Origin of the sequence: Geofilum sp. OHC36d9 (genome assembly GCF_052400685.1) — a bacterium.
Classification (GTDB): domain Bacteria; phylum Bacteroidota; class Bacteroidia; order Bacteroidales; family Marinilabiliaceae; genus CAZHHH01.
The window spans coordinates 57,672-115,342 of sequence record NZ_JBQTGJ010000010.1 but is presented as its reverse complement, the minus strand read 5'-3'; the positions used below and the strand labels follow the sequence as shown (position 1 = coordinate 115,342).

Here is a 57,671-nt window from a genome sequence, read left to right as displayed (position 1 = left end):
GCGGAAAATGTATAAAGCGCATCCGGCCATCTATTTTTAATAACAGACGCGACCCTTTCTTTCAAGTCATTGATATGTTCAGAATTACTACATTTAAAATATATCTTAGCTTCCGAAACCGACTGATCTATATCTTTATGCAACAAGTAATTTTGAGTTCCTGTGTAGCTATTGCTGAATTCTGAAAATTGCGCTGTTTCTTGTCTTATTAACGTTACCCTTTCAATATTTTCCGCCAGATTGAGATTGGTATTCCAATTCACATCAACAAAAAGGTCATCACGCGTAAAATAAGGAAATCGCTCTTTCTTTAAATAGATGGCAAAAAGACAAATTGGTATTAAAAGAGATAAAAACAATACCATAAAGAAACGACGGGAACGAAACACCTTATCAAATCCTTTTTCGTAAATGTCCTCGGTTTTAAAAAGATTTATTTTTTCTAAAATGAGAGTCGCCCTCCCCTTTTTATACTGTTTACGATCGTTCAATCGTCTATTAAACAGATGATATAATACCGGGATTAAAGTTATAGAAACAATTAAAGAAGCCACCAAACCAATTGAGACAGCCAATGCCTGATCATAAAAAACAGCACCTGAAATGCCACTGATAAAAATTAATGGGACAAAAACGGCACAAGTTGTTAAAACAGAAGATATAAGAGGGCGAATCACCTCATTAGTTCCCTTGATACATGCAAAAGCTAAAGTTTTTCCCTGATTGATGTAATGTGCAATATTGTCAATAACAATAATAGAACTATCAATAATCATCCCGATGCCTAGAATTAATCCTGAAAGTGAGATGATATTAATTGATAACCCGGTTACATAAAACAGTAAAAAACAAATAACCAATGATACTGGCACTGAAATGCCAATTAACCATGGTGAGCGGGCATCTTTCAAAAAGAAAAATAGTATAAAGAATGCTAATACTCCGCCAAAAATTAAATTTGTCTCTAAATTACTGATAGAGTAATCTAATATTGCTGTTTGATCTCGCACAATTTCTAAATGAACTCCTTCATAATTTCGGCGCAATTGATTGAGAAGTTTTTCTGTTTTTTCCTTCAAAACATCCATACGAGCATCAGCTTGTTTTACAACAGCTAAAGACAACGCTAAATCACCATTTCTAAGAAATACCCCCTCCTGCTTTTTAGGACGCAGACCAATATTAGCCAACTCCTCTAAACGCATCATACGATCACCTACCCGCACACGTATATCTTTAACATCTTCTACGGTGCGTAGTCGATTCGCAAATCGAATATTAAAACGATATTGCCCATCTACTACCTCTATAGAACCCATAGATATATTATTCTGATCCAACGCATTAGTAATCAGAACATTTGACACATCAAGTGAACGCAATAATTTTTCATCAGGTTCAATATAAAGTTCAGGTTCCATCTGTCCTGTTACATCAACCATGGCTACTTCAGGAAGCTGTTCCAATCTTTTTATAATTACAGCTTTAGCAAGTTCGCTCAGCTCCATAAACTTACCTTCATCATTTTCGTCCATCCACATATTAATATAGAAAACAGGCAAATCGGATGCAGAAGCTTTAATAATTGCAGGTCGTTGCAAATCTGAGGGAAGATAGCGCATAGCCTCATCCATTTTTTCGTTCACATCAATAAAGGCATAATTGATGTCGGCCCCATAACTAAAACGAAGATTAATAGAAGCTCGTCCGTCTAAACTCTCAGAAGTCAAATTCTGCAAATATGGAACTTGCATTAATTGATAACGCATGGTAGCAACAATACCCTCCTCTATTTGACGAGCTGATGCCCCCGGACGATTTACCTGAATCGTTATCTCCGGAATATCAATATCCGGCATTAATGAAACAGGCAATAGACGTGAAGTCAGAATTCCTAAAGTAAGAATTGCCAGAAACGTCATCAATACTGCAACAGGACGATGTATTAGAAATTTTATCATGCTGAATAAATCTTTAATTTTTTAGAACCTTGCGTTATTATCAGAGGCAACCAGACCACCACCGTAAGCAATGAAAAAATCAATCCTCCAGTAGCTCCCGCTGACAATGAAAACCAAAAACCTTCATCTTTTCCTGCAATTAAAAAAGGCAACAACCCCAAGATAGTTGACAGGGTAGTTAAAATGATAGGAATTATTTTATGATTATAAGCTTTCAGAAATAGAGCTATTGTTGATTGACGAGGATATCTCTTACGTAAAATGTTATAATCATTTATAATATAAAGAGTAGCATTTACAGTAAGTCCCGAAAGTAACACCATAGCTGCATACCCTCCTTGATCAAAATTAATTTTGAAAATGGAAAAAGTTAAAAACAGACCTATAAAAGATACTGGAATGCTGGCTATGACAGCTAATGGTTGCCGTAGTGATTCAAATAAAATAGCACATAAAATAAAAACAATGACAGCAACAATAAGCAAAAGCCAATATTGACTTTTTTCGTCTTTACGCCATCTGCCCCAACTACTTTGGTCATGTGCAGAAAAACCTACCGGTAACTGCTTTTTTAGTCGTTCCATAAAACCCTCTCTTACCCTGACATTAAGCTGGTATGGCCCAATAAAATCATATTCAACCATAAGCAGGTACTCCTGATTTTCCTTACGAATCATATCACCAGTGCGTTCTCTTTTCAAAAAACCAACATCTTTTAAACGAAACGATGCTGTCTTAGAATTTAATATATCGTTGTGCATATCCCACACTGTTGCAGTTCCTGCACCTTTTTCCCGCAAAATAACAGGTATCATTCCTTCACTTTCTGCCAAATATCCTGCCCTAGTTTCTCGTGGCGACTGAAATAACAACTCATTATAAACATCACTAAAAGAAGCTCCTACTTCTTCTAACCTATTTGGGTTTAATCCCATAACAAAACCATAACGAGGTTTTCCTCGCCATGAGCTACCCGTCTGCACAATAACCTCCTGTATGCGTGTATTTGTCAGTAGGGTATCTTTAAAAACACTTGCTATTTCAAGCATTAAATCGTAATTAAAACCTCGCAACTCTATGCGATTGTTCCTATAACCATCGTATGTTGCATTACTAAATCCATGTCCCACGCCATAAACTGAGAAATCGGCACTACCAATCTGAGATACCTGATTGATTAACTGATTTTTTAATATATGAGGGAAAGCTCCATTTTCTTCTTCTGGAATAAAAGAAATCTCTAAACTGGCATTATCTGCATTATAAATTTGAGAGGTAAATAGTTTAATTTCATCAAACTGAGCCAAAAAATTCTCTAATTTTATAAATACTTCATTCATCTGATGAATGGTGGAACCATCGGGCATGGTTCCACGTGCATATAATCGAGTACCCGAAGCATCCCAATTCATATTATCTGAAGAAAAATAATTGGAAAACCAATACCAACTACCGCCTAAAATACGATTTACCCAAGGTTTAACTTCTGCCACATAAGTACTATTACCAAGTGTTTTATTGTAAACTTCATGATACCATTTGAGGTCTTCTTTTTCATTTTTAGGTTCTAAATTATCGGGCAGAAAAAACACTGGTAAACCAAATCCCCAAACAATAATCACGACAAACAACCATTTGTGGCGAAAGCTGAATTGTAAAAACCTGCTGTAATAATGGGTAAAACGTACAACTCTTCTTTTTCGATGTATCTCACCTTTTTTAAGTGAGAATTTTATGGGCAAACGATCAAGTAAGGCAGGCACCAAAAAAAGTGCGACTGCTAACGAAACGGAAAGATTCACCAACATTACAATTGCAAAATCGACCAAATTAAGCCGCTGATTTTCTTTTAAAAAGAAAATAATTACCATCGCCCCCATAGTAGTGAGTGTAGCCGCCAAAATAGCTAAAAAAGCTTTTTTATTACCGCTATGACGTATATGATCGGCCATTACAATGGTATTGTCGATTATCATACCCAACGAAACGGTAATACCGGCAAGACTATAGATATGAATTTCGATCTTTAGAAAATAATAAAAGATGATAGCAATAGTCAAATTTGCAAAAAGACTTAAAGCAATAATAAGAAGATAACGCCATTTGCGACTGATAAATAATACAAACAGAAGTAATATAATAATTGCAAGTAATGATCTGAAAGTTATTTTATTAACCTCTTTATTGATCTCTTCAGACGCATCATAATTTACCAATAAAGAAAAGTTGGGAGGGAAACCTGCTTGTAATTCTTTAAAGATTGATTTTATCCGGGCTGCCAGATCAACCTGATTTGCTCCTTTGGCAGAGTGAATAACAAGATAAATAGAACTGAGACCATTAACTCTATAATAAGATTGTGGCAAACTCTCTTTTAAACGAGGGGTAGCCACATCGGTAAGTGTTATTATTCTATTATTAAAATTACCTACTATAAATTCTGACCAATTAATAGAATCGGAAGGAAGCCCACTATAAGTGAGATTGATGGTTCGGGTTTCACGCCCCTCTTCCACACTCGTCATTCCCAACTCTTTAGAATTTAAATTGTCTCTTAAAGCACTTTGAAGATCACGAACATTTAACCCATACCTATGCAAAGCATTTTTATCATATTCCAATTCCCACTCCAATCCGGAAGCACCATAAGAATAAACATTGCTAATTTCTGAAATATGACTTATGCGAGGAATAATATGTCTATCTACATATTGCTTTAACGAATAACTACTTCCCTCACCATTTACAGTATAAATCAACAAACGTGGCGTATCTTCACCTCCACCCCGTCCGTAACTTACACGTGGCAGCTCCACCCCTTCGGGCAAACGACTATGAAGACTTCGCATTAAACTGGAAGCTTCAAAACGAGCGGCATCCATATCAACTCCCTTTTTGAAGCTCACACTAACTCTTCCTGAGCCTTCACGCGATTCAGAAGTTATCTTGTGAACTCCACGCAAAGCAGACAATGCTCCCTCGATGGGAGAAGTTATTTCTTTTTCTACCACCTCAGCACCCATACCATCCCAGTTGCAATTAATATATATTGTATTGCCCTGTTGTTGGGGCTGTAACTGCACCGGCAAACGAGGAATCAAAACTATCCCTATTATGGTGAGCAGAAGAAATATGATATTTATGGAAAATGAATTTTTCAAAGTTCAGTTGTCAGTTGTCAGTTAGCAGTCATCAGGTGACAGTTACAAGTCATCAGTCATCAATTACCAGTTGGCAGTTCACTGATCATTGTTCTCTGTTCATTGTTCACTGATTATTTATTCTTGTTGTTTTTAGGATTGTAAAAAGTATTTTTCCAATTTCATCAGCTTTGTTAAATAAGGATTCATAATCAATAATATCAATAAGTGTAACTTCATAAGGAAATTTTAACCAAAATTGTGTTTCAAGACATCCTTTATAGGCAATACTAACCTTTGCGGAAAAATCTTGTTTTGAAATTGCTCCATTGACCTCAGCAAGGTTTGCACCAATTGATGTTCCGCTCCTCAACAACTGCCTCGAAATATCATATTCCTTCTTCTCCTCTTTTAGTTGCTTGCAATAATGGTATATTTCTTTCGCTAAATCAAAAGCTTTATTATATTCGATACTTTAGTTCATAAAAACGGATTTTCAGTTAGCAGTTAGCAGTTCACTGTTTATTAATCATTGTTCTCTGTTCACTGTAACTTCAGACTCGTGTGCCAAATTCAAATTATTCTCCACAATAACCTCCATTCCTTCTTCAAGACCATCAGAAACTGCTACGTGGGTGGAATTTTCATGACTGGTTTCTACATAAGTCCATATGGCTTTGCCATCTTTATAAACAAATACCACTTGACGGTTTTGACGGTACAACACGGCTTCTTTTGGTATAATGAGACAATTGGGCAGACTTCTTTTAAGCAACACTCGTGCATTCATGCCGTCCATAAGCAAGTGAGAAGAGTTAGGCACAGTGGCAGTTATCCGAACCATCCCTTTATCGTTCACCGTTGGATTGATACTGCATACAGTCCCTTTAAAGGTTTCATCTTTTATGGCAAAAGGAGAAAGCTCCACCGTCTGTCCTACTTTTGCACCCGAAAGTTCCGTCTCCAACAGATAAAAAACCAGGTGCATGGTATTCACATCCAATATTTCGCAAAAATTTTTATAGGCATTTGAAGGATTGTTTACACGAGCTTCTAAATTAGTTACCACTCCACTGATAGGTGCTCTAATGGTCGTTTGTGCTAAATTTCGTTTGGCTTCTTCTAATGAAATAACTGCCCCATTGTATCCACTACGAATGTGAGCCATTTTCATAATATTATCCGGGATTTTCGCTGTATCCGAAAGATCATACCCATACCCAAGCAAGCGGTCTTCCAAATCGATAAGCGTCTGTTGGTAGCTATTGTTTGCCTCATCCAACCGTTTTTGATAGGTAAAGGACTCTACACTACCTAACGTTTGTCCGGCAGTCACCTTTTCTCCTTCTTTAACCATTACTGCGTTGATATGCTCCTGTACCAAAAAAGGCACCACCGCCTTACGCTGAGCTTCCAGGCGACCGTTGCTCACTATCTCCAGCTCAAAAGCCGCACGTTTTACAGGCATCACTCCTACTTTAGTAATAGTAGGCTCGACATAAGATAAACGAGCCGCCTCTTCGGCAGCCTCTGCACCAGAGGCATCCCCGGTATTAGGGGTGGTACAGGCGTAAAAAGCCAATACAACCCAAAAAAGAAATAAATTTTTCATTCATCTATTTTTATAATCCTGCTGACTACCACCAAATTTGAGTCCCATTTTCATAGGTGAAAATACGTTCTTCGCGACCTTCGGTAAGACATCGTAACCAAAACAATGTATTAGAAGGAAGATTCATATAATCCAAAAAATAATCTTCTGCCACTTGCCGACCTGCTGAAATCCATTCCCCCTCCCAATAAAATAACTCATACTCATTACCGGGAATTATAAAATTTGTATCGCTGAGCGGACAAATTCTAATTTCAGTAACATTTTCACTAGCTCCAAAATCCATTACAGCCACGGACCGCACCATGTAAGATCCCAAATCACCATCAAAAGCCTTCACATCATTACCACTAAGCAAGCCCTGTGTATATAAAGTATTATTCAACTTTCTCAATTTCTCATGCGATCCAGAATAACACTCCATTTGGGCAATTCTAAACGGCTGATTATTGGACGAACGCAAACGAATAAAACGAAACGTGTGGTCCCCTTCAAGTGCAATCCGATACATTCCAAAAGGATATTTTTTAATAACATGTAAAACTTGCGCATCACTAAAATCCGCTTTATTAGCTCCTTCTACCACACAATTTTTAAAATCCAAAGGATGCATAGCAGTACTAATAAATAAGGGATACTTTCTGACCAAATGTAAATCTATCCTATTGGCATAATCAGGTATAAGCACCTGTTTTCTGCCATCAGCTTGCAAAATAAATGGGGTATCAAAAGGTTGAAGTCTATGAGCTGTTTTTACCATAGGCATATAAAGCACATTGGTTGCCACATTCTGAATATCACCACAGTTCCACCGATTAAACACTGAAAAAGCAACCGGCTTCCACTGCCCCAAATCAAAAGTAGCCAAATAAACAATCTCCCATGGGCTAAAAAGAGGCTTTTTGATCTCAACATCTACTGTTTTAAGATACTGAGCGGTAACATCCAACATATTTAATGTGATTAAATCCAGATCCAGCTGATCGTCCGGAACGCTCTTTAATAGTTTCAACATTTCCTTTTGAGCTGTCCAAGTTTCTCTATAAATTTTGGGAATAGTTTTTTCATACTGAACATACCATCCCGGAGGCAAATCATCTTCTTCAAAAACATGCATATAACCAGTAAACATAGCAGCATTCAAATCATTAACCAGATTCCCAGGATCATTATTATTTTCCAACAACTTTGCAAGTTGCCGTTTTCTATGTGCCAAACCAACATAAGCGTGTCGGGCAGCAGGTCTGTTACCCCAAGCCGGGATATAATCAAAAGAAGCAGGGGCTCCAGCTGCCCGTAAATAATACATTACATTACGACACCGGCTCACACAATCTCCCTCTGCTGAAAACGCCAACCACGAAAAATTGGGTTCTGAAGGATATTTGGAATTTAAACCATTCCCCGACTTAAGACCGTAATACGAGAGAACCATATGATGAGCATATAGAGAATCTATATCCGCCATAACTGGTTGCTCCTTTAATAGCGCCACATGATATCTATAAAGCGTATCTCTCCAATTGTCTGGAATTTCAAAGTCCAATTTGTATGGTAAAATGTATTCACGAAAAACACCCATCGAAACTGAATCACGCCACGAAGCCGCAAATAAAGCATCCAGTGCTAATTGCGCATTCCGCTCGATAAAACTTGTATCTATTAAACCCAGATCTTCATAGATCTTAAATTGATCGTGCATTAAAATCCCTAAAGCCAGTGCAACAGAATCAGTCTGAGACTGCAACTTCAGACTAGTAATATTGGGCATATTTCTTTTTATTCGCGTCAACTCAGAAACATAATTTAACAATTTCTCAGGATTTGTTCCTGCTATCGTTTTTCTGTTCTCAAAATCTGCCTGAAATAATTCAATTAACTCCTCTTTGGATTGTTTATCCCAACCGGTCCAACCTCCTTTATTTTTGAACGATGCTCTAAAAACCACAAAGCACAAGCCCATAAATATAAGCAACGACAAAAACAGCCACATAAAGATGCGTTTATTCATTATTTTGACCTATTAATCGTTTCGTAAAACAGCTTAGTCATATCCTCATTTACCCAAGGTGCTCCGACCATTTTAATTTTGTGATATATCTATTCGACATTCCCTTCTATGGAGAGAATTTCTACACCTTTGGGAGTGTTGCAAAAAAGTGTCAGAGTCTTTCTGAAACGACCTACATTTTTAGCATCATAAGTAACCAAAATTTCACCCTGCTCATTCGGTTTTATTGGTTTTTTTGGCCAATCGGTTTTTGTACATCCACAAGATGACTCTATATGATATATTATTAAAGGTTTGTTTCCTATGTTTGTCAATAAAAAAGTTGCAGATTCAGGAACTCCTTTTTTTAATAATTTCAATTTAACATTTTGAGTATCAAACTTAACTTGTGTAACCCCTGGCGATGAATGATTGGATAAGAATTGAATTGTACTTAAATGATCATTTTTCCTTGTTATGAAAACATCCTTAACTATAAAAGATGAATCAAGAAAAAGATAATATGGGATAGATTGCTTATCCAACGTTTTAATCAATGACGTTGAATTATAAAACTCCTTAGGGTTTAAATCATAATTGCTTCCAAAAGCCAAAAAATCGCGACAATTGTCGAATGAGGAGACAATGATCGGAAAATCATCATCTGTAAAAAAATCTTTAATGGTAGAAATTTCTCTATTATAACAACTAGAGCAAGCGTTGGGAGGAATTCTAAACAAAAAAAACAATGAATCATCTTGTGATAAAGCTGTTATTCCAATTGAATCACATGAACCATACTCCTGAATATTAGTTTTGGAAATATCCATTCCTATTAACCCGCTATTTTTGTCATTACTTGCATTATCTTCTTTGCATCTAAATAACAAAGCGACTAGAAATAAACTAAATAACATAAGTAAAATACGCATTTTCAAATTAATTTTAATTGATAAAAGGGTAAAACAGTGGTATCATTTTCTTAAAAATCGCCTACTCTTTGTAGTCTTGGTTCACACTATTCATGGAAATAATGACGTGACAAAACGGTTAGAAATAGATATTTTTTTGGAAAAATGAAAACTTTAAATTCGCCTGTCCATATACACAAATCTTAATGAGCCTGAAACATAATTTTTAAAATTATTTGAAATCAAACTTCCACGCACTCTGGACACATATTGTAACTATACTTTGTCCAACAGATCGCTTTTCCGTAAAACATTTCACACCAAGAAACTACTATACAAATAATTAAGGATATAAAAATAAGTGGTTTTATAATATATTTATTTTAAGGAATAAAATACCAACCATGGATTATCATTTTCCTTAACACCTGAAAAAATGGGGTATTTCAGTAACAGCTGATTAAATTTTAAAATTTGAAATGGATAAATGAAGGTTACAAATTTATTATTAAAAACACTTAAAGGTGATGAAAGATGGAAATCTGTATCGGGGATTTTGATGCCCCCTAATAAAGTTTCTTTGGTATTCTTACAATAAACAATAAAGCCATATTTTCTATTAGTATTAATCGGCATTATCAAGAAATCGTCTGATTCAGAAGCTCCGCCTAAAAAAACATATTGATTCGACGATGCCATCCGTGCAGTCGCAAAGGTCTTATAATCTGGATGCATTTCAGGATTGTATAAAAAAAATTTATCCTTCGGCACTAATTCATATTTAGAGGCTAGCTTATAATTATTAATTGAAAAAATAGTATTACAAAATGGAAATGAACATAAAATATGATCATTATAATATTTCAAGACAGGAGAACGCTCATAATAATTCAATTTATAATACTGATTATAAGGAATTGCTTTTTTAAAACCAATACTATCAGCTATTAGAACACGAAAACCTGTCCCATTACCATTATTTGTAAAGAGGTAATAATCTCCTGTTTTTGAAACGATAAATTCTCTGGACCACAACTGAAGTCTTCTGGAACTTATGAAAGCACCATCATAATCAAAATCAAAAAAACTCTTTTTGGTTGCATCCCATAAAACAATCCTCTTATTCTCCACATCTAAAGACATATCCATAAGCTTATTGTACTCTCCTGGGCCACTTCCAATACTATTTATACAATGCAAAAATGTTCCATCATTTTTAAAAATATGAACACAAGACATTTTTTTATCTAAAATAAAAATTTTTCCCTCATCGAATAAAATTCGATCAATTTGAGCAATTAATGAATTCAAAGGAGTTTCAAGTTGAATATAAGTAATGTCGATTGGAATGTCTTTGTCAAGACTTTTCCCTGACACATCAATTCTTATCGGCTCCAAAATGCTATCAAAACAGACTTCTTCAACTTCGTTAAAAGAAGAATTCATAAATGATTTGTACTCACCAGTTTTATCTGAACGGAAACATGAAACAGAAAAAACCACAAGCCAAATCAATAAAACATAAAAATAATACTTCATGGTAATAAGATTATATTTACAGGAGGCTGCCTAAAAGCTATAGACAGCCTCTTTTTATTCGTATTTCTATCTTTAATATCTAATAACCCTCAATATCAAAAATAATTTAACAGAAACTTGGTTGGCCATCACATTCGTTTTCCAGAACAGTGTGCCATTCTCCATTAGGATATTGCTCGTCTACATATACAGGATCACCTGTGATATCGAGATCATCACAAATAGACAAAGTGCATTCTGCCAGCCAAGCGGGCATATAAAAGTCCGTATACCATTCATTTGACATTAAATCTTTTAGCCTTTGTTGCTCAGCTTCATAAGACGGAACAACACCAGAAAGCTCATCCTGCGCCTGTGCCATCACCGCAATAGCTTCCAGCGACAAATCGCCAGCATTATTTGATTGTAATACATTCATATTAAAAATTGTTGCAAGTGCAAACAAACCTGTTGCTACTGCAAAAATTATTTTCTTTTTCATCGTAACAAAAAATTAATAATTAAAATTTAGCTATTAGCTTTATAGCTATTGAATTACAAAATGATTTAAGATGCCTCTGCCTTGCAGAAACGCCCTTCGCACCTGAGCTAAATCAGCTGCGATTTCTTTTTTAAATATTTATCTTTGTCACATTACCTCCTTTCTATTTTAGTTAGGGGAGTCCGAAGAGGAAGCGTGGGCCGGAGAGCACAGTGGCTTCCTCTTCTTTTTCCCAAAAATGTTCAGTTACCAGTCAGCAGTTAAGAGTTAGCGATTACCAGTCAGCAGTGTACTGTTTACTGTTCATTGTTCACTGACTATGTTTTTCATTTCTCTCATCATTTCTTTTGTTGCCGAAGACTCCACTTTTACATTGCTATTAAGGATTTTTTCAGCGGTTTGTTGTGCTTTCTGGTGCTGGCCGTTTTCGTTGTAGAGTTTAGCCAACAAATATTTTGGATAAATCAATGACGGATTCATATTTGCACTTTTGAGGTAAGCAGACTCGGCTTTGACAAAATTACCCAATGCCTTGTGGTTGTCACCAAGCGTATTTTGAATAATTTGACTACTACACTTTTTTTGAGCCTGCACCAGTACCTCACTACTTTTTTCATACTGCTTATCCATGCTGAGTGCTTTACCATACATTTGCAAAAACAGTCCATCAGTTTTAAGGATGGGAACAATCGCTTCGTAGGTTTCAACGGCACTATTGTATGTTCCAAAATGATATAAATAGTCTGCTTCGTGCCACATTTTTAACGCTTGATAATAAACTTCTCGCTGAGGAACGAAATGAATGGTTGCAAACACCAACAACAGACTAAACGGGAGGGTTGTCAACCACTTTATATTTTTATTGAACTGTATTATATGTTTTGAATAACCCGACAACACCGCTACTGCCACAACCAATTGCAACAGGAAAGGACTGATATCAAATGGATAACTAAAGAGACTAAAAACCAAAAGTGTTATTAATGCGCCTTGCAATCCAATAATTAAGCCTTCTTGTGAAGGAAGTCGCTCTGAAGATGTTTGTTTTATAATTGGAGGTATTTTTTGACATTTAGAACCTCTCAGAATATAAAAAACGATGACTCCGGCTATCAACACGCCAACAAAACCCTTCTCTAACCAAAGTTTTAGTAACTCGTTAAAAGGCGCCCGGGGTGAGCCTGCGACCATGACTTGTGCCTCATTGCCTTTCCCTGATGCAAACCAATTCGCCTGCTCGTCCATATAAAGGGCATTGAAGGCGTTTGTGCCATGCCCAACGAAAGCTTTTTGCTTTATGATTTCCGTTGTTACACGCCAAATAAGTAACCGGCCATCGGCTGAGCCTTGCTTAAATAGATAAATTCCGGTGGCTGAAGCTACAACAACCGCTAAAACAAGTATCGAAATAAGAAGGCGTACTCTCCGCTTCATCCTTTTAAAACGACTTACAAAACTATCTCGCACCGAGATTTTGCCCGGAAAACGAAAGACAAAAAAAGTTACTCCAATTATACCTGCAATCCATGCGGCTCTGGATTGAGCAGGTGGAAGCACCAATAGAATTGACACAAGCGTTATCCATGCACTGATTTGAAGCAAATAATATAAAGTTTGATAAAAAAGCTTTTTAGATAGTATTGCTGCCTGTGATTTTGCAAATAGAATCATGGCTAATGCAAGTGGCAATCCACTCACCACAAAACCAGAAAAAGGCCCGGGATTATGAAACGCTCCGGTAATGGAGAACAATCCATGATGAGAGACCGCAAAACCATACAACTGCATCAATCCTAAAACTGAATGAAGCAGTGAAAAAATCATCCACAAAATCACAACACCATACAGCAAGGTCGTTTTATCGGAAATGCTGCGAACAAACAGATAAACAACCAACCATAAACATATGGTAAAGAAATGTAACGAAAAATCGGTGAATGGGGAATTAAGTATAATGGCTTCGTTGATAAGAGACCAGCCACAGAAAAAAACAACTAGTAAATCGACAATGGTAAAATAAACCCTTTTCCTGAAAAGAAGTGAGAACACCAACAAAGGGATTGAAAACAATGCCACCACTTCAACGCCGCTTTGTTTGGCTGATATGAATCCCTCAAATAAATCGGCACCGACCAAAAATGAAGAACCCCAATAGGCGGCCAATAAAACTAGCTGGCAAAAAAATATGGGACGAATTAAGGGTTGCATAAATAAATTTGCATAAAAGGGTTAATCGCCTCTATCCAACTGCAAAATATCTTTTGGGTTAACAAATGTAAATTAAATAATTAATAAATAAAAATTATTTAACGGGGGGGGGTAAATTAGTTCGATTATAAATAATAATCAGCTCATAAAAAACAGTGTTCAGTCAACAGTCAACAGTTATCGGGAGTCAGCAGTGCACTGTTAAGTGGTCATTGTTCATTGTTCACTATTTTATTAAAAAGGGCCATCATATCCTCATTTATCCAAGGTGCACCCACCATTATAATCTTATTCTCGGTATCTATCAAAATACCAGCGTCAATTATCCATCGGGGGATATCCTTATTCTGATCAAAAAATTCACCATCCGTATCCATAATTGTATAAAATTTGTCATCTATATAATCAATATCCAAAACATGAGTCATAAAATCCTCATAACTATCACCTTTAATAACAAATAGCACTGTATAATTATCAGGTTTAGCGATGGAATCCATCTTTTGTTGCCACTCAATAAACTTTGGATAACAAGACCGACAACCACTCTGTAGATAAATTACATACAAATAATCATCAATTTTTCTAAACTCCTGAAACGTAAGCATAAAATTTTCATGCCGAACAATATCAAATTGTTCAAAATTTAAAGAGGTATTAAGGATATTATGTAATTATTTCTCTGTAGGTGATAATGGGACGCAGAATAAAAAAAAACAAATACTAAAAATATTAACGATAATTTAAATTTCATAAACAACTCTTAATAAATTAAAAAACTCACCATCCGACAAAAAACACTATTCACACACCACAGAAAATACATAATGCTTTTTCTTTCTCCATCCAATTACTATAATCCTATCGTAGCCAATAATTCATTAAAATCGGATTATCACCTTCCTCAATTGAGTTAACAATTTTTAAAAAACAAGAGTCCGAAGCATAGGATTGAATATATTTTTTACTCATCAATAAAATATTAGGTTGAACAATATTAGTTAAACAGACTGCCGACCTATTGCCAGCTGAGACAAGGTTAGACAACGACAATCCAGTGGTGCTGTCTTTAAAAAAATTAGCCACATAAAATTTATTTGTACTTTTATCAAACAGGACAAACACCTGTGGTTCAGCTCGAAAAAAAATAAAATTATTACTTTCTACAAAATTCGAAATATGGTACCAATAGCAATTTTTATTTAAATAGCTAATAAAATCGGATTGGCGCCCCAATTTTCTGACTACCGATTTTGGAACAGAATGCGATCCGAAATCAATACTCCTCACTTGTTCAACATCATCTTTCGTAAACGAATAAACATTGTCATCCCAAAAATCGACAAAAAAAGGAACAGGTCCATAAGAAACATTTCTTTGCAAATGAATTTTATGTTTCAATTCAGGAAAGTGTTTCGAAATTTCTTTTTTAATAACTTCGCCACTATCATAATCAAAAAGAGTCGCACAGTAGGAGTCATCATAAGAAAACAACCACAAACTGTTCTCGACTAAAATAAAGCTGTGAAAAACATCTGGCAATTTTAATCGTTTCTGAATATGCCCTTCGGTATCTAATTCAACAAACTGATATTCGCAAAGCATAAGAACATTTCCAGTAGCTCTGCTTATTGAAAAATCCATAATTTTTGAATGCTCATCCGGACCTTTACCAACAGAGCCGATTTGCTTTACAAACTGACCTGCCAATGTAAACTGAAATAATCTACTCCTACTTTTATCAAAAATATAAATATATTTAGAAGAAATATGAATCCGATCTATATGCTTTATTAATGACTCTGGCGTTGTCTCAAGAGCTACATAATTAACACTATCGCAAAATTCAATTTCATCTAAATCAAAATAATTGCTATCCCCACAAACGAAACTGGAAGCATTAATTTTCAACTTCATCGTATCATCTTTCTGTTTATTATCCACAGTAAAGCATCCTGGAAACAAAAAAAGCAGAGAAAAATAAAAAATCCATTTTTTAATGTTCAACTTCTTATAACACCTCTTTTTCAAAAAATAAGATAAAACCATAATAAAAAAAATTACTAATATTCTGTTATTAAACTAATTACTATTGAATTTAAAATATAATTTAAGATGCCTCTGCCTTGCAGAAATACCACTTGCATCCGGGATTAATCAAACTGCTGCAAATTCTTTATTTAAATGCATCAGCAAGAACACTCAAGACCTGCGAAGTCCAAAAATGTGAATTTACCAGTTTAAACAGCCATTCTGAGAACAATCGCAACGCTGACGTTAGCATTTTCGTGCAAGCACTAAAGTCGGATCTGCTTAGTAATTACAGATCCCATTTAATGTATCTTATAAATAGCCAGCACAGGATTACTATTTTCAGTAAGTTGCAAATACTGTAAAGCTGGAGGCACATTATTCTCATCATCTAATAAAAGTACTGGATCAATAACAGATATAAGATGCCCCTGATAACTTCCCACAGTTTTTCCAAATATTGCATCATTGATATCATCAATTGGATAACCTTTACCAACATTAGCTATATTTTGGTTTTTGTCATATATGGTTGAATACATTTCATTTCCAGAAAGAAAAGTAAAATAAAGATAATTATTAAACTCAAAAAAATGACTAAAATAATAGGTAGCTCCAGTTTTTCTTAATCTAAACAGAAAACTTCCAGGATTTCCTTTATCTTTACGAAACTCTCCTAAAAAATCACAATTTAAAGAACCAAAATCTAAATAGTATTTTGTTTTTAATTCACCTTTTTTATATTCATAAATATAGTTGCTTAAAGGTTGAACAATATTTACACCATCCTTATAAGGAGAAAGACTACTAGGTAATGAGCCTTGCATAACGCCCATAAACTCTTTAGGTACTTCAAGAAATTTGTTTGTAATTTCCAAATTAGAGTTAGTAACGTATAAATTCCATAATTTTGTTACATCCTTATTAATTATTGTATTATGTAAGTTTCCGACCCAAAACACAAAACCATTTTCAAAAGACATAATATCTAAACCATGTATTGGTAATTTTTCTGATTTTAGGTACTTCCCTTTTTCTGTATAATAATGCATTTTTTGCGTCATTAAATCCATTATTATAACATCATTCGTTTCAGTATTTATTGTAAAACCATGCATAGCGACATATTCCCCTGGCCCTCTCCCTATCGATCCAATATTATATTGAAAATCGCCCTTTGCATTAAATACTGAAATTACAGCTTTTGTAGCAGTGTGATTCACAAAGAAAAAATTATCATGAATGACAACACTTTCAATGTTACCAATAGGAAAGTTTGCAGGCGTTTTTAAAGGCACATAATCAACGTTACTAATAAATTGCGACATTATTAGCGAATCATTTTTAGGGCTCAGATTAATAGTAATAAAATCATTATTTTGTGAAGATTCATTTTCACAGGAAACAACTAATATACTTCCAAGTAAAATTAGAAAAAAGAAATTGCCAATTTGAGTATTTTTCATCACGATAGATTCAAATATAATTTAATTATTATGATATATTGGCAGCTAAAATTTAGCTACCAATATAATATTAAATGTATTAATACCCAGCTGCACCAGCATCCTGAGCGCTTACATCACATGTGCCTCCAGGAATATCACATACTGTTGTCGCACTAGGTCCATAACCATCAACAATATTCCCCTCATTTGTCGCTTGCGCCATCACCGCAATAGCATCCAGCGATACATCACCAGCATTATTTAATTGTAATACATTCATATTAAAAACTGTTGCAAGTGCAAAGAGCCCTGTTGTTATTGCAAAAATCAGTTAAATACGACTCTTTAAACCAAGCTAATAAAACTCAATTTACTTTTCTCAAAATATTTAATGATGAATTAGATCCCATTTTACCAGATCTAATTCTGAATTATCTGACAATGCAAAAGAATAAAGATGTCTGTCATCTGCTGTAACAATAAATGAAGAAATTTCATGATTAAGTTCATATTCACATTTCTTATTTAAGTCCCAATCATAGACATGAATTTTATTGCTTAAAAATACACCATTACCGTGTTCTTGATATGTTTTACCGGAATAAAGGATATAAATATATTTTACTGTAACTGAAATATCCAGAAATGCAAATCTGCTAGAACGTGATAGTCTATAAGGTTTACTTTTGTAATTAATTTCTGGCTGAAAACTAGGATTGTTTGTAACAATATCATAATCTCCCTTGTCATTGTATGTAATTATTTCAATTTGATCATATACCCTCCCGATATTCACAATCTTTTTTTGTGATGGATGATGTATGATGCCAGTTTGGAAAATATGCCCAGTGTTAAATTGATTCATATTGACATTAGGAATTGAATAAGTCCCAAAAATTGAATCAGTACCATTTTTAATATCTATGACAGCATATTTACCGTTTGAAAAGAAGCCTGTTGATAAAAATTGATTATCATTTTTTAATGGAATTACATTAGTGTGGATTAGAGCCTTCTTTTCTTCCCTAAGTTTTGCTATAATATTTATTACAGGATCTGATTTAGTTAGTATATCATTAATATTAATAGTGGCAATATTTTCTGTATTCAAAGTTTTAAAAGCGAATTTTCCTTTATACATAAATGTGTTAAATGGCGTTATAATTTCGTTTGGTCCTTTTCCCTTTTTACCAAATCTCTTTAAAAATTTTTTGTTTTTAATATCAAATACTGCAAAATAAAATCCGCCCACATCATCTGAAATAAAAAACAATGAGTCTGAAAGCATCAGTCTGCCTGGATTTCCAAATAAACTAGAATCTATTTCCACTATAGATGAATTAATATTATATTTTTTAATTTTTAACTCACCTGGAGTATTACATCCTATTAAAACGAAGAATAGAAATAAAAACACGAAATGGAAAAAATGTCTCATAATATAAGTCATTGTTTAAATAGCATACAGAAAATAAAAATTTTCTGTATGCTATTATATAAAAATCTAATTAAATAAAATACCCATTAGTTCTAAAGCCATCATCCCACTCACACACGTCCATACTATTGTTACAACAGGTGCCATCACTTCCTCCATATTCTGTAGCTGCTTGCGCCATCACCGCAATAGCATCCAACGATACATCGCCAGCATTATTTGATTGTAATACATTCATATTAAACACAGTTGCCACTGCAAATAACCCTGTTGCTACTGCAAAAATTATTTTCTTTTTCATCGTAACAAAAATTAATAATTAAAATTTAGCTATTGTGTTAATAGCTGTTGATTTAAAAATAATAATAAGATACCTCTGCCTTGCAGAAACGCCCTTCGCACGTGAGCTAAATCAGCTGCGATTTCTTTTTTAAATATTTATCTTTGTCACATTACCTCCTTTCTATTTTAGTTAGGGGAGTCCGAAGAGGAAGCGTGGGCCGGAGAGCACAGTGGCTTCCTCTTCTTTTTCCCAAAAATGTTCAGTTACCAGTTAGCAGTTAAGAGTTAGCGATTACCAGTCAGCAGTGTACTGTTTACTGTTCATTGTTCACTGACTACGTTTTTCATTTCTCTCATTATTTCTTTTGTTGCCGAAGACTCTACTTTTACATTGCTATTAAGTATTTCGCCAGCGGCTTGTTGGCTTTCTGGTGCCGGACGCTTTCGTTGTATAGTTTCGCCAACAAATATTTTGGATAAAAAAGTAAATATATCATTGTAGAAATAAAAGCTTCTTCGCAGGCTTCAACGGCACTGCCGTGAGCTCTAAAACACGATAAGAGTGCCTTAACATTTATTTTCAGAATTAAGAAAACGACGCATGCAACTGGTATGCCGAGATCTGCAAAACCGCAATTATAAAACGCGCCGACAATAGTGAATAATCCATGAAGAGAAACCCAAAAACCATACAGCTGCGTCAATCCTAAAGCTAAATGAAGCAGTGAAAAAATCATCCACAAAATCACAACACCATACAACAAGGTGGTTTTATCGGAAATGCTGCGAACAAACAGATAAACAACCAACCATAAACATATGGTAAAGAAATGTAACGAAAAATCGGTGAATGGGGAATTAAGTATAATGGCTTCGTTGATAAGAGACCAGCCACAGAAAAAAACAACTAGTAAATCGACAATGGTAAAATAAACCCTTTTCCTGAAAAGAAGTGAGAACACCAACAAAGGGATTGAAAACAATGCCACCACTTCAACGCCGCTTTGTTTGGCTGATATGAATCCCTCAAATAATTCGGCACCGACCAAAAATGAAGAACCCCAATAGGCGGCCAATAAAATTAGTTGGTAAAAAAGTATGGGACGAATTAAGGGTTGCATAAATAAATTTGCATAAAAGGGTTAACCGCCTCTATCCAACTTCAATATTTGGTTATAAACTTAACTGAAAAAAAGCAATTAAAAAATATTGAAAAGAAAATACACTTATTTAGTGCCTGTCCATAAAGTCGGGAGTTTGAGCTATAAAGTTCAAACTCAAGGCTTGCGCAGCTCGAAAAATGTGAGTTTACTCCCGTAAATGACCATTTTGAGAGCAAACGTAACGCAGAAGTTGGACTTTATAGACAGGCTCTATTTATTGTCAGCAATAAAACATCATTTTATAACGACACTCGCTTGCAAAATGGGACGGATAAAAACCAGCAATCGATAAGAATCATCATAGAGTAAAAACTTCCTATGCGCAAAACCGGGAGGAGACATTGAAAAAATTGTTACCCTCAGGTTAACATGATCAAAATTCCAATAAACAGGTTTATTTTCCGATTAAGTTAATCTCAAACTATGATTAAGCCCTTCGGGCTAATCGGATTCTCAATACTGAATGATACAACCGATAAAATATCAACAATTTTTCAAAAACATAAATGAACATGAATTTGAAGGGCACAACTTTCTGCATTGTTGCAAACAGGCAGGCACACTGCTCTCGCTAAACGCAAAATTGAGTAAAATTAAATTTTGCCGAAGCGGATCACAAACGCTATAGAAATAAAAACTTTAACGGGTAAAAAAAGAAAAAGCCCCATGGGGTTTGAGCACTAAAATGAAGAGTCTGTTTTTTACCGGACAATAATAATTTTAAAACAATTAAATTAAAAACTTGATATTGATTAAGTTATTATTCAAATTTGTTAATAATCTTAGCTTATGCTATTCGCAAAACTTTATTAAACTAAAAAAAGTTGTTATGAAAAATGTATTTCTAATTGCATTGGTGCTTGTTGTTTCACTAGCCTCGTGTGAACAAATGGAGCCCAAAGCTGACCCCGTTGCAGTAGAAGATTTTTTTAAAAATTCGGAAAAAACTTCTTTTGAGTTATCACCAAATGGTGAATACTTTTCGTATATGGCGCCCTATGAATCCCGGATGAATGTATTTATTCAAAAGATTGGCGAAGAAGGCGCGACTCGTATAACGTCTGAAGTTGATCGGGATATTGCCGGTTATTTATGGGCTAACAATAACAGAATTATATATTTAAAAGACACAGGAGGTGATGAAAACTTCCAATTATATGGTGTTAATATTGATGGTTCGGAGTTGGTTGGTTTAACTGTTTTTGAAGGCGTAAGAACTCAAATTATTGACGAACTGGAAGAACTGCCCGATGAGATTATGATTGGATTAAATAAAAGAAATCCAAGTGTTTTTGATCCCTATCGCTTAAATATTGTAACAGGTGAGATGGTTATGTTGGCCGAAAACCCTGGAAATTATTTGGGATGGATGACTGACCATGATGGTAAATTGAGAATTGCCATTGCTTCCGATGGCGTGAATCAGACTTATATGTATCGTAACACTGAAGCTGAAGAATTTACGCCCGTTATGTCACTTAATTTCAAAGAGACTTTAAATCCTTTATTCTTCACCTTCGACAATAAAAATGTTTATGCAACTTCTAATGTAGGACGCGATAAGGAAGCCATAGTACTTTTTGATATAGCCAACGCCAAAGAGCTGGATGTTATTTTCGAAACCGACGAAGCTGATGTCTCCGGTCTTTCATACTCTAAGAAGGAGAAAAAATTACAAGCTGCGTATTATTATACATCCAAACAACAGGTTCATTTTCTTGATGATGAGGCAAAAATGCTTTACGAGAAAGTCGAAGCTAAATTACCTGGTGTTGAAGTCCGTTTTGCCAGTGAAAATAAAGCGGAGGATAAATTTATGATTCGGACTTTTAGCGACAAAACGCGTGGTGAATATTACCTGTACGATAAAGCGACTGACAAATTAACTTTATTGGCAGAATTAAGTCCCTGGCTCGATGCTGAAAATATGTGTGATATGAAGCCCATTAGTTATACATCGCGCGATGGGTTGACGATACAGGGATATCTGACATTACCTAAAGGGTACAAAGCCCAGAATCTGCCGGTGGTGATTAATCCTCATGGTGGCCCATGGGCGCGTGATTATTGGGGGTTTAATCCTGAAATACAATTTTTAGCAAATAATGGTTATGCTGTTTTGCAGATGAATTATCGAGGTTCAACCGGTTTTGGACGTGCTTTTTGGGAGGCTTCGTTTAAACAATGGGGAAAAACCATGCAAGACGATATTTCCGATGGCGTAAAATGGTTGGTGGATGAAGGCATTGCTGATCCCGAAAGAGTTGCTATTTATGGTGGGAGTTATGGTGGGTATGCCACACTTGCCGGACTCTGCTTTAGTCCGGACTTATATGCCGCCGGTGTTGACTATGTGGGCGTTTCAAACTTATTTACTTTTATGAAAACCATCCCTCCATATTGGAAACCGATGTTGGATATGATGTACGAAATGGTTGGGAATCCTGAATCGGATAGTCTGTTGATGGCTGCTGCTTCGCCTGTTTATCATGTCGATAAAATTAAAGCGCCATTGTTTGTGGCTCAGGGGGCTAACGATCCGCGCGTAAATATCAATGAATCGGATCAGATCGTAAAGGCTTTAAAAGAGCGTGGTGTCGATGTGGAATACATGGTGAAGGATAACGAAGGTCATGGATTTCATAATGAGGAAAATCGTTTTGATTTTTATCGGGCCATGCTTACTTTTTTGAATGAGCATTTGTCTACAAGCGAAAACTAGAATACCATTAAATTGGGTAAAAGAGGCTTCCCTTTTCAGGGAGGCCTTTTTCTGTTAAACGCAGGCAACAAAGCTTCGGATAAATTGAATTTTTGAAGAAATATCGGCCAGAAACTCCCAACAAAAGCGAATTGCTATTTACACCGAAACATGGCTCATGGTTAAATATAATTGAGATGTCTGTCAGAAATAGAGCCGAAATTTCCTTCTGAATATCCGTGTAAAATCCAAAGAGGAATTGATTGAGAGAATTCACAAAGGCATTGAGGGAATAAATTAAGCGCCTGTTGATGAATGGAGATATAAACTGGATGAATAATAATGGTAATTTGAAAACACACTGCAATATACAGCAACCTTATATTTTTTAAGAAAAATTCACATTCCATCATCCCCATAAGTTGTCCTTATCACAAACCATGTTACAAATAAAAGAGGAATATATCTCATACTGGTTTCATCTGTTTCCATTAGTTTTTTCGCAACCTTTCACTAAATTTGAAGTCATTACTCATTGAGTTTTTCCGTAGACAAACAGGCTAAAAACAAAACCATGATCAAACAACGATTTATCATCCTTTTAATACTCATAATCACACTGCCAGCTGTCTTAATGGCCCAGCAACCCGTTACTACGGCCAATGGAGCTCTGGAACTATTTAACAGCGGAAAATACCGTGAAGCCAAAATGGCCTATCAACAGTTACTTACACACAACAATAAACACTATGCCTACAATTACTATTACGGCATTTCACTTTATTACCTCAAAGAAAACAACAGCGAAGCCATTCAACGTTTAAAGCTGGCAGCCGTCAAACCACCATCCAACGACGTCTATTTTTACCTGGGGCAGCTATACCAACGTGTCTACGAAAACCAACTGGCTATTTCGCAGTATGAAACATTTTTAAAAAAGACCGGAAGTAACGACCCTCGTACCGAAATAGCCCAACGCGCCATCAGCGACTGTCAAACGGCAAATACGCTTATTAACAAACACTTTGAGATAAAAGTATTAAAAAAAGATACCGTCGACCGGACGCAACTTCTTAATTACTATGCCCTGTCAAAAGATGCCGGTCAACTGATGAAAGCGGCCGATTTCTTTAAAATTGGCGTTGGCGAAGAAAGCATCATTTTTAAAACCGAACGGGGCAACCAGGTTTTCTTCCCGCTTCAGGGAAAAGAGAAAACATACGATCTGTATAAAGTTGTCAAACTACTGGATTCGTGGACCGACGCCGACTTACTTAAGGGAGCGGTTAACAGCCCCTACAACGACCTGTACCCCTTTATGCTGATCGATGGCACCACTCTTTATTTTGCATCTGACAGACCCGGAGGGATGGGTGGACTCGACATATACCAATCGTTTTGGGATCCCGAAAGCGGCACATTCTCTGAACCCGCCAACCTCGGCCCGCCATTTAATTCGCCCGATGACGACTTCCTTCTGGTTCCCGACGAATTTGAAGGTAAAGCATGGTTTGCCACCAACCGCGGCGTGACCTCCGACAAAGTTATCGTGGTTGAAATTGTATGGGATAACAACGTCATCAGGTCATTCACTCAGGACGTCAATCAAATTAAAACATTAGCCGATTTACCCCTTTCGGCCGATGCAAACACTAAAAGCAGTACAACACTGTATGCAGCCAGGCATTCGGCGCAAAAAAATTCACCCAGTACACCATCGTTTCAGTTTCAGATCAATGACACTCTTATTTATACCAGCTACAATCAATTCCAAAACCCGGAAGCCTTGAGTCTTTTCAAAAAAGGCCAGACCGAAGAGTTAAAAAAAGACAGCCTCCAGAACCTCATGAGCCAAAAACGTAAACTTTACGCCCAAAGCTATGACCAAAAGGAACTACAGAAATTGATTGATGAAATAGTGGTACTCGAGAAGCAAACATACGGACAGGAGGATATGATAAAAAGTTATTACTTCACTGCCCGAACCAAAGAATTATCTTTTATCAGACAAAAGATAACGGAAGGCAACTATCACCCATCAACCACACAAACAAGCACACCAAAACAAACAACGACAAAACCGGAAGCCCAAATGTTGCTGAACTCACTTAAAAAAAGTGATCTCACGTTCTACACCGATGAGGCCTTTATTCAACGCAGACAAAAAGTTGAACCCGTTTACAAACGTTTTTTTAACCCGACTCAGGTCAACGAACTGCTCTGCACTGATTCGCTTTATGTATGGGCCAATATTTTGTCGCTCGAAGCTGCCAGAACTCTGGAAGAGACACACACTTCCGCGCCTCAATCCAACGCCTCACTAAAAGACAAACTACTTAACAGCAGCGAGCTTGAAGAACAAGAAAACCAAAGAATCAAAATGCTCATTGAGAAGTCTCGATCCTATAAAATCAGTTCACTCGACCTATACGAGCAGGCGCTGGACCAAAAATTTGCGATCTACTATCCGGTTGTTGAAGAGTATGGCTCCACATCTCAAAACCCGGGCAACCAGGATGTTTTAAACAAAACCAGAACCATATATAAAGAAGCACACTCTAATCTGCGCAACATACAGGGCTACAACCCGGAAAAAACAGAACGCCTGTTAGCCCTAAAGCGGATGAGTGTTGACATGCTCGAATCATCTTTGTTACACCAGATGCAAGGCATTAAAACGCCGGCAGAAACCGCAAATGCACCAACAACAAGTACGCGGTTTACAGATCAACAAAGTGGTAAGGTTCAGCCCAGCTATCAAACCATCCAACGTAATAACAACCGCTTGTCGGCACCAGCTACGGCCCCGTCAACGGCTCAAAAACAGATCGAAAAACCGGTTTACCAAAAGGAAATGCCCGTTTATAAAATTCAGATAGGCGTCTTCAAAAATGAACCCAATGCGGCGGCAATAGCCAAAATACCAGCTGTAAGCAGTCTGGAATTGCCAGATCGCAATTTGCGTAAATATTACACCGGAAACTGGAATTCGTATGAAGAAGCCAGTAACAACGTGCAGAGTGTACGTGAGGCCGGCTTCCCCGGTGCTTTTGTCGTCGCATTCCTGAACAATCAACCCATTTCACTCGAAGAGGCCCGGAAAATGAAATGACAAACGTCTGTTTTTTTAAAAACAAATAGTTATCTTACAACCTGATTAATCCAACTTATCGATATTTCAACTATATTCGTTCGATAAATTCCGAAGCCTATAAGGATTAAAAAGATTGAAATGGTACCTTACGACAAAAGAAGCGAAAAAGGAAATGCTGGACAATCGTCTTTTGAAGAAAGATTATTAGTCCTTCATAACGATGAAATCAACACATTTGATCATGTTATCAGCACCCTTCAGAACATTTGCGAGCATGATAATATACAAGCCGAACAGTGCGCATTATTAACACATTTCAAAGGGAGCTGTGAAATAAAAAAGGGAGCTCTATACGAATTGGAAGAGCTGCGTTATTTATTGGCGGAGAAATCATTAAGTGTTACAATCGATTAATAGATTTTATGACCGTTATTATACTACTAATAGTAACCGGAATTATTTTACTGATACTGGAATTATTTGTATTTCCAGGCATTACCATTTCCGGTGTGGGAGGTGTACTGATGGTTGGAAGTGCTGTTTATATTGCTTACAGCACTTTTGGTATAACCACAGGTAACATCACGCTATTTTCAGCGCTTTTCATTTCAGCTGTGATGCTGGCATTGGCATTCAGAGCAAAAACGTGGAATCGTTTCATGCTAAAAACTGAAGTCAGCAGCACCGTTGAGTCTACAACGCAAATACCCGTTCAACCGGGCGACAAAGGCATTACAATCACCCGGCTTAATCCTGTCGGAAAAATTCGCATTAACGAAATAGATATTGAAGGGCGTTGCCCCGATCAATTCATTGACCCTGAGACGGAAGTTGAAGTGGTAAAAATTTTTAAGACTTACATTATTGTTAAACCCGTAAAGTAATTCATTATGGAAAATTTCGGAACCCTTGGATTAATAGCGATTATAATCGTTCTATTCTTCATGTTCCTATATTATGTTCCGGTACTGTTATGGTTCTCTGCATTGGTAACAGGGGTTCATACCTCACTGATACAGTTAATCTTAATGCGCATCCGGAAAGTTCCGCCCACCGTAATTGTCCGGGCACTCATCGAAGCACATAAAGCTGGTCTGCATGACATAAAGCGCGACGAATTAGAAGCCCACTATCTGGCTGGCGGTCATATCGAAAAGGTGGTACACGCACTGGTATCTGCCTCCAAAGCCAATATCGATTTATCGTTTCAGATGGCAACAGCCATTGACCTGGCAGGTCGTGATGTTTTTGAAGCCGTTCAGATGTCGGTTAATCCCAAAGTCATTGACACCCCACCGGTCGCCGCAGTGGCCAAAGATGGGATTCAGCTGATAGCCAAAGCCCGCGTTACGGTACGTGCCAGCATCAAACAGTTAGTAGGTGGTGCCGGTGAAGAAACAGTTCTGGCCCGTGTTGGCGAAGGCATTGTTTCGTCTATCGGTTCATCCAAATCGCATAAAGAAGTGCTTGAGAATCCCGACTCCATATCAAAAGTGGTTTTGGCCAAAGGACTGGATGCCGGTACAGCATTCGAAATCCTGTCTATTGATATAGCCGATATCGACATCGGTAAAAATATAGGCGCCGAGTTGCAGATGGATCAGGCCGAAGCCGATAAGAACATCGCTCAGGCCAAGGCCGAAGAACGTCGTGCCATGGCCGTTGCCAACGAGCAGGAAATGAAAGCCAAAGCTCAGGAAGCACGGGCCAACGTTATTCAGGCCGAAGCTGAAATTCCAATGGCTATCGCCGATGCGTTTAGAAGTGGAAATCTTGGCGTCATGGATTATGTCAAATATCGCAACATTGAAGCTGACACAGCCATGCGCGATTCCATCGCCAAACCAGGCTCCAATAAAGGAAAAGAAAACAAATAGCTTTTCAGGCTCACAAAAATAAAGCTGTCACAAAAAAACAAAAGTGAATACTTCACGCTGTTCGTTTGTGACAGTTTTTTTATACCACCCACCCGGCACTTTATTGTCGCTAATGAGTTTCTATTCACAACGTCAAAAACTTAAGCCGGCAAGTTCATATTCACAGCTTTTGCACCCTGAAAATTCACTTTTACTGGTGTAAATAACCATTTAGAAAACAAGCGTAACGCAGAAGTTGAAATTTATCCAGCCCATTTCTTTTCCCTAATAAATAGAAACCGCCACCATTCAGTACAAAAGGCTTAATGTCGGGACAAGAAGAATATGACACCAACAAAAAAGGCGGCTTGTTCAGTTAATAACTGAACAAGCCGCCTTTTTACTTACCTATCCACCGGCTATTTCAGCCAGGTATCTAACCATTTAAAGAACTCACGTTGCCATAAGATGCCATTTTGCGGCGTTAAAACCCAGTGACTCTCTTCCGGAAAGAACAAAAAACGAGCCGGTATATTACGGATTTTAGCGGCATTATATGCAGCCATGCCTTGTGTATAAGGAATCCTGAAATCATTGCCACCATGTATAACCATAATAGGCGTATCCCATTTATCAACAAATCGGTGTGGTGAATAATCGTAGGTTTTACCAGGCTTATCCCAATAAGGCCCTTTTAAATCCCAATCCACAAAAAACATCTCCTCGGTAGTGGTGTACATCATATCAAGATTAAAAATACCGCAGTGCGCAATAAAGGTCTTAAATCGCTTCTGATGATTACCAGCCAGCCAGTATACCGAGAATCCGCCATAACTGGCTCCAACGGCTCCCAGACGATCTTCGTCAACAAACGGCTCTTTGGCCAGAGCATCAATGGCTGTTAAATAATCCTGCATATTCTGACCACCGTAATCACCACTGATCTGCTCATTCCACTCGGTACCAAAGCCCGGGAGTCCCCGCCGATTGGGTGCCACCACAATATAATCATTAGCCGCCATCATCTGGAAATTCCATCGGGTTGACCAAAACTGGTTTAGGTCGCTCTGTGGACCACCCTGACAATAAAGTAAAGCCGGATATTTTTTATGGGCGTCAAAATGCGGCGGATAGATGACCCAAACCAACATTTGCTTTTGATCGGTGGTCGTCACCCATCGCTTTTCAACCTTTCCCATTGTCAATTGATCCAAAACCGGACCATTGATATTTGACAGATTCACAGACTGACCTTCCCGCAAGTCGATACGATAAATCTCTGAAGGACTGCTCATACTTGTCCGGGTGGCAATTAATGCCTCCCCTGTATGGTGAACCACGCTCATATTATGAGTCCCGGAAGTGGTTTTATCAATACTGCCGGTGGCCAGATTCAATAAATAAATCTGCTCCGTGGCTTCCACATTCGAGCTAAACCAAATAAAATTACCGCTCACATCCCAAACCGGATGACTCACATTGTGATCAAATGACGTTGTCATATCCGTGATTTTGCCGGATTCCAGATCAAGAATCATCAAACGGTTTTTGTCGGCTTCATACCCATCACGTGCCATACTTTCAAATGCCATACGCGAACCATCCGGCGAAAATACCGGATTCATATCATATCCCGGCATACCCTGCGTCAGGTTGGTGGTTGTATTGTCGGTGAGATGATAAAGATAAATATCTGAATTGGTTGAAAAAGCGGCTGCACGGCCTACCAGCTTCTTACAGGTATATGCCAGTTGCTGACCGTCGTTGGTCCAGGCCACCTGTTCCATTCCGCCAAAAGGTTTCATGGGACTGTGAAACCGCTCGCCACTCATAATATCAACTCCCGTATCAAACGAACCTTCAGGTTGATAAGCAGCCACAAAAATATGACTGTACGTATAATCACTCCAACTATCCCAATGCCGGTACATCAAATCATTTTCAATACGGGCATTAGCCTTGGGCAAATCAGGATAAATATCATTTGGCGTATCATCCAGCTTAACCGTTTTAGAATAGGCTATATGTTTCATATCCGGGGCATACAGATAGCCCGATATTCCACCCTTAACATTAGAAACCTGACGCGCCTCCGAACCATCGGCGTTCATCTCCCACAATTGCAGGTCACCCGACTCCTTACTCAAATACGTAATTTTAAGTCCGTCGGGCCGCCAACCCACTTGCGATTCGTTTTGATTGGTCCGGGTCACCCGAGAAGCATCCCCACCTTTCACCGCAACAGTATATATATCAGTATAATTGCGGTTTTCATCAATATTAGAATAGGTTACCGTGTAAACGATCGTGGTTTGATCGGGCGAAACAGCCATATTACCCAAACGACCGAAGGACCAAAGCACTTCCGGCGTCATACGGTCTGAAGTCAATTTTAAATCACGATTACTGAAAGAATCACCGGCAGCATCATCCGGCTTTGAATTACATGCAGAAGTTAATAACATCAGAAGAAAAAAAATTAAGAGTTGATTTTTCATGCCATTGCGCTTTTTATAATATGGATCTAAAAAAACAGGTTGTATTAAAGTTGATAAAAATAACCAATTTTATCAGAAAGTGTAACCGGTAACCAAAAAGACCCCGCCAATTCATTAATAAGAATTTTTACTTTCTGCTTATGAAGCGTATTAAGCTGCCAAGTGATACAATAGAGTGTTTGTCTGTAAAGAGAACTTCTTCGTTATGCTTGCCCTAAAAACAGTCTTTGACCAAAAGTAAACTGACTTCCTCCTCCTCCATGCAAAAAAGAATCAAAACAATTATGCAACAATCCGTTATTATTAGGGCATTTGGGTAACTTCCAGACACTTGCGCCCCTTGGGGCAGGTCACTATCCCCAAGGGGAGAAGCCCGTGCCCCATGGGGATGATCATGCGCCCCTTAGGGAGAACCATACGCCCCTTAGGGAGAACCTTGCGCCCCTTGGGGAGAACCTTGCGCCCCTTGGGGATGATCATGCGCCCCTTGGGGAGAGCCTTGCGCCCCTTGGGGATGATCATGCGCCCCTTGGGGAGAACCTTGCGCCCCTTGAGAATGATCGTGTGCCCCTTGGGGAGAACCTTGCGCCCCTTGAGAATGATCGTGTGCCCCTTGGGGAGAGCCTTGCGCCCCTTGGGGATGATCATGCGCCCCTTGGGGAGAACCTTGCTGTCCATGCACAGAATGCGCCCCAATGGTATGCTAAACGTCCTGATTTTGATTGACGTGCTATTCAACCAATCCTAAACTTCATTTTATCTTCATAATTAAATGTCTACTTTTGAATTACCGATGCCCTAATGCAGATAATAAAACTCAATTCAATGAAAACTTCAATAATAAGCGGACTCTTACTACTGTTAGCCCTGTTGACCGGCAGCATTGTTAGCGCCCAAAGTCAATCGCCGGAGAAGACCTCAACCAGTCAAAAGGATGAAACATCTGTTGAAACAACAACATCGGATGACCAAACCGATGGCGATGAAACAGATGATGACAAAACATCCACCAACACCGAAACACAAAAAACGCAAAAAACACAAAAAGTAAAAGAGATCAGGCAAACGCAAGGCGCTCGTCCGAACCTAAACAGAGGAACCGGGGCGCGTCCCAAAATACAGCGTCCATCGGGTCGTCCGGCAGGAGCCGGGAAACCACAGGGTGCGGGCCGTTCAGGTAAAAAATAAACAAAAGCATTAAACATGTTTCGAATATTAAAGATATCAGTTCCAATGCTTCTTTGGGGTTTAAACTGCGCCTTTTCAGCATATTCACAAAACACCGAAGCAACGGTAGATTCATTAGCCCAAACGGCGGAATCAAAACATGCTTTTTATGTGAGCCTGGGGACAGGCAGTAATATGTTGTACATGGGATCGACGTTAAACGAACAAAGCAGTTATCTTTCGGCCCAGGGCATATACAGTTACAACAAAGAATTGATGGTAGCTGCTTCGGTCTATCACTTACCCGGCGTTAACCCCTCTATTGCCTTCTACGATATGTCGGTTGGCTACAGCAAGATTATCAATAAAACCTTTGACGGCAGCCTGTATTTATCAGGTTATTTTACGGCCGATGAGTTGCAGGCTACCTACTTCAGCAATTTCTGGTATCTGACACTCAGTGGCGGTATCGACTGGAACATACTTTATTCTCAACTGGTTTACAGCAAAATATTAGATAACGAAGGCTATTATCTGCAACTCATCAACTCTCATTATTTTGCCACCAACGACTTCCTAAAAGGAAACGCCTTTATTGATTTCAATCCTGCAGCCAATTTGGTAATGGGCAACCAATACTCGGTTGAAACAGCAAGCAGCAATACAGGCTCCGGCACAGGGAATGGTGAAACAGAGCCGGTCTATTCCTCTTCATTTGGTTTATTAGATATAGAAATATCCATCGCCACAGGGTTTAACATTAAAAATTTCACCTTCGAAGTTGAACCACTGTATTATATACCACTGTACGACAATCCCGATTATTCGTCATCGCCCGAAATGGCACTTTTTATTAATGCCTATTGGAAAATAGGCCGGTAAAGCCCTTACAAAAGCATCCTGATATGAACGCATTAATCATTGAAGACGAAAAAAACCTGGCCAACGAAATAGGCGATTTTCTGAATAAGGAACACATCATTAGCGACATCGCCAACACAGGCAAAGAAGCCTCCGAGATGCTGGCCGTGAATCTCTACGATTTTGTATTGCTTGATTTAGGATTACCCGATTATGATGGACTCGATTTGCTGCGCGAAGCTAAAAAACTAAATGTAGATGCGGCCTTTATCATCATAACGGCCCGTGGGGCCATTGCAGACAGGATTACAGGCCTCGACACCGGCGCCGACGACTATCTGCCCAAGCCTTTTGCGCTGGCCGAATTATACGCCAGAATGCAGGCGGTTGCCCGAAGAAAATTCAAAGTTGAAACACCTGAAATAAATGCCGGCGACTTTATTATCAATTTGCAGGCCCGCAAAGTGATGTTTAACAACATCGAAGTAGAGCTCACTAAAAAAGAATACGACCTATTGCAATATTTACTGCTGAATAAAAATAAAGTACTGTCCCGCATCCAGCTCTACGAACATATCTGGGGCAATATTCTCGACGACCAGTACGACAGTAATTTCATTGATGTTCACATAAAAAATCTACGAAAAAAACTGGGTCAATATCAGTCGGCTGACTGGCTGGAAACGGTCCGGGGCATTGGATACAAAGCCGTGATACAGAAAGACTGAGATCAAAAAACATGAAGCACCATTATTGGCAAACCGAAACAATAATCTTTTTGTGGAAACTTCATAATGCAAAGAAGAACCAAATGATATGCGGATGAAACTCCAAGTCAAACTGACCATCGTAAACCTACTTTTCAAAATCCTTTTTGTTGGGGCTTTCTTCATTCTGATGCCTCAAATAATAATGCGCATCAACATATACCAAACCGATAACGAACTTATTGACAAACGGGAAAAAATGATGGATATCATTTCGCAAATCGGTGCTGAACCATTTCTTAATTCCGACTCAGGCAACATCTATGGCAGTTACAATATTCTCAAAGAAGAATTCATCAGTCTGGAACACTTAAAATCCAATGAATTCTGGAATTTCATCGAAGTCACTCAACGACAAATAGAAGGCGAAATTATCGATTACCGGGTTCTCAATTATTCGTTTATAGCCAATGATGAAATGTTCCTGCTTGAAATAGGGAAAAGTTTAAGCAGCATTCAGCAAACCGAGCATAATATAAAACGAATAACCATTGGGTTTTTAATTATCTTCCTGTTAATATCAGTCATTTGGGAATTTTCATTTTACAAAATAATCCTTCGCCCCCTCAATCTGATTATCCGAAAAATTAAGCAGTCGCCAAATGCCAAATCCTTTGACCGAACACCTGTAAAAACAAACACATCGGACTTTCGAACGCTCGACGCGACGTTGATACAACTCATGAATCAAATCGAACTTTTATTCGAAAAAGAAAAAGAAATAACACAAAATATTTCGCATGAATTGCTAACGCCCATCTCTGTTTTACGCGGGAAACTAGAAAATATGCTTCGGCAAGAAGCATTAAACAAAACAGAGACAATAAAAATAGAGGAATCGCTGGCCACCCTTTTCAGACTAAAAACACTGGTCAATTCGTTTCTTTTAATCGCCCGCATCGAAAGCGATCAATTTATCAAGGAAGAATCCGTTTCGATCCATGACATTATTAACAACATTGTAGAAGAACTCAACTTTCTTGCAGCCGACAAGCAAATCGAACTCACCAGCAGCATTCCGTCGCAAATACATCTAACCCCGGGTAATCCGTCGCTTATCTTCACGATGTTTTACAATATCGTTAACAACGCCATAAAATACTCGCCCCAAAATAGCCGGATACGCATTTCTGCAACAATCAAAAATCAATCTACCGTAATAACCATCGAAGACGAAGCCGGGGGTATTTCGGATGATGTTCTGGCACATTTATTTACCCGCTTCGGAAGAAAAATAACCCAAAACAATGGAGGAAATGGAATTGGCCTTGCTATCACAAAAGCAATTGCCGATTTCCACCATATACAAATAAAAGTCAATTCACAACCCGGAAAAGGCACTCAATTTCAATTTATTTTCTGATTTTTTCTATCCTGCCCCATTTTTTCATAATTCCTTCATCATTAGCATAGTAGATTTGAACTAACAATTAAAATCAATAAACTATGAAAGAAAAATTTTTACTGGCAACCCTGGTGCTGATAAGCACCGTTGCCGTAGCTCAGGAACCACAACAAGTTCAAACCCGTCAGCAGACTCAGGAGCAAGTGGAACAAACCACCCAAACACAGGAGATGACCCAACAGAGCTTACAGACACAAACACGTGAGCAAAGTAAAACCGGGCAAACCGAAGCAAAACAACAAAATCGTTTGGAGAAAAAGGAAGCCCGTCAGGAAAAACAACAAACCAAAACTCAGGCCCGCAACACCAACACCACAAAAAAAATGCAGGGAACCAATGGTGTATCCAACGCTGCACGAGCCAGAACAAAAATGCAACAAAGCGACCAACAAAAAATGAAAAAACAAACGAGTGCCGCTGCTGCTGCATCCAAACAACGAAAAGGGGGCAAATAAAATCCCCCGGTAAATAACACAATTGCACACATCTCAAAGACATGAAGAATCGGTTAAGAATGCCTTCATTTAGTAAACAAAGGGGTTCAAATCAGGGGACGATTCTTCATGTTCTTTTTAAATGCCTGGTAAAAAAACGGAATATCAAAACATAATATTCAGATTTCCATCTTTTACCATCCTCCAATTTCCGTTTTAAAATAAAGACAGGACGTTCTTTAACACTTCCCTGTCATGGCAGATGCTAAAATCTTGAAAAGAATACCAGCAAACCATATTCGAATACCCTAATAAAAAATGGTTTGTACTATCAAATTTCACTGAACACCAATAAAAACAATTGATTATAATGAAACGACTGTTTTATTCGGTACTAATAGCAATTTCGCTACTTCTATACAATACATGCGAAAAAAAATACGCAAGGAAGGATAAAATTTATCTGTTTATTCCCGATGCCGGGATAAATCAAGCAAACATTATCGGAATCCCCGGTTCAGTGACCCAATTGCAGCAAGGCACAACCAATGACTATTGGATTGACATTACTGAAATACAAAAATCACCTGACCTCCACCTACCCACTTTAACGCAACACCGGGCCTTCCTTCTAAGCAATTTCATACCAATGACAGGCGGTAATGCGCAGTTATATTTCATTCCGGACACTACCTGGAATGATGCCGATATTACTCCACCCCTATTCGCTATAACTACTTATAAATAGCACTTGCAAAAAAAAACTTCTGAGTTATACTTGGCCTAAAAACGCATACCCGCCATAACAGACTATCAATATACCAGTTACAGCACACCCATTAAACATTCTTTTGTCCAACCATCGGTCATTACTTGGTCCTACAATTTAGCGCTTACAAACGCCTTTCCAGATCACCCATCGCTTAAACTAACAAATCAAATTCAAAGCCTGCAAAATCAAAAAAAAAATGCAAAGGCACTGTTATAAATGGCCATTTCCGGGACGAGCATACCGAAAAAAAATGATATTTTCTTGCTGACACTAATTGAATTTTGTTTACTTTATTTCGCTGAAAACGAAATGCAACGGATTAAGGATAACATATAAAAAAACGCCACAAGAAACAGCCATAGACAAAAGGATTCACGCAAAGAATGATGATTCACCCGGCGAATTTCATGTGACATTAACAAACAAATTATCAACACATGAAAGTACTAAGTTTTTATGTCACCAACTTCAACTTTTCACTGGGAGACCAAAACATTGAGCAGCCATCGGCCGACAGTGCATCAGGGCACTTTTCAGACTGTATTGTGGCCTTTATACATGTTGAAGAAAACGACGAAACCTTTGAGGTAAAAAGTCGTGAGAAAAAGCTGAGTAATCACCTAAAATGGGTGGCCCGCAAAAACAACACCAACAAAGTGGTACTGCATTCCTTTGCTCATCTGGCAGCCACAAAAGCTTCGGCTGAATTCACCAAACAACTTCTTGACGAATGCGAACAACGACTAAAAAACGGCCAATATGAAACAGCTCAAACCCCATTTGGCTATTTTCTTAATCTGAATATGGAAGCCCCCGGCTTCTCCATGGCCAGAATATGGGCTGAACTTTAAAAACGGTTCGCACAATTCTAAATCACTGATTAGAGCCTGCCTGTAAAGGCCATCTTAAATGGGGCGTTTACACCAGTAAACTCACATTTCCCCAGCTTCGCAAGCCTTGTATCTGAACGCTAGATTTCAAACACTTAGTTTATGAACAGGCTCTAATTTTATACTCATCAGCGCATAAGTCACTTCACCAGTCAAAACTTCCAATTGGGTAAAAATTACAGCAAAGCACGAAGTATGCGGATTAATTTTGGGAGGTAAAACCACAATTAAAACCCACAAATATGCTTCGTTATAACATACATCCCGACTTTATTGACCTGAAAAACTATATTACCGATATCGGCAATACATTTCAAAAAGAGGGTAAAACCATCTACCACATACGTAACGAAATAAAGATCATTGATCATAAAGAGTTAAAGCTATGTGTCAAATCATTTGGCTCCCCAAACCTCTTTAACCAACTTATGTATGCCTATTTCAGGAAAAGCAAGGCCCACCGGAGCTTCGACAACGCTATAAAATTAAACAGTCTACACATAAACACACCACAACCTGTAGCATGGATAGAATACCGGGATAAAAAAGGGTTGATAAAACAAAGCTACTATCTCTCGTTATACCAGCCTCACAATTTCACCATGACAACAGCGTTCAGATTAAACGGAGCACAACAAAATGAGCTAATTCGCCAATTTGCAATATATGTTTACGAGAAATTACATAAAAACGGGGTTTTGCATAAAGATTTAAATGTTGGAAATATTTTGGTTATACAGACCAGCCAAAACTACTCTTTCTCATTGGTCGATATTAACCGCATGACGTTTAAACGCCGAATCACGCCACGACAAGGTCTGTCAAACCTTCGCCGCATGGGTGGCAATGCAATTGAGATGTCGATGCTGGCCAGCTATTACTCTGAAGCATGCCAGCAAAACCCCATATTGGGCACCGTCCGGCTCGGGATCTACAAATACCGATCTCAGATTTTTCGACGCACCCGAAAAAAAATATTCGCCCCTTTAAAAAAAAGGCTGGCCAAAGGGTAAAAGAATCTGCTATTTTTGCAGAAACCTTTACATCGAATGCACACTCTTTTCAAAACAATCATATTTCTGCTGGCATCAATTGCAGCAACAGCCCAGCCACCAACTGAAATCATCAGCATAGCGCCACAGACCGGCGACGGCATCTGGTCATTTCTTAGCCGGCAAGGGCTTGCTCCCAATGAATACATGGAACAATTTAAGAATCTGAACCAGGGTAAATTCGCTCCCGACGGCGGATTATATATGCACCACCAATACCTGGTTCCGGTGATAGCCAAAGAATGGGATGAACCATTGTTTGGGCCCGACCATCAAAAAATTACCTTAACCGATAATGCCATGAAAAATGCGGTTTTCTATCTTATTAGCGGTCACGGCGGTTACGACCCGGGAGCCATTGGGAAATATGGCGAGAAGGACCTTTATGAAGATGAATACGCGTATGATATCACCCTGCGACTGGCCAAAAACCTGATGGAACACGAAGCAACAGTTCACATAATAGTGCAGGACAACGATGGCATCCGTGACAGGTCCTACCTGACACCCGATCAGGACGAAACCGTAATGGGCCAACCCATCCCGCTCGATCAGCTGGAACGACTCAAACAAAGAGCCGACCTCATCAATGATCTTCATAAAAAAGAAAAAGCACCCTACCAACGTTGCATTGAAATACATCTTGACAGTCGCAGCAAAAACAAACAGATGGATGTGTTTTTCTACTACCATCAAAACAGTCAAAAAGGAGAAGCTATGGCGGAGACGCTTCGTACCCTATTCCAACAAAATTACAATAAATATCAGCCGGGCCGAGGATTCAACGGAACAGTGACACACCGGAATCTTTATATGCTACGCAAAACCAATCCGCCAGCCGTGTTTATTGAACTGGGAAATATTCGTAACTTTCGGGATCAGCAACGCTTTATTCTCGAAGACAACAGGCAGGCGCTGGCTAATTGGCTAACAGCTGGCATTGTTGAAGATTATAAAAAGAACAACGACTAAATGATCTAAGTTAATATGAAACGACCCTGATAAAGAAATTAGCTTCGCTGATCTTTGATTCTCACATAGGGGGATCATTCTTTTCATGGGAGTTCCATCTGGCAACTAAAAACAAATTATAATCATGAAACCAACTCTTTTAATATTAGCCGCAGGAATGGGCAGCCGCTACGGCGGCCTCAAACAAATGGACGAACTGGGACCCGACGGCGAATCAATCATCGACTATTCGGTATTTGATGCCATACGGGCCGGTTTTGGAAAGGTGGTCTTTGTAATCCGTCAGGATTTTGCACAGGCTTTCAAAGCGCGTTTTGAACCCCGCTTAAAGGGACGCATTGAAACAGAATATGTCTATCAGGGTCTTAACGATCTGCCAGAGGGCTTTGCCGTTCCCGAGGGACGCGAAAAACCATGGGGAACCGGTCATGCCATGTTAATGGCCAAAGAGGCTATTCACACCCCATTCGCCATTATCAATGCCGACGACTTTTACGGCAAAGACTCATTCCGCCAGGCCATCGAATTTATTGCCGGCAGCCAAAAAGACAATGAATATGCCATGATTGGCTATGCCCTCATGAACACCCTGTCGGAACACGGCACCGTGTCGCGCGGCGTCTGTCAGGCCGATGCCAGCAACCACCTGACAAATATTGTGGAGCGCACCAAAATAGGCAAAGAAAACGGCAAGATATTTTATTACGAAGAAAATAAACAGACAGAACTAACCGGCCACGAACCCGTGTCCATGAACTTCTGGATTTTTAAACCCCGTTTTTTTGAGCATCTGGAAGAAGGTTTCAAACAATTCCTGCAAGAGAAGGGTCATGAGATGAAATCGGAGTTCTACTTCAACAAACAAGCCGATAATATGATCAAATCGGGGGATGCAACGGTTAAAATTATTAACACCCCGGCGCAATGGTTTGGCGTGACGTATCAGGCTGATAAACCAATGGTCAAAAAGGCATTGACAACACTTCATGGGAACGGGGAATATCCGGCAAAACTTTGGTGATTATAAGCCAGGGCATTTTCTATTCAAAGTCTGTCTGTAAAAGCTCCCCCGGCTTTATGGACAGACAAATAATCATTTATACTTTAACTTCAGACTGATAAAATTTACACCACGTCTGAAGCCCGCATTTATCGCACTTTGGTTTACGTGCCACACAAACATACCGGCCATGCAAAATGAGCCAGTGGTGGGCAATGGCCAGCAACTTTTCAGGGATATGTGCAACCAATTGTTTTTCGGCGTCGAGGGGTGTTTTGGCATTGGTTGTGAGCCCCAAACGCGCTGAAACACGAAACACATGCGTATCAACGGCCAAAGCCGGTTTATCAAATATCACAGACGCAATAACATTGGCCGTTTTGCGCCCCACACCGGGTAATTTCTGAAGTTCATCTACATCTGAAGGAATAACCCCCTTAAACTCGCTCGTAAGTTTCTGGGCCATGCCTACCAAATTTTTACTTTTATTATTGGGGTAGCTACACGAACGAATGTATTCAAAGACCTCAGACACTTCTGAGCGTGCCAACACCTCGGCCGTGGGATATCGCTCAAAAAAAGATGGCGTAATCTGATTCACACGCTTGTCGGTACATTGGGCCGACAAAATAACAGCCACAAGTAATTCATAGGAATTATTGTAATGCAACTCCGTTTCGGCCACCGGCATATTGGTCTGAAACCAACTGATAATATTTTCGAATCGTTCTTTCTTAGTCATATACAACAATCAATGTGGACAACCTACAAGCAACCAGATATTTTATCTTCAGCCCCATCCGTTAAATAAACAGTAACAAACTAACAGCCATCACCGCCATACCGGCTAACATGCCATAGATAGAGAGATGTGCCTCGCCATACTCCCGGGCAGCAGGCAACAATTCATCCAGACTAATAAACACCATGATGCCGGCTACTGAGGCAAAGACAATACCAAATACCAACGGCCCCATAATGGTTCGCAACAACAGAAACCCGACCAAAGCCCCAACAGGTTCGGCCAGTCCTGACAAAAAACTCAACGTGAAAGCCTTTTTTTTGTCGCCGGTGGCATAATACACCGGTACCGAAACCGCAATCCCTTCCGGGATATTATGAATAGCAATAGCCACCGCAATGGCAATCCCCAAATTGGGATCGGCCATGGCTGCCGTAAAAGTGGCCAGACCTTCCGGAAAATTATGAATTGCAATAGCAAGTCCTGTTAGCACCCCCATTCGCATCAAACGATGATCCTTTGTCGATTTGGCACGTTGCTGTTCCGTCATATTTTCCACCAGGTTTATTTCATGCGGATTTTCCACATTAGGAATCAACCGGTCAATAATGGCAATCAACAACATCCCGCCAAAAAATGAAGCCACAGTCAGCCACATACCCGACCTCTCCCCCAGCTCCAAAATCAATGATTCTTTGGCTTTGGAAAAGATCTCCACAAAAGACACATAAATCATAACACCGGCTGAAAATCCCAACGAAACCGACAAAAACTTAGTATTGGTTCGTTTGGCAAAAAAAGCCATACCACTGCCAATACCTGTTGATAAACCGGCAAATAAAGTCAAACCAAAAGCCATTAACACATTACTATCCCATCCCATATAGAACCATTAAATTATGTTTACCAAAAACAATAGTTAGATTTCAACTTTTTATAATTTGTTTTAGTTGTCAGATGAAACTCACCAGAATTAATCAGACTCCTGTGTGTAAAGCAATTTCCATGGCTTGTATCACCTAACAATCAATCCTTCCAAAAGACTCACTGACAAATCACATTCGACATTTTTAAGATAAATCATTCAACAATAGCTTAGCTATCTATATACATAACGATTGTCTCAAAATTACACACAACCAAGACATATGCCATAGTCAAAAACGTACAAATTCATCATTCATTTGCATTCTAATCTACCGAGCCACTTCATATTAATACTCTATTACTTTCTAAATCTAGATCAAAAAGTATTGTATCTAATCCCCAACGACAATTGAAAGACCCCTGCTTTTTTTTCTATTGTCCGATACTTCATTGGTACAATATAGCCGGCAGATAGAATTAATCCTGCTAAATCTAATCCTATCTCGGGTCTGAATCCAAAAGAATAACTTTTTTCAGCACCATTTAATATGTTATTGTGATCATCTTTTATCTCTGGTGTTGAGAACTGCGTGACCCCGGTCGAGAGGGAGACATAAGGCGTTATTTTACTGCTAAATATTTGATAATTCAACTTTACACCATACAAATTCAACCCATAAATTCCAATATCTACTCCCGATGTCGTTGTTTGTCCAAACAAAACAGATCCATTATAAGTTAATCCAAAACCGAATTTCGATTGAAATCGTTCCATGTAGTACATAGCATCTAAATCCAGTCCTATTCCACCTGAGGATAAACTTTCTCCATTTAAGTCAAAAACATTCCCTTTGGGAATTGCATATCCAATCTGTCCACCAAGCTTTAATGACTGAGAATATAAATTAAGTGGTGCCATGAGTAGCACCACTATAATTGTTCTTAGAACCTTTACTCCCATTATTTACAATTTTGGTTGTAATCTTCTATTGCCTGTAAGCGGACCTCTTCTCGAAAAACAGAATTGTTGACTAATTTATTAAACCCTGAACTTTCTTCTTTTGATCCTACAATCTTATACTCCCCTTTTGATTGTTTTTCCAATACCATTGGACAATCCGACAATTCCTTTTCTATATTTAAATCATTAACTAATTTTAATTTTCCATCTTTTCCAATTCGATACACAAATAATATATTAGCGCATTCAAGATAATACGGTTCAAAACCTTCAGATCCGGATACAACAGCAGGAGGTGTGTTGAAATAATGGTATAGTGATATTTTGTCTTCGGATACTTTTCTCATAAACATTTTCTTTGGCAACATATTCATGCCTACGGCTGACATGTCAGCATATTTAACCGACTCGTAAACTAAAGTATCATATCTATATCCATCACAATCCTTCGCTCCATATTTTTCATAAAACTTATTCTTTATCTTTTCATTTTTTTCAAATACATCCTTAGGAATAAATTTTATACCTGACTGAAACTGCCATGGCGCTGGAAACCATTCCTCATTAGTGTAAGCCATGCCAGTCATTTTTATATATCCTTCAATTTCTCCTCCATTCTTATATATGACCCCGGATACAACGCCCTCATCCTTCATTTTTTCTTCTATCTGACAAAACACTGAAGTTGAAATACTTAAAATAAAAAACAAGTTAATAAGTAATTTTTTCATAATTCTAATTTTTAGTTCTACAATTTGTTTATATAATACATCTATTTATAATTCTGATATTTAATTATTCTGATATTTAATTATTCTGATATAACATCTATTTCAATCAACACAGATTTCAAATCAAAAATAGTAAAGTTTTAAAAAAAATAATGCAATATTCAAAGGCAAAAAAAACTATTTCTATAGAAAAACAACAAATTCTATAAACGCTACTCTTAAATTTTCAATAAACGGTTCATATACCCCTCCTTAACCAAAATATAACAAAACCTTTACTTCATAATATTGTTGTTTTATGGAAATAACCCCACATTTGTTTCTTGAATTATTTAATTTTAAACAAGATGAAACATATACTATTAGCTGTCGGCCTGACACTAACCTGGGCCACCAACAGTGTTGCTCAGGAAGACTATAAAGTCAAAAACCTGGATACTCACTATGAAAATTCCGACTTCTATGAGGTTGTGAAACTCCCTGAGAAAGTCAAATTTGCCAAACAACCTAAAAACATCATCCTTCTAATTGGAGATGGCATGGGCGTGGCTCAGATTTTCTCAGCTGTAACAGCCAACCGGGGTTATTTAAACATCACACAAATGCCTTATATTGGGTTCAGTCAAACGCAAAGTGCCGACCATTATATTACTGATTCGGCTGCTGGCGGGACGGCCCTCGCTGCCGGACAAAGAACATATAACGGAGGCATAGGCGTAAACACCGATACGGTGCCAGTTCCCAGCATTCTGGAAATAGGTGAGAAAAATGGACTGGCCACCGGTTTGGTTTCAACTTCAGCCATCACACATGCTACCCCAGCCTCATTTATAGCACATCAACCGTCCAGAAATATGTATGAAGCAATAGCCACCGACTTTTTGAAAACTGATATTGACGTATTTATTGGCGGCGGCTACAAATTTTTTGCAGAACGAACCGACGACAACCGGAATCTTGTTGGAGAGCTACAAAACAAAGGTTATAAAGTTGTCAAATCAATTGAAGAAGCAGACGCTATCACCAGCGGTCGTTTGGCTGTTTTAACGGCCGAGGCCCATAACAAAAGCTATCCGGAACGGGGGGAGCTACTTCCGGAAGCCACCACCAAAGCAATTGAAGTACTAAGTAACAACAGCAAAAAGGGATTTTTCCTGATGGTTGAAGGCTCCATGATTGACTGGGGCGGTCATGCCAACAACACCTCATACGTCATTAAAGAGACACTTGATTTTGATCGTGCAGTAGGCCTGGCACTGGAATTTGCCGCAACTAATAAAGAAACACTGGTTATTGTGACAGCTGACCACGAAACGGGTGGTATGACAATAGAAGGTGGCAACATTGAAAAAGGGGAAGTAACAGCAGACTTCACCTCAGATGGACACACAGCTGTTATGGTTCCTGTTTTTGCATATGGTGCCGGAGCCGACAACTTTAAAGGCGTATACAAAAACACCGAGATATTTGAAAAAATGAAAGCCGCCTTCGGCTTTTAACAAACAGGATCTAAGATATTAAATGTAGCAAAAGCTGCATTTAATATCTTAGATCCTAAACACTTTAATAAAAAAACAAATACAACAACACAGATAAACCCCCCAATCATTTCATCACATTTTAGAAAATTTACGAACTTCCACATCTCCATCCATAAAAACTTTTACCAAATAAATACCTTTACTTAAATGTGATGCATCAACTGTAATCATATCTGTTGAAAAATATCTCCTGCTAAAAATGATCGTACCTGTAATATCGAGCAATTGAACATCAACAATCTCAGATAATCCTGACAAATTAACATTCAACACATCTCCAACCGGATTTGGATATAGTTTAAATTCTTTAGTGGACACCGGAGTTAAAGCGGTTGACACATCAGAGACTTTTAGTGTTCCTAAAGTATAAAGGTCCGAGAGATCCCAAAACAACCCTTCAGCCGGGACTTCAGGCGAAATTGATTCAAAACTGCCTGAAATATTATCACTATCAATAATCTTAAAACTTTGTCCGGCACTATATGTCCCACCGGTTAGAGTAACAACCAAATCACCGGCAGCCGTAAACCCGCCCTGAGCTATAGTCTGGCTTACCGACATAAACAATCCATTCACCTGAGTATAATAAGCCGAACCGGTTTTCATCACAACATTCCCAGTAACAGTAAGCTTTGAGCTGGAGTTATAATAACCGCCATATAACTTACCGCCCGACTCAACATATAAAGCCCCTTCAATCCGACCTGTTCCACCAATACCACCAGCTTCGCGCACGGTAACTCCACCTGTACCTGTGGCACTACCGGAACTATTCTTCACCAATAAAAGGCCATCGGTTACCAAAGTGTATCCTGAATAATTATTTGAAGAAGTAAGAGTAAACGCACCATTCCCCACCTTCGTGAGGCTCCCGGCCGCAATAGAACCGTCAAATTCGCAATCAACCCCCTTTGCACCTATCTGATAATTTAATGCCCCTGCTAACGTGCCTGAACCAGTCAAAGCACCCAAAATCAAACTACTACCTGAAACGTTATAAGCAGCAATAGAAGCATCAATATTAACAGAAGCATTGGGTAATCCTTTACTATTATTAAAGCGAAGATCAGCCGAGCCCGAAGAAGTTGAATTAAACTTCACCGTACCTGAAAAAGCACTCCAGTCACCATTCAGATCGGACCGTACATATGGAATATTCACATTCAATGTACCACTTCCGGTAAGTGCACCTGTGTAGCTGCCGCGAGAATCAAGATTTAGTGTTCCGGACTTCCCTTCCGGCATATGAATCGACCAACTCATGGTATTACTACTATACGAATCATCCATACAATTAAATGTTCCCCCTTCAATAATTAGCTTAGAACCGGGTGACGCAACATCGCCAAAAAGAGAAATACTACCTTCCTTAAGCACCGTCACTTTGTGCGATTTAATCCCTTCAAGAATCAACCGACCGGTACCGGTTTTAACCAAAGTATCACCCACTGTAGCCCCTTCAAGCATTAATTGCGAAGACGACCCTGCCACCTCTATAAATGCATTTTTCTCACCAATAGTCAAGCCTCTGTCGGTATTTACCATATTGCCTGAATAACGCAACGTGCCCCCATTAATCACCAAATTATCTGGATCCTTAGAGGCAGCTCCAATACTACTAGGCTTCCCCCCATAATTAAAAAAAGAGACATTAAGCACCCCATCGTTAATAACTGTAGGTCCGGCAAACTGATGATATTTTCCTAAAGAAAGAGTTCCAGAGCCATTTACCGTAAGCCCTCCTTCTCCGTATAAAATCCCATCCCCTGATAAATCATAAGACTCAGACGATTCAAAAAAAATCTGTCCTACCGGCAAAACTCCTTCCAGAGTAACAGACTTATTACCATTATCGGTAAACGAAATAGTGTCGCCTGCCGAAAAGACCTCACTCAATCCATCATTCAACCAGTTGTCAGAAGTCAATAAATCCCAGGTATTACTGGAGCTACCATCCCAAACCAATTTCACGGCAGGTCTGGGTTTCTCAACCTGCAACAAAACCACGCCATCTTCAACTTTTAATACACAAGAATAACCAACAACACCATCGACACTAACAGATGAAATATCACCGGTAATGTTTCCAGAAATAGTCATCAAGGGATAATCACCTTGAGCCAGCTCTCCTTCCAACTTATTAATCACAAAACGACAATTTGCAGACAAAATCTGAAAATCACCATCAACAATTAACTTATCATTGTTATCAGCAATATCAGCCGATAAATCGAACTCAACTTTAGCATTATCATTAATCGAAAGCACATTTCCTATGCTTAAAACGCCGGCTTGACCTGCATCGCCCGGGTTAAGGACTGCTGCCCCGTCAAGAGATAATCCCGACTGCAAAGAACCTGATCCTGCGACCATACCATACGAATCCACAAAAACTTTTGAATCAGACAATATCCCATCTACTTTCAATTCACCACCTGAGACTTCAGTCCTTCCAGTATAATCATTCGCTTGCATTAAAATTAACTTCCCTGCCCCTGATTTGATCAATTTCATATCACCGGTCAATTTTCCGGTTCCCGAAAAAACATAATCTATTGGGGAATTAACATTAACCATTGAAGGCGAAACGTCACCAATAATATCTATGTCAGACATATTATTTCCCGACAAAGAAAACAAGACCCCTTTTCCATCAGTAAATACCGACGATAATCCATCATTCGCTAACCAATTCTCCCCAATTCCTGACTGCCATGTATAATCATGGTTTCCTTTCCACACCAAATCAGATTGTACAACAGGCATTTGGGGTGGTGTAATCATCCCATCACCCAAATAAAATCCAACGTGAGGCGGCTGGTTATAACCAACATTTTGCCAGGCAACAGCCAAACGATAGACAGGATCGTGCATCAAAGTATGAAACCTATAATTGGTAACATAAGGTGTTGTATAAATACGCAATTTTGAATTATCGCTGGTTCGATAAATAACTTCTTCTCTCCAGTCGCCTAATAAATCAGCCTGTAAGGCTGGTGTAGATTTGGTCCCATTGTTAGAATAACAACCAGAGGCCGAGAGAAGAGTCCCCCCATTATATTTAGAAATGGTCGTTCCATCGAGTAATTCACGCAATAAATCACCATCCCACCAAATAAGAAAATTCATGGCAGGCGCGGAGTTACTAATCTTTTCCCCCATAACATTATATGTGCCCATCCCGGCGGCCCAAAACTCAGATCCGGGATATTCAGCCGAAATATCGCCAGCTACGCCGCGGCCGATGTCGCCCAAAGCCTTTTTTTGCCAGATGATAGCTCCGGTATTCGCATCCCTGTATGAAATTCCTTTGCCACTATGCTCATGCGGCATAAAAATCTCTAATCCTGGTCGGGACGGGTCATGATCTGTTACATGAAGTGCATCACCATGACCTAACCCGGTAGAATGAAGGCCAGTACCATCATCGTCAATAGCACATGAACCAAATATAATCTCATCCTTCCCATCACTATCAACATCAGCTACCGCCAAATTATGGTTTCCCTGACCGTAATAAGCACTATTACCAGACTCATCACTATCAAAAACCCAACGTTGGCTCAAATCAGAGCCATCCCAATCCCAGGCTGCCAAAACCGTTCGCGTATAATAACCACGAGTCATCACAATGCTGGGACGCTCGCCGTCAAGATAAGCAACCGCTGCTAAAAACCGATCAACACGATTGCCATAGCTATCGCCCCAATCACTAACAGTTCCTCTTGGTGGAATATAGAAAACAGTAGCCTTTTCAGCCCCTGTTTCACCATCAAACACGGTAAGATACTCCGGACCCGAAAGAATATAACCGGACGAATTGCGATAATCAGCGGCATCATTGTCTGTGGCTGCTGGTCCTGTGCTAAGATAATTACCTGTTCCATCCTTTGTTCCCGGCGCCGTTCTGCAAACCAATTCCGCTTTTCCATCGCCATCAAAGTCATATACCAAAAATTGTGTATAATGAGCGCCTGCACGGATATTTATCCCAAGATCAATTCGCCAAAGATGACTACCATCCAATTTATAACCTTCAATATATACATTTCCGGTGTAGCCACTCTGGCTATTATCTTTAGAATTTGAGGGATCCCATTTCAACACAATATCATAAACACCATCGCCATCCAAGTCGCCAGTGCTCGCATCATTGGGGCTATAAGTATAACTATCACCAGTGAGGGTAGTCCCTCCTTCAGGCATCTGAAGTTGAATATCCATATAATTTGAATCCCAAACAGAAGTACTTTCAGAGGCGTCCCCTTCCACGCCATCAACAACGGTCTTAACCGTATAAATGCCATTTTCAGGAGTTACATCCACAAAATTAGTAGAGGTAATAAGCGGTGAACTATTTAACAATACTTCATCCCGGTAAACATTAAAAGCAACATCATCAGGATCTGTGGCTAACCAACGCCAACTTACCAGCACGTTGTCGCCATTTCGTGTAGCGATTAAGCCCCGATTCAACACTTCTATTTGACGTTGAGCCAGAACAGTTGCTGACAGAGCGACAAATAACACCAACAAAAATCCATTACGTAAAAAATGCTTCATAAGAATTCTATTAATTGTTTTCATCCGGTAATTGACTTGATGTACAAACTACCGGATGAAACTTTGATTAAAAAAACTATTCTACGATAAATTTTCCGACCAATAACCTACCGTCGACCAAATAATGGATAAAATAAAGACCCTGCGGCCAATCTGAAACATCCAGCACGATACGTGATAAGCCAGCGGTATTATCAACCACCTTTATTAATCTTCCATTAACATCAACAACTTGCATAATACCGTCATTATCTGATAGTTCTATATAACAAATTTTGGATGCCGGGTTCGGATAAATGGTAAGAGAACTATTAATTACAGCCTCATTAACAGAAGTAGCAGTTGTTATTTTTAATACCCCTGAAGAATAAAGTTCAGAAAGATCCCAAACCAAACCTTCAGCCGGAACAGCAGGCTCAATAGCTGTAAACGTCCCACTAATAGACGGCGCATCAATAATTTTAAAAGAAGCTCCACTAACGTATGAGCCGCCTGTCAATTCAATATTCAAAGTACCATTGGCCACGAAAGAAGTAGAACTAACAATTCGGGATGCCGATTGAAATAACCCGTTTACTTTCACATACAGTTCAGAACCCGATTTCATAACAACAGATTTCGTAACCGTAAGTTTTGAACTAGAATTTCCACTACCAGGCATAATTTTGCCACCTGATTCAATATAAACAGAACCAGTAATAGAGCCAGGCCCAGTCAAAGTAGCTCCCGACATGGCATAAACAGTGCCCGCTCCAGTTGCACTTCCCGAAGCGTTATTAACTGACAATACCCCCTCATTAATAATAGTCGACCCACTGTAGGTGCTACTTCCCGAAAGTGTAAAAACCGCAGTCCCTACTTTCGTAAGGCTGCCTCCCGATATCACCCCAGCAAACTCACAATCCACATTCTTAGCCCCTATCTCATAATTATGACTTCCAGTTAAAGAACCATACCCTGTAAGTGCACCAAACTTGATAGTCTTACCATTAATATTATACGCATTTACAGAACTTCCAATATTAACCAAAGCATGGGGTAACCCATTCGTATTATTAAAACGCATTTCGGCGTCGCCACTATAATAGGTTGAATTAACATTAATAACACCGCTAAACGCGCTCCAATTTCCGTTGAGATCAGAACGAACAAAGGGAATATTAACATTCAAGGTTCCACTGCCGGTCAGCGTTCCTGTGTAATAACATCTGGAGTCAAGATTAATGGTTCCGCTTTGACCTTCAGGAACCTCAATCGACATACTATTGGTATTATATGAATAGCTGTTATCATTATCCTGAAAAGTACCACCTTCCAAAATCAACCGGGCTCCCGGTCCTGAAGTATCACTTAACTTTACCAGAGTACCCTCTCTAACAATGGTCCCTGCGTGATTATTTATCCCAGACACGATTAATTGTCCGGAACCCGTCTTTGTTAACCAGCTTCCGACAAAAGAACTGTTCCAATAAACCTTGCCATCAACATCCAGCGTGCCACCGTTTTCGCCTATCGTAACAGCTCTTTGGGCAGACATGTCACCCAGTGGACGCAGCACTCCGCCATTTATCTCCAACAATGAGGCATCTTCTGAGACACTCCCAATAGCACCAATTTGATTCAAGGCAGGCATCTCAGCCACTTCCAGAACACCCTCTTCGATGGTTACTTTTCCGGTAAAATCATTATTATTCATAATGGTTAGGATTCCAGTCCCTTTCTTGAGTATTGAAGCAGACCCGGTGATTTTACCAACCCCATCAAACACATAATTTTCAGAACTATTAACAACGATACTTGATGGCCGTACATCCTCAACAATATTAACATTTGTAGAAGAGGCTCCATCTGTGAAAAGCACCTCATCACCCACAAGAAAAACATCACTAACAGCACCATTCATAAAATTGGCTGTCTGGCCAAAATCCCAGGCTTGCAGGTTTAAAGCACCATCCCAAATAATAGAAGTCACCTCACGCGTAGCCTTAACCACGAGAACTACTTCACCATCTTTAAACTCGAGAGAAGCCAAATTATTTTCAATACCGTTAATGGATAGCCCGGATAAGTCGCCCGTAAGTGTACCCGACACCGTCATCACCACATACTCTCCAGCTTCAAGTCGGTCGGTCCCATCAGCCAGTTGAACATTCAAATTCAAGTTGACATTATCATCCAAAAATAAATCACCATCAATTACCAACTCATCAGCATCATCTCCCTCAACCGCTGACCAATCAAGCTCTATTGCACTACCTTCTTCAAGATGGAGTTGAGCTCCAATTGTAAGCGACCCAGTATGGTTTTGCCCACCAACATAAAGTACAGAACCATACCGAAGCGTCACACCATTATTAAGCAATCCTGTAGCACTTAATACCGAATGATATTGAGCTGTCACGGCACTATTAATCAATTCTCCATTAACAGACAACGCTCCACTCCATATATCAGTGGCGCCAGTAAAATCATGCGTCCCATTGAGCGAAAGCGTTCCGGCACCTTGTTTAACTAACAACATGCTGCCGGTAAGCTTTCCGGTAGAAGCCGTCAGCGTATAATTACCCGGAGAATTTACGGTTAGTACTTCGGGAGCCATCGTATTCAAAATATCAACAGACACATCAGCTCCGGCACCGACATCAAACAAAACATGTTCGCCATCGGAAAAAGCCACATCATCACCATTCTTATTCCATATAGCCGACGAATTGTCCCAGGAACCGCTACCAGCATACACTAATCGATTATTACTCATGACTGGTGGTGGTGGAACGGTTAAACCTTCGGCTTCGCCCAGAAAATAACTAACATGAGGGGGCTGATTGTAGCCACACATCTGCCAGCAGATAGCCTGACGGTATTGATGATCGTGCATTAACGAATAGTTACGGTATACAGTAGGATCTACCGTTGTATAAATACGAATAGCCTTATTATCCTCTCTTCGCCAGACAATCTCTTCACGCCAGTCGCCCAGCAAGTCAGCCTGTAAACTAGGAGTCCCTTTGGTATAGTTACATGACGTTGCGCCTGAGGCTTTAAAAATAGTTCCAACACCGTGTTTCATAACCGCACCAGTACCATAACCGGTTGTGGTTGAAAATCCCACGTGATCAACCAATTCTTCCAACAGATCACCATCCCAATATACTCTAAAATTCTCAGCCAAAGAACCAGTTCCGACCTGTTCCAAAGTAGAGGCTGAAAACATTTTAGAACCTCCCCAAACAGCAGCTCCTATTATATCGTCTGAAATATTAGCCGCACAGCATCGGCCACAATCATAAGTTGTTAAATGATGAATGAGTATTTCGCCTGTGGCACCGTCGTATAAAACAGTTCCCCAAACGGGAGAATTCTCCAGACATTTAAAAATTTCAATCCCTTTACGATAAGGATCCAAATCGCCAACATGCAAAGCATCACCGTGGCCTAATGCGGTAGAATACAAACCAGTACCATCATCATCAACGGTCATCGACCCCCAAACTATCTCATCACGACCATCACCATCCACATCGGCAATGGTATAATTGTGATTTCCCTGACCAAAATAAGCACCACTGGTACCCGAGTTAAATTCCCACTTAAGAACCAACTTATCATTAACAACATCATAAGTTCTCATGATTGTTTTTGTATAGATGCCGCGACCAATAAATAAACTTGGTTTTAGCCCATCAAGGTATGGCGCGCCAAAAAAATATTTAGAAGCCCGATGCCCATAACTATCACCCCAATCAGAAGATTGACCCCGTGGAATAAAATCTACACGATCAAGCTCCACGCCTGTTTCGCCATTAATAAGAGACAAAAATTCAGGTCCCTCATTCATATATTGCATATTAGCCGCAGTACCAACAGAACTGCGATAATTTGTTTTTCCATCACCATCGGTATCCCCAATTTGGGTTCCATCGCCAAAGATAGTTCCTTCGGAGGTACGCATAAACACCTCAGCTTTACCGTCCTCATCAAAATCGAAAGCCGCGATATTAATCTCAACATCAGGCAAAATATTTGGCCCCACATTAATTTCCCACATCAGCGTTCCATCCATCTGGTAAGCTTCGAAGTAAGAAAAGGGAGCTGATTCATTGGCCCAATCTTTATAAATACGTTTTACTATAATTTCATATTGACCATCACCGTCCAAATCAGCAGTGGTGGCATCATTTATTTCATATCCGTCAGGTCGATCGACCACCGGAATTTCGAGATATTGTTTATCCCAAGGAATGACCTCCTCACATTGAGGCTGTTCCTCGCCTTTAATAACAGCACTAACAGTGTAACTAGAAGTTGTTGTGCCGGAAGCATCCAAATAATTAGAAACTGATAACGGCGTCGTATTCAATTTCACATTATCGCGATAAATATTATACTGAGTATCGTACCATTCATAACCTTGAATGCGCCAACTCACAAAAACGCCATTAGTCGTTTTTACAGCCACAAGACCTCGGTCAAGAGTCTCCATCTTTCGCTGAGAGAATAAAGTTGCCGAAAATAAAAGAAACAGCGCACTCAATATAAACCAGGTTCTTACAAACGGTTTTTTTTGAAAAGATAACATAATTGTAATGTTTTACTGGCGCAGCCAGAAAAAGGAATAAAGAAGAAAGGAGAAAAGAGCAGGATGCAACCGAAGCTGCATCCTGCTATAAAAAATCAAACTTAGTACTTAAATTATTTCACAACCAATCGACCAACTTTTTGACCATTGGCAGATGTAACTTTTACCAGGAAAATTCCTTTTTGTGAAATATTCAGAGGTTGTCCGGACTGCAGATTAGATTGGCTAAAAATAACCGTTCCACTCATATCAAGGACCTCAACGCTAAATTCACCTCCTGTGTTTATATAGAAGGTTCCATTAGAAGGATTCGGATATATTGAGATTTCCTCACTACGAATATCACCTACAGAAGTTAATTCAGAAACAACTTTTACAGTTGCTGTAGCCACAAGATTATATTGCTGACTATACTCATCTGCAACAGTAGCTACCATGGCAATTGTATAAGTTCCCAATTCAGTAAATGATGGTGTATAAAGTGAATCGGTAGATAGTAAAACAGCATTTTCTTCACCAAGTGTAAGATCGTACCATTCACGAGAAACCAATGTAACGCCTTCAGTCAGGATGTATTCCATTTGGTTACCCTGACCTGCTAACATTTCCTGAGACTCAGGTGAAATACTCAGACCAACAACTTCAATAGTTGCTACATTTTGTGTCTCAAATGAATTCGTGCCATCACTACCTATTGCAATTACAAAATAGGTTCCACTCTCACTAAACTGAGGCGAATAGTTGGCCTGATTTTCAGAACCCTCAAACATGGTCCACGGGCCAGTAGAAGAATTACTCCAATACCAGGCAAAAGAAGTCAACCCAGCGTTATCTCCGTTAACGGTTGAAAGTGCCGTACCGATAGGAGTGTCAACCCCAACGTATTGCTTAGCGTCATCAGCCAATGCAAACGCACGCGTGTCAAGTGCTTTAACCATCGTATAACCGGCAACATTATCATACCACAAGTAGGGTTCAAAATTGATGTCGTTACAAGCAATTTTGCCGGAATCAATCAATGCCTTTACAAAACTAAGTTGTTGACCTGTAAAATGAGCAACTGCTGCATCATCAATCCAAATTCGGCTGGTTGAATCATTGCCATAATGAAAACGACCAGCAACATCAGTAAAAAACTGAGCATTATCTTTCAGCACCAAAGCTCCTCCTTCAGTCATGGCGTCGCTATATGCCATCAGCAAGTTAAGAACCTTAAGAACACCATCTCCCTCTACAACCACTGTATCGGCAGCATACTCAATCCGGAAATAAGTCGAAGTATGATCCACCGTACCTGATTTAATAACAAACTTACCATCGGCATAAACGTCAGCTCTCAAATTCATAATCGAGGTATCGGGTTTGTCTACAGTAACAAGCGCGTCATAAATTTCTAACTTATAAATAGTATCATTGGAAGCGCTTGAAAAAACTGCATCATAAGGAGTACCTGCATTGAACACCAAGGCATTCTTAAAACTGGCAGCAGCTGGATCGAAATTGGCTGCATAATTAGCATCAGCACTAAAAGCCCCGGTCCACGTTAAACCTTTAGCGACAGAAGACAAACCTTCAACAACAAACAATATTTCGGTACTACGTTGAGGTACACCATCAATTGTAGCTTCAACTACCAAATAATGGTTGCCCGTTTCGGCAAATTTAGGTGCATAAGACTCCGTATTGGCCATTGGGTCGAAAGAAAGATAAGGGCCTCCTGGTGTTGTCGAATATTTCCACTCTATGTCACTATAAACACCGTCAATTTCAGCAGTTAAAGTATACAACGTGGTATCGACCCGCACAAACTGAGTATCAAAATAAGGCGTAATAGAAATTTTATCTGAACCTACATAAACCTCAACATCATCAGTCTGAACATCAACACCTTCGGCATCAACACCTTCACATCTCACAAAATACGTTCCTGGTTCTGCAAAAGATGGTGTAAATGAAGTACCGGTTTCTGCAGGAGTAAATTCCTGATAGGTCTCTTCACCTTCCATCCGATATTTCCAAACCAAACTTTGGGCATTTGCAACCCTCTCATTTATCAACAGATTAATTTCAGTACCCATTTCCCCGGCAGTAAATACCTGACGATCTGAATTTGCAATAATAAACACATCATTAGATACAGCAGAGAAAGTGGTTGTATTAGCAACAGCATCATAGGTACGAACAATAGAATAATCGCTACCTCCGTTTATCCATCCGTTATCAACATACTCCTGTGAAAAGTTACCACCAACAACCAGTTTCCCGTCTCCGGTGATGATAAACTGCCCTCCTTCTCTAGTCAAATAAAGACGGCCTAAACTTCCAACCTGAAAGGTGCCGCCTTTTATTTGCACCTGACCTCCAGCGGTAGGCGTATTACTATTTCCCATTAAAAGATTCTTTGGTATGATGAAAGTTCCACCTTCAACAATAATAAAACAATCATCAGACCCCATTCTTACAATATTATCCTTAGAACGGTGTTGAAAAGTTCCACGTTTCAGAACAATACCCGTAAAATTCCAATCGATACCACCACTATTCCCTGTAGCTAAAGTCAATGTCGTTTCATCGGTATCAAAATTGATGGTTAAAGTAGGTCTCTGGGCCTCGGTATCTGCGGTATAAATATTCAGACTGTTAAGCGCAATATCGGTTGATCCTGTAATAACGGGAGCAACCGAGTAAGATGAATCGCGAGGAATAATAACATCTTGCCCGGAAACATCACCTGCTGGATCCCAGTTATTTTCATAGGTAAAATTATCATTTTCCGCACCAGTCCAAGTCATTTGTGCGCTCAAAGGCGCCGCTAAGACCAGCGCAAAAGCCAGACCTGACAATCGGCGTAAAAGCCCAATTTGGTAAAGATTCTTTTTCATAACAAAAGTTTTAAATTAAACAAACTCACTTTATTAAAACACCCTCCATAATTATCCATAAAAAAACCAACGAAACGTCCTGTTTCCTATTTAGCAGTTTTTCTTTTCAAACAGGATTATTTCATCATGAATAAAATAAACAGGCGCCTACCCCTCTACTGAAGAGGTAGGAACCAATTTTTCTTATCCATTAGTCGTGCTCTGACCGCTTCGCCATCCTGATTGGCTCTATTCAGCTTTTCAGCTATTTTGTCAGCCAATATTGAGTTATCGCCCCGACGCAAAGCGATCCGCATTAAGTCGCCCCATCGTTCTCCTTCAAACGCCAGTTCCAGTGCAGATTCATCCAGCAATTGATCTTCAATCACTAATAATGAATCGCCAATCACTTCCCGATTAGGTAAATACACCCGGTTCCGAACGCCATTATTACGAAACCATGGTTGACGTAACATAGGCGGATTATCCGAGACTCCAGTCATACGGGCATCAAAATCATAAGGGAAAGCCAACCCTGTTTGCATCCTTAAAGTAGAGTCGGTATAATTATTGGTCGCCTCTGGATATTTACTGGGATAATTAGCTCCAATACCATTGTTCATCAACGCATAAGCAACTTTGGACTGTCCATCCCGATTGGCTGCTTCACAATAACGAAGGTGAAGTCCTCCAGCGCGCCATAGCTGCCATTGACCATCCTGCCCAGTGGTTGAGTAAGTGGCGCCATAATAGGAATTCATAATTTGTTTAAGCGCTACCGGCTGATCACCTTCCATTGTATACGATCCTGAGGCTGCATACGAATTCGGGAAATAGCCTCTAAAATCGCCCTGAAAACCGTTTCTTTGAATTTGTCCGTTCCAATTATCGATAGCGCTTTGCGATGGTTTTAAAAGATAATCGCCTTCATCAATAGAAAACAATTTTAGAAAAGGGTTGGATGAAGAGGTTCCATCGAAATACAAAACCCAGATCCATTCATTTGAATAATTGGTAGACTGAACATCCATAAACATATAAGTCCACATATTTTTGGCACTCATACGGTCATTCTCATAATATCTGACATAACCACTATTATAACGACTGGAGGTTACTCCTAGCGTTGCTGAAGCATCATAAGGCAGCTTAT

General features: G+C 39.1%; 42 protein-coding genes (2 of these 42 cut by a window edge). 16 read left to right on the top strand and 26 right to left on the bottom strand.

The window, feature by feature from the left end:
* From ACT3CD_RS11480 to ACT3CD_RS11405, 16 genes are all read right to left on the bottom strand, one after another.
* Positions 1-1,961: the 5' portion of an efflux RND transporter permease subunit gene (locus ACT3CD_RS11480; RefSeq protein ID WP_444645771.1), read on the bottom strand. It extends 1,114 nt beyond the left edge of the window; 1,961 of the gene's 3,075 nt are visible here — the first part of the coding sequence; its start codon is at positions 1,959-1,961; the stop codon falls past the left edge of the window.
* Complete coding sequence (locus ACT3CD_RS11475) at positions 1,958-5,122, bottom strand: efflux RND transporter permease subunit (protein WP_444645770.1); 3,165 nt, start codon at positions 5,120-5,122, stop codon at positions 1,958-1,960. Before ACT3CD_RS11475 ends, ACT3CD_RS11480 begins: the two co-directional genes overlap by 4 nt.
* Positions 5,123-5,228: 106 nt before the next feature.
* On the bottom strand, positions 5,229-5,573 hold the full coding sequence (locus ACT3CD_RS11470; protein WP_444645790.1) for a four helix bundle protein: 345 nt from the start codon (positions 5,571-5,573) through the stop codon (positions 5,229-5,231).
* Positions 5,574-5,630: 57 nt separating this feature from the next.
* Positions 5,631-6,713 carry an efflux RND transporter periplasmic adaptor subunit gene (locus ACT3CD_RS11465; protein ID WP_444645769.1) on the bottom strand — a complete coding sequence of 361 codons (1,083 nt, stop codon included), beginning with the start codon at positions 6,711-6,713 and terminating at the stop codon, positions 5,631-5,633.
* Between the two features lie 25 nt (positions 6,714-6,738).
* Entirely contained in the window at positions 6,739-8,724 is a 1,986-nt protein-coding gene (locus ACT3CD_RS11460) for a hypothetical protein (protein WP_444645768.1), read from the bottom strand.
* Positions 8,725-8,813: 89 nt separating this feature from the next.
* A complete protein-coding gene (locus ACT3CD_RS11455; protein ID WP_444645767.1) occupies positions 8,814-9,635 on the bottom strand; it encodes a DUF1573 domain-containing protein in 822 nt (273 codons plus the stop codon).
* A 357-nt stretch (positions 9,636-9,992) separates the two neighbouring features.
* Positions 9,993-11,153: a 6-bladed beta-propeller gene (locus ACT3CD_RS11450; RefSeq protein ID WP_444645766.1), complete on the bottom strand. Its 1,161-nt coding sequence runs from the start codon at positions 11,151-11,153 to the stop codon at positions 9,993-9,995.
* A gap of 106 nt (positions 11,154-11,259) precedes the next feature.
* Positions 11,260-11,634, bottom strand: coding sequence for a hypothetical protein (locus ACT3CD_RS11445; protein WP_444645765.1), 375 nt, complete (start codon positions 11,632-11,634; stop codon positions 11,260-11,262).
* Between the two features lie 303 nt (positions 11,635-11,937).
* Complete coding sequence (locus tag ACT3CD_RS11440; RefSeq protein WP_444645764.1) at positions 11,938-13,842, bottom strand: O-antigen ligase family protein; 1,905 nt, start codon at positions 13,840-13,842, stop codon at positions 11,938-11,940.
* A gap of 209 nt (positions 13,843-14,051) precedes the next feature.
* The gene (locus ACT3CD_RS11435; protein WP_444645763.1) at positions 14,052-14,450 is read right to left on the bottom strand and encodes a hypothetical protein; all 399 of its coding nucleotides are present in this window, start codon (positions 14,448-14,450) and stop codon (positions 14,052-14,054) included.
* A gap of 253 nt (positions 14,451-14,703) precedes the next feature.
* A complete protein-coding gene (locus tag ACT3CD_RS11430; RefSeq protein ID WP_444645762.1) occupies positions 14,704-15,759 on the bottom strand; it encodes a 6-bladed beta-propeller in 1,056 nt (351 codons plus the stop codon).
* 416 nt (positions 15,760-16,175) lie between these two features.
* Positions 16,176-17,339 carry a 6-bladed beta-propeller gene (locus tag ACT3CD_RS11425; RefSeq protein ID WP_444645761.1) on the bottom strand — a complete coding sequence of 388 codons (1,164 nt, stop codon included), beginning with the start codon at positions 17,337-17,339 and terminating at the stop codon, positions 16,176-16,178.
* A 79-nt stretch (positions 17,340-17,418) separates the two neighbouring features.
* Positions 17,419-17,601 carry a hypothetical protein gene (locus tag ACT3CD_RS11420; protein ID WP_444645760.1) on the bottom strand — a complete coding sequence of 61 codons (183 nt, stop codon included), beginning with the start codon at positions 17,599-17,601 and terminating at the stop codon, positions 17,419-17,421.
* Between the two features lie 108 nt (positions 17,602-17,709).
* A complete protein-coding gene (locus ACT3CD_RS11415; protein ID WP_444645759.1) occupies positions 17,710-18,759 on the bottom strand; it encodes a BF3164 family lipoprotein in 1,050 nt (349 codons plus the stop codon).
* Positions 18,760-18,829: 70 nt separating this feature from the next.
* Complete coding sequence (locus ACT3CD_RS11410; protein WP_444645758.1) at positions 18,830-19,060, bottom strand: hypothetical protein; 231 nt, start codon at positions 19,058-19,060, stop codon at positions 18,830-18,832.
* A 367-nt stretch (positions 19,061-19,427) separates the two neighbouring features.
* Positions 19,428-20,162 (bottom strand): hypothetical protein, encoded by a 735-nt coding sequence (locus tag ACT3CD_RS11405; protein ID WP_444645757.1) that lies wholly within the window; start codon positions 20,160-20,162, stop codon positions 19,428-19,430.
* Between the two features lie 871 nt (positions 20,163-21,033).
* On the opposite strand from ACT3CD_RS11405, the gene ACT3CD_RS11400 reads away from it, so the two are divergent.
* The 5 genes from ACT3CD_RS11400 to floA all read left to right on the top strand — a co-directional run bounded on the left by ACT3CD_RS11400 (position 21,034) and on the right by floA (position 27,876).
* Positions 21,034-22,926: a prolyl oligopeptidase family serine peptidase gene (locus ACT3CD_RS11400; protein ID WP_444645756.1), complete on the top strand. Its 1,893-nt coding sequence runs from the start codon at positions 21,034-21,036 to the stop codon at positions 22,924-22,926.
* Between the two features lie 553 nt (positions 22,927-23,479).
* Positions 23,480-26,017 (top strand): tetratricopeptide repeat protein, encoded by a 2,538-nt coding sequence (locus ACT3CD_RS11395; protein ID WP_444645755.1) that lies wholly within the window; start codon positions 23,480-23,482, stop codon positions 26,015-26,017.
* Between the two features lie 120 nt (positions 26,018-26,137).
* A complete protein-coding gene (locus tag ACT3CD_RS11390; RefSeq protein ID WP_444645754.1) occupies positions 26,138-26,413 on the top strand; it encodes an ATP-dependent Clp protease adaptor ClpS in 276 nt (91 codons plus the stop codon).
* 8 nt (positions 26,414-26,421) lie between these two features.
* Positions 26,422-26,883: an NfeD family protein gene (locus ACT3CD_RS11385; RefSeq protein ID WP_444645753.1), complete on the top strand. Its 462-nt coding sequence runs from the start codon at positions 26,422-26,424 to the stop codon at positions 26,881-26,883.
* A gap of 6 nt (positions 26,884-26,889) precedes the next feature.
* Positions 26,890-27,876, top strand: coding sequence for a flotillin-like protein FloA (gene floA / locus ACT3CD_RS11380; protein ID WP_444645752.1), 987 nt, complete (start codon positions 26,890-26,892; stop codon positions 27,874-27,876).
* Positions 27,877-28,274: 398 nt separating this feature from the next.
* On the opposite strand, the gene ACT3CD_RS11375 is transcribed toward floA, so the two are convergent.
* Positions 28,275-30,353, bottom strand: a complete 2,079-nt coding sequence (locus ACT3CD_RS11375) for a prolyl oligopeptidase family serine peptidase (RefSeq protein ID WP_444645751.1) — start codon at positions 30,351-30,353, stop codon at positions 28,275-28,277.
* 303 nt (positions 30,354-30,656) lie between these two features.
* Entirely contained in the window at positions 30,657-31,091 is a 435-nt protein-coding gene (locus tag ACT3CD_RS11370) for a hypothetical protein (RefSeq protein WP_444645750.1), read from the bottom strand.
* An 87-nt stretch (positions 31,092-31,178) separates the two neighbouring features.
* Here ACT3CD_RS11370 and ACT3CD_RS11365 point away from each other — a divergent pair, with 87 nt between their 5' ends.
* The 10 genes from ACT3CD_RS11365 (at position 31,179) to ACT3CD_RS11320 (ending at position 39,694) form a co-directional block, all read left to right on the top strand.
* The gene (locus ACT3CD_RS11365; RefSeq protein WP_444645749.1) at positions 31,179-31,541 is read left to right on the top strand and encodes a hypothetical protein; all 363 of its coding nucleotides are present in this window, start codon (positions 31,179-31,181) and stop codon (positions 31,539-31,541) included.
* 15 nt (positions 31,542-31,556) lie between these two features.
* Entirely contained in the window at positions 31,557-32,402 is an 846-nt protein-coding gene (locus ACT3CD_RS11360) for a hypothetical protein (RefSeq protein ID WP_444645748.1), read from the top strand.
* Between the two features lie 23 nt (positions 32,403-32,425).
* The gene (locus ACT3CD_RS11355; RefSeq protein WP_444645747.1) at positions 32,426-33,109 is read left to right on the top strand and encodes a response regulator transcription factor; all 684 of its coding nucleotides are present in this window, start codon (positions 32,426-32,428) and stop codon (positions 33,107-33,109) included.
* A gap of 94 nt (positions 33,110-33,203) precedes the next feature.
* Positions 33,204-34,511 (top strand): sensor histidine kinase, encoded by a 1,308-nt coding sequence (locus tag ACT3CD_RS11350; protein ID WP_444645746.1) that lies wholly within the window; start codon positions 33,204-33,206, stop codon positions 34,509-34,511.
* Between the two features lie 83 nt (positions 34,512-34,594).
* Positions 34,595-35,008 carry a hypothetical protein gene (locus tag ACT3CD_RS11345; protein WP_444645745.1) on the top strand — a complete coding sequence of 138 codons (414 nt, stop codon included), beginning with the start codon at positions 34,595-34,597 and terminating at the stop codon, positions 35,006-35,008.
* Between the two features lie 349 nt (positions 35,009-35,357).
* Positions 35,358-35,735: a hypothetical protein gene (locus tag ACT3CD_RS11340; protein WP_444645744.1), complete on the top strand. Its 378-nt coding sequence runs from the start codon at positions 35,358-35,360 to the stop codon at positions 35,733-35,735.
* Between the two features lie 461 nt (positions 35,736-36,196).
* Complete coding sequence (locus ACT3CD_RS11335; RefSeq protein WP_444645743.1) at positions 36,197-36,610, top strand: threonyl-tRNA synthetase editing domain-containing protein; 414 nt, start codon at positions 36,197-36,199, stop codon at positions 36,608-36,610.
* Between the two features lie 281 nt (positions 36,611-36,891).
* Complete coding sequence (locus ACT3CD_RS11330; protein ID WP_444645742.1) at positions 36,892-37,662, top strand: lipopolysaccharide kinase InaA family protein; 771 nt, start codon at positions 36,892-36,894, stop codon at positions 37,660-37,662.
* Positions 37,663-37,698: 36 nt separating this feature from the next.
* Positions 37,699-38,673 carry an N-acetylmuramoyl-L-alanine amidase family protein gene (locus tag ACT3CD_RS11325; RefSeq protein ID WP_444645741.1) on the top strand — a complete coding sequence of 325 codons (975 nt, stop codon included), beginning with the start codon at positions 37,699-37,701 and terminating at the stop codon, positions 38,671-38,673.
* A 124-nt stretch (positions 38,674-38,797) separates the two neighbouring features.
* A complete protein-coding gene (locus tag ACT3CD_RS11320; RefSeq protein WP_444645740.1) occupies positions 38,798-39,694 on the top strand; it encodes a nucleotidyltransferase family protein in 897 nt (298 codons plus the stop codon).
* A gap of 76 nt (positions 39,695-39,770) precedes the next feature.
* Here the strand turns inward: ACT3CD_RS11320 and nth are convergent, their stop codons facing one another.
* The 4 genes from nth to ACT3CD_RS11300 all read right to left on the bottom strand — a co-directional run bounded on the left by nth (position 39,771) and on the right by ACT3CD_RS11300 (position 42,974).
* The gene (nth, locus tag ACT3CD_RS11315; protein ID WP_444645739.1) at positions 39,771-40,415 is read right to left on the bottom strand and encodes an endonuclease III; all 645 of its coding nucleotides are present in this window, start codon (positions 40,413-40,415) and stop codon (positions 39,771-39,773) included.
* 61 nt (positions 40,416-40,476) lie between these two features.
* The gene (zupT, locus tag ACT3CD_RS11310; RefSeq protein ID WP_444645738.1) at positions 40,477-41,298 is read right to left on the bottom strand and encodes a zinc transporter ZupT; all 822 of its coding nucleotides are present in this window, start codon (positions 41,296-41,298) and stop codon (positions 40,477-40,479) included.
* Between the two features lie 360 nt (positions 41,299-41,658).
* Complete coding sequence (locus ACT3CD_RS11305) at positions 41,659-42,243, bottom strand: hypothetical protein (RefSeq protein ID WP_444645737.1); 585 nt, start codon at positions 42,241-42,243, stop codon at positions 41,659-41,661.
* A complete protein-coding gene (locus tag ACT3CD_RS11300) occupies positions 42,243-42,974 on the bottom strand; it encodes a hypothetical protein (protein WP_444645736.1) in 732 nt (243 codons plus the stop codon). Before ACT3CD_RS11300 ends, ACT3CD_RS11305 begins: the two co-directional genes overlap by 1 nt.
* A gap of 347 nt (positions 42,975-43,321) precedes the next feature.
* Between ACT3CD_RS11300 and ACT3CD_RS11295 the strand changes: the two genes are divergently transcribed.
* On the top strand, positions 43,322-44,473 hold the full coding sequence (locus ACT3CD_RS11295; protein WP_444645735.1) for an alkaline phosphatase: 1,152 nt from the start codon (positions 43,322-43,324) through the stop codon (positions 44,471-44,473).
* Between the two features lie 114 nt (positions 44,474-44,587).
* On the opposite strand, the gene ACT3CD_RS11290 is transcribed toward ACT3CD_RS11295, so the two are convergent.
* From ACT3CD_RS11290 to ACT3CD_RS11275, 4 genes are all read right to left on the bottom strand, one after another.
* Positions 44,588-49,078: a rhamnogalacturonan lyase family protein gene (locus ACT3CD_RS11290; protein ID WP_444645734.1), complete on the bottom strand. Its 4,491-nt coding sequence runs from the start codon at positions 49,076-49,078 to the stop codon at positions 44,588-44,590.
* Between the two features lie 76 nt (positions 49,079-49,154).
* Entirely contained in the window at positions 49,155-53,657 is a 4,503-nt protein-coding gene (locus ACT3CD_RS11285; protein ID WP_444645733.1) for a rhamnogalacturonan lyase family protein, read from the bottom strand.
* Positions 53,658-53,770: 113 nt separating this feature from the next.
* On the bottom strand, positions 53,771-56,539 hold the full coding sequence (locus ACT3CD_RS11280; protein ID WP_444645732.1) for a T9SS type A sorting domain-containing protein: 2,769 nt from the start codon (positions 56,537-56,539) through the stop codon (positions 53,771-53,773).
* A gap of 155 nt (positions 56,540-56,694) precedes the next feature.
* Positions 56,695-57,671 carry the 3' portion of a RagB/SusD family nutrient uptake outer membrane protein gene (locus ACT3CD_RS11275; protein WP_444645731.1) on the bottom strand. 805 nt of this gene lie beyond the right edge of the window, so 977 of the gene's 1,782 nt are visible here — the last part of the coding sequence; the start codon falls outside the window, past its right edge; it ends in the stop codon at positions 56,695-56,697.

What these genes read in the sequence shown, in the direction of transcription:
- ACT3CD_RS11455 (WP_444645767.1), bottom strand. Translation starts at nt 9,635, where the DNA reads ATGCGTATTTTACTTATGTTATTTAGTTTATTTCTAGTCGCTTTGTTA.
- ACT3CD_RS11285 (WP_444645733.1), bottom strand. Translation starts at nt 53,657, where the DNA reads ATGTTATCTTTTCAAAAAAAACCGTTTGTAAGAACCTGGTTTATATTG.
- ACT3CD_RS11435 (WP_444645763.1), bottom strand. Translation starts at nt 14,450, where the DNA reads ATGCTTACGTTTCAGGAGTTTAGAAAAATTGATGATTATTTGTATGTA.
- ACT3CD_RS11320 (WP_444645740.1), top strand. Translation starts at nt 38,798, where the DNA reads ATGAAACCAACTCTTTTAATATTAGCCGCAGGAATGGGCAGCCGCTAC.
- ACT3CD_RS11445 (WP_444645765.1), bottom strand. Translation starts at nt 11,634, where the DNA reads ATGAAAAAGAAAATAATTTTTGCAGTAGCAACAGGTTTGTTTGCACTT.
- ACT3CD_RS11365 (WP_444645749.1), top strand. Translation starts at nt 31,179, where the DNA reads ATGAAAACTTCAATAATAAGCGGACTCTTACTACTGTTAGCCCTGTTG.
- ACT3CD_RS11290 (WP_444645734.1), bottom strand. Translation starts at nt 49,078, where the DNA reads ATGAAGCATTTTTTACGTAATGGATTTTTGTTGGTGTTATTTGTCGCT.
- ACT3CD_RS11450 (WP_444645766.1), bottom strand. Translation starts at nt 11,153, where the DNA reads ATGAAGTATTATTTTTATGTTTTATTGATTTGGCTTGTGGTTTTTTCT.
- ACT3CD_RS11400 (WP_444645756.1), top strand. Translation starts at nt 21,034, where the DNA reads ATGAAAAATGTATTTCTAATTGCATTGGTGCTTGTTGTTTCACTAGCC.
- ACT3CD_RS11425 (WP_444645761.1), bottom strand. Translation starts at nt 17,339, where the DNA reads ATGAAAAATACTCAAATTGGCAATTTCTTTTTTCTAATTTTACTTGGA.
- ACT3CD_RS11350 (WP_444645746.1), top strand. Translation starts at nt 33,204, where the DNA reads ATGAAACTCCAAGTCAAACTGACCATCGTAAACCTACTTTTCAAAATC.
- ACT3CD_RS11390 (WP_444645754.1), top strand. Translation starts at nt 26,138, where the DNA reads ATGGTACCTTACGACAAAAGAAGCGAAAAAGGAAATGCTGGACAATCG.
- nth (WP_444645739.1), bottom strand. Translation starts at nt 40,415, where the DNA reads ATGACTAAGAAAGAACGATTCGAAAATATTATCAGTTGGTTTCAGACC.
- ACT3CD_RS11405 (WP_444645757.1), bottom strand. Translation starts at nt 20,162, where the DNA reads ATGCAACCCTTAATTCGTCCCATACTTTTTTACCAACTAATTTTATTG.
- ACT3CD_RS11340 (WP_444645744.1), top strand. Translation starts at nt 35,358, where the DNA reads ATGAAACGACTGTTTTATTCGGTACTAATAGCAATTTCGCTACTTCTA.
- ACT3CD_RS11325 (WP_444645741.1), top strand. Translation starts at nt 37,699, where the DNA reads ATGCACACTCTTTTCAAAACAATCATATTTCTGCTGGCATCAATTGCA.
- ACT3CD_RS11385 (WP_444645753.1), top strand. Translation starts at nt 26,422, where the DNA reads ATGACCGTTATTATACTACTAATAGTAACCGGAATTATTTTACTGATA.
- ACT3CD_RS11300 (WP_444645736.1), bottom strand. Translation starts at nt 42,974, where the DNA reads ATGAAAAAATTACTTATTAACTTGTTTTTTATTTTAAGTATTTCAACT.
- ACT3CD_RS11280 (WP_444645732.1), bottom strand. Translation starts at nt 56,539, where the DNA reads ATGAAAAAGAATCTTTACCAAATTGGGCTTTTACGCCGATTGTCAGGT.
- ACT3CD_RS11330 (WP_444645742.1), top strand. Translation starts at nt 36,892, where the DNA reads ATGCTTCGTTATAACATACATCCCGACTTTATTGACCTGAAAAACTAT.
- ACT3CD_RS11460 (WP_444645768.1), bottom strand. Translation starts at nt 8,724, where the DNA reads ATGAATAAACGCATCTTTATGTGGCTGTTTTTGTCGTTGCTTATATTT.
- ACT3CD_RS11335 (WP_444645743.1), top strand. Translation starts at nt 36,197, where the DNA reads ATGAAAGTACTAAGTTTTTATGTCACCAACTTCAACTTTTCACTGGGA.
- ACT3CD_RS11305 (WP_444645737.1), bottom strand. Translation starts at nt 42,243, where the DNA reads ATGGGAGTAAAGGTTCTAAGAACAATTATAGTGGTGCTACTCATGGCA.
- ACT3CD_RS11345 (WP_444645745.1), top strand. Translation starts at nt 34,595, where the DNA reads ATGAAAGAAAAATTTTTACTGGCAACCCTGGTGCTGATAAGCACCGTT.
- ACT3CD_RS11355 (WP_444645747.1), top strand. Translation starts at nt 32,426, where the DNA reads ATGAACGCATTAATCATTGAAGACGAAAAAAACCTGGCCAACGAAATA.
- ACT3CD_RS11430 (WP_444645762.1), bottom strand. Translation starts at nt 15,759, where the DNA reads ATGAAGTTGAAAATTAATGCTTCCAGTTTCGTTTGTGGGGATAGCAAT.
- zupT (WP_444645738.1), bottom strand. Translation starts at nt 41,298, where the DNA reads ATGGGATGGGATAGTAATGTGTTAATGGCTTTTGGTTTGACTTTATTT.
- ACT3CD_RS11420 (WP_444645760.1), bottom strand. Translation starts at nt 17,601, where the DNA reads ATGAATGTATTACAATTAAATAATGCTGGTGATGTATCGCTGGATGCT.
- ACT3CD_RS11360 (WP_444645748.1), top strand. Translation starts at nt 31,557, where the DNA reads ATGTTTCGAATATTAAAGATATCAGTTCCAATGCTTCTTTGGGGTTTA.
- ACT3CD_RS11375 (WP_444645751.1), bottom strand. Translation starts at nt 30,353, where the DNA reads ATGAAAAATCAACTCTTAATTTTTTTTCTTCTGATGTTATTAACTTCT.
- ACT3CD_RS11465 (WP_444645769.1), bottom strand. Translation starts at nt 6,713, where the DNA reads ATGAAAAATTTATTTCTTTTTTGGGTTGTATTGGCTTTTTACGCCTGT.
- ACT3CD_RS11415 (WP_444645759.1), bottom strand. Translation starts at nt 18,759, where the DNA reads ATGAGACATTTTTTCCATTTCGTGTTTTTATTTCTATTCTTCGTTTTA.
- ACT3CD_RS11440 (WP_444645764.1), bottom strand. Translation starts at nt 13,842, where the DNA reads ATGCAACCCTTAATTCGTCCCATATTTTTTTGCCAGCTAGTTTTATTG.
- ACT3CD_RS11295 (WP_444645735.1), top strand. Translation starts at nt 43,322, where the DNA reads ATGAAACATATACTATTAGCTGTCGGCCTGACACTAACCTGGGCCACC.
- floA (WP_444645752.1), top strand. Translation starts at nt 26,890, where the DNA reads ATGGAAAATTTCGGAACCCTTGGATTAATAGCGATTATAATCGTTCTA.
- ACT3CD_RS11410 (WP_444645758.1), bottom strand. Translation starts at nt 19,060, where the DNA reads ATGAAAAAGAAAATAATTTTTGCAGTAGCAACAGGGTTATTTGCAGTG.
- ACT3CD_RS11395 (WP_444645755.1), top strand. Translation starts at nt 23,480, where the DNA reads ATGATCAAACAACGATTTATCATCCTTTTAATACTCATAATCACACTG.